Here is a 57,671-nt window from a genome sequence, read left to right as displayed (position 1 = left end):
ATGAGAATTAGAATTCCATGCCGCAATGTACATATCATGATCTTTTATAAGAATATCATATACGATTCCAACACGTTTATTTGTCTCAGGAGAGCTCCAGCTTGAATTGCCATTGTCATCATTCAAATTATAACGGGCAAATCCATTAATAGAATTTTCACCGGCGTTTTCAAAATTTCCGCCCACAAATAAATAATTCTCAAATACTGCAAGAGCATGAACTTCACTCCAACTTTGTGACCATGAATTAATGTAAACACCATCACCTAATGTCCCCCAACTTGCATCACCATTATCATTTGATAAGTCATAACGGGCGATACTGTTTGCTTCAATTCCCCCTGCATTTGTAAATTTTCCGCCCACAAATAATATATTTTCATACACGAGTAAAGTATTCACATCCAAATATTCATAACTATTATTTGGATTGTTATGTACAAGCCCACTCCCTAAGGCACTCCAGCTTGCACGACCATTGTCTTCTTTTAAATTATAGCGCGCAATACCATTAGCAGGGTTGCCTCCTGCGTATGTGAATCTTCCTCCCACATATAGAAAGTCATTTGCTACAAGTAAAGACTTTACATATCCCGAATGACCAAACCCCATCGTTCTCCAAGTCTTGTTCGTAATATGATAGCGTGCCAGATTAGTTCCAGTAACATTGGCTATGTTCATAAACCGTCCTGCCACATATAGGAAATCATCATGAATAAACATTGCAAGCACTTCACCATCGGCTCCTGGTCTTACACTTTCCAGTGTCCAGTTATTATTCGAAGCGCTACTGTTGTTCATAAAAACCGGAGTGCCATCATCACTGACTGAAAGTGTAAATCCCTCAGGGTTTAAGGAACCAGAAAAATTATGAGGATTTTGAAATGTGCCGTTTTCGGTGAGGAAGTCACTGAGGGGACGCTCACTCGAGGGGCCTTGCCCAAATGCTGTGTTACAAAGAAGAATGAATAAACTCAACCATAAAAGCCGAAATGCCAGTAGTTGTACTCGTGTCATAGTCGTTTCCCTTATTGTAGTGCAAGAATAAGGCATTTATAAATTCATGCCACACCCGGTACGCCTCTTGAGATTCTTGTACTTTATTTACGCCAGAAATTTTAAGGTATATTACTTAATAATTTTCAATTTTTCCGAAGAAAAGGATAGACTGTATTATGAAGCAGTTCAGCCGGAAAATACATTCAGAAAAGGAATGTTGAGGGATTGGGAAAAAGGAGAGAATGGACACAGAATCTGAGAAATAGATGAATTCCTGTGATTCTGTGTCCATTTAAGTTTGATTTGCTTTAAGGAAGTTCCGTACTGCCCATCAGCCAGCGGTCACATTCGCGGGCAGCACCACGGCCTTCGTTAATGGCCCATACCACGAGGCTTTGTCCCCGGCGCATGTCTCCGGCGGCGAAAACACCTTCTACATTTGTATCGTATTTGTCATGCTCAGCTTTAGCGTTTGATCGATTATCCCGTTCTACTTCAAGCTGGTCTAACACCGGACTTTCCGGACCAAGGAATCCCATAGCCAAAAGAACGAGATCGGCTTTCCAGATTTTTTCAGAGCCTTCAATCTCTTTTGGTGATCTTCGCCCGTTTTCATCCGTTACCCACTCAATCTGCACGGTATGAAGTTCTTTCACATTGCCATTTTCGTCACCCACAAACTTTTTGGTCATGACCTGGTATTGGCGGGGATCATCACCGAAAATGGATGCAGCTTCTTCCTGCCCGTAATCAACTTTATAGATATTGGGATATTGCGGCCAGGGATTTTCATCCGCACGGGCATTTGGAGGTTTAGGCAGAATTTCAAACTGGGTCAGGTTTTCACAACCATGTCGCATAGATGTGCTCACACAATCCGTTCCGGTATCACCACCGCCAATTACAATTACATTTTTTCCTTTGGCAGAAATGTAATTTCCGTCTTCATGATTTGAATCAAGCAGACTTTTTGTATCAGGTCTTAGAAAATCCATGGCAAAGTGAATGCCTTTCAAATCACGTCCGTCAATCGGGAGATCTCTCGGGTTGGTAGCGCCGCCGCACAGGATTAATGCATCATGTTTTTCTCGAAGTTCCTGGGCGGGAATATCTGTACCGATTTCGGTATTGGTTACAAATTCAACACCCTCTTCAGTCAGAAGATCAACCCGTCGTTTTACAACAGATTTATCCAGTTTCATATTGGGGATTCCATAGGTCAGTAATCCGCCGATACGGTCAGCCCGTTCGTAAACGGTAACTTTATGCCCGGCTCTGTTTAACTGGGCGGCGGCCGCTAATCCTGCGGGACCGGATCCGACAATACCTACTGTTTTGCCGGTTCTGTTTTCAGGTGGTTCGGCAACAACCCAGCCTTCTTCAAATCCTTTATCAATAATGGCTTGTTCGATGCTTTTGATGGCCACGGCTGGTTCAATGATGCCGAGAACACACGATCCTTCGCACGGAGCAGGGCATACGCGTCCGGTAAATTCCGGAAAGTTGTTTGTTTTATGTAGACGATGCAGAGCGTCTTTCCACTTGCCCCGGTAAACGAGGTCGTTCCATTCCGGAATCAGGTTATAGACCGGGCATCCGGCTGATTTATTAGCAATTTCGGTTCCGGTTTGGCAGAATGGAACCCCGCAATCCATACACCGGGCTCCCTGTTGCTGAAGCTCTTCATCGGATAACGGTTTATAAAATTCGTTCCAGTTTTCCAGCCTTTCTTTAGGTTCTCTGTATGGAGTGGATTTACGTTTGTACTCCATAAAGCCGGTTGTCTTACCCATAGTCTGCAATACTTTTTTTAATGTTTAAAATCGTGGATACTGTCTTAGGAGATTGGTACCTAAAACATTGTTGAGCAAAGCCTGTTTTTAGTTTCCTTCTTTACGGGTTTTGTTTTCTTTATTCTGAAGAAAAGCTTCCATTAGAGCATCGTCGCCACTATATCCTTGTTTTTTGGATTCCTCAATAGCTTCATTCATGCGCTTAAAGTCTTTTGGCATTACTTTTACAAATTTGGGAACCATTTCTTCCCATTTTGCCAAAACTTTCCAGCCCATGGTACTATCTGTGTAGTCGGCATGTCTTCGGATCATTTTTTCTACTTCCCGAATTTCATCCTCATCCTCAAGATTTTCGAGGAAAACCATTTCGGGATTACAGAAATTCTCGAAGGTTCCATTCTGATCTAAAACATAAGCGATTCCGCCTGACATCCCCGCTGCAAAATTTCGTCCGGTTGCTCCGAGAACAACTACACGTCCACCGGTCATATATTCACAGGCGTGATCTCCAACGGATTCCACAACGGCTTTTACACCACTGTTTCTCACACAGAACCGTTCTCCGGCCATACCGCGGATATAAGCTTCGCCGCTGGTTGCACCATAAAACGAAACGTTTCCGACAATGATATTCTCTTCAGGTTTGAACTTGGCTCCATCGCCGGGGTAGAGAATCAGTTTTCCGCCGGACAGGCCTTTTCCGAAATAATCGTTGGCATCACCTTCCAGTTCAAGAGTCATACCTTTGGGGACAAACGCTCCAAAACTTTGTCCGGCCGAGCCTTTAAATTTCAGGTGGATAGTATCTTCAGGCAGTCCTTCACGGCCATACCGGCGCGTAACTTCACTACCCACAATGGTTCCCACAACCCGGTTGATACTCCGAATCGGGAGTTTTGCTTTCACCGGCTCTCTATTTGTAAGAGCAGGTTCACAGATATCCATCAGTGTTTGAACATCGAGTGAGTTTTCAAGCCCGTGATTCTGATCAATCAATTTTCGGGTACCGATCTCATCTCCAACTTCCGGCTTATACAGAATAGGAGAGAGGTCCAGCTTTTGGGCTTTCCAGTGTTCAACTTCTCGCTGCTTGAGTTTATCGGTACGTCCGATCATCTCATCAATTGTTCGGAAGCCTAACTTCGCCATATATTCGCGAAGATCCTGTGCAACAAATTTCATGAAGTTCACCACATATTGAGGATCACCTACAAATTTATGGCGCAGTTCGGGATTTTGAGTTGCAACACCCACGGGGCACGTATCGAGGTGACAAACCCGCATCATGATACATCCGAGTGTAATCAGCGCACTGGTTCCGAATCCATATTCTTCAGCTCCAAGCAAGGCGGCAATTGCAATGTCGCGACCAGTTTTAATCTGGCCATCCGTTTCAAGGACCACTCTGCTCCGAAGATCGTTCATTACCAGTGTTTGATGAGTTTCAGAAAGCCCAAGCTCCCATGGCAAACCGGCATGTTTGATACTGGTTTGAGGAGATGCTCCGGTTCCGCCATCGTGTCCGCTGACCAAAATTACATCTGCGCGGCCTTTGGATACACCTGCGGCAATCGTACCGACACCTTTCAATGAAACCAGTTTTACATTGATTCTTGCTTTGTTATTCGCATTTTTTAAATCGTGAATTAACTGTGCAAGATCCTCGATAGAATAAATGTCATGGTGCGGCGGAGGAGAAATCAAACCTACACCCGGCGTCGAGAGCCGTACTTTTGCAATCCAGGGATAGACTTTTCGGCCGGGCAGCTCACCGCCTTCTCCGGGCTTGGCTCCCTGTGCCATTTTAATTTGAATTTCATTTCCCTGGGTAAGGTATTCGCTGGTTACGCCAAATCGCCCGGAAGCTACCTGTTTGATGGCGCTGTTTCGGGAATCGCCATTGGGATCAAGTGTGTATCGTTTAGGATCTTCACCGCCTTCACCTGTATTGCTTTTCCCGCCAATGCGGTTCATTGCAATGGCCATGGCTTCGTGTGTTTCTTCACTGATTGAGCCGTATGACATGGCACCGGTTTTAAACCGTTTGCAAATCGCTTCAACCGATTCAACTTCCTCGAGAGGAATCGGGTTTTCCTCAAAATTAAAATCCAGCAAGTGGCGAAGTGTTGGCGCCGGATCAAACTGATCATCAACCAACTTTGCATATTCTTTGTACAACTTGTAATCGCCGGTTTTACTTGCAAATTGTAGCGTATGAACGGTCTTTGGGTTGTACATATGGAATTCGCCTTTTTTACGCCACTTATAAAGACCGCCTTCATCCAATACATGTCCGTTAACACGATAGTTCGGATAAGCTTTTTTGTGTCGCATTTCGGCTTCAGTGGCAATTTCATCCAGCCCGATTCCACCAATTCTGGAATCTGTCCAGGTGAAATACTTATCGATCACTTCTTTCCCGATTCCAAGAGCTTCAAAGATCTGTGCTCCACGATAAGATTTGATGGTTGAAATTCCCATCTTGGACATCACTTTCACGATGCCTTTTACAACCGCTTTGTTATAACCCTTTACGGCACGTTTGTAATCAATATTTTCGATGTATCCTTCTCTGATCAGGTCGTAGAGGCTTTCGTAGGCCATATAAGGATTTACGGCATCCACTCCATATCCAAGAAGTGTACAGAAGTGATGTGTTTCCCGTGGTTCGCCGGATTCAAGAACAATACCAACTTTGGTTCGTTTACCGGATCGAATCAAATGATGGTGCAAACCTGCAACAGCTAATAAGGCCGGAATCGGGACATGCGTTTTGTCAAAATCCTTATCAGAAAGAACCAGGATATTGACTCCCTTCATGATTGCGATATCTGCCTTTTCAAATAGTTTCTCAAGGGCTTTTTCAAGTCCTTCTCCACCAGAACCGGACTCAAAGAGAATGGAAAGTGTTTCGGTTTTAAAACCGGGTAATTTCAGTTTTTGCAGTTGCTGCATCTCCTCGTTGGTGAGGATGGGCGAGGTCAATTCAATCTGCCGGCAGCTATCCGGTTGGGGATCCAGAATATTTCCCTGTGTTCCCAAAATGGTTTCAGTAGAAGTAATCAGTTCCTCACGAATCGGATCAATCGGCGGATTTGTTACCTGTGCAAACAACTGTTTAAAGTAGTTGTAGAGTAATTGCGGCTGGTTTGAGAGAACGGCAATCGGCGCATCGTTACCCATAGCACCAACCGGCTGTAACATGTTTTCGGCCATTGGGCCTACATTCACCCGAAGATCTTCATATGTATATCCGAAAACTTTTTGCCTGTGTAAAACTTCTTCGTGGCTAAGGGCCGGTTCTTCATACGTTAGTTTCTCTGTAACCTTATCAAAGTCGATAAGGTTTTTATCGAGCCATTCCTGGTAGGGATGTTCGGTTGCAATCTGATTTTTGATTTCTTCATCACTGATAATTCTGCCTTTCTCAGTGTCAATCAAAAGCATTCTGCCCGGTTGAAGCCGATCTTTGTGAATTACATCATCTTCATTGATATCGAGTACTCCCACTTCGGAGGCCAATACAACGGTATCATCCCGGGTTATATAATAACGTGAAGGACGCAGGCCGTTTCGGTCCAGAGTAGCTCCTACAACTTTTCCATCGGTGAAGGCAATGGAGGCAGGTCCGTCCCACGGTTCCATCAAACAGCTGTGATATTCGTAAAAAGCCCGTTTATCGGGATCCATGTTTGTATGTTTTTCCCATGGTTCGGGGATCATCATCATCATGGCATGGGGGAGTGATCGCCCGCTCAGGGTCAGGAATTCAAGACAGTTGTCAAATATGGCAGAGTCACTGCCATCTTCCTGAACAATTGGGAATAATTTTTTAAGATCGTCACCAAATAAATCCGAAGCGAATTGGCCTTCTCGTGCACGCATCCAGTTTTGGTTGCCGCGCACAGTGTTAATTTCTCCGTTATGAATCAGGTAGCGGTAGGGGTGGGCAAGTTTCCAGCTTGGGAATGTGTTTGTACTAAATCGGGAGTGGACCAAAGCCAGAGCCGATTCCATCTCGGGCTGCTGGAGATCCGGGAAAAATATTTCAACCTGCTTGGGCGTCAGCATTCCTTTATAAATAATCGTTCTGCAGGAAAGGCTGGCGATATAAAAAAGGTCTTTCTCTTTTATATTCAGATCGGTTTCTTCGATGGCCCGTGTGGCCCGCCGGCGAATTACATAAAGCTTGCGTTCGAAGTCAAGCTCGGTTTCAAGATCTTTGCTCCGTTTTATAAACAGTTGCCGAAAAGATGGTTCTGATGCCTTTGCGGTTTTTCCCAAATGAGAATTATCGGTAGGAACTTTTCTCCAGCCCAGAACTTCGAGCCCTTCTTCGCTTACAATTCTTTCCACGACTTTTTCGCATGGGCGTCTGTCTTCGCGTTCGCCGGGAAGAAAGAACATACCAACTCCATATTGTCCGGGTTCGGGAAGATCAATATTCAACCCTTCACAAGATTGTTTGAGAAACTTATGGGGAATTTGCATCAAAATTCCGGCTCCGTCACCAGAATTTGCTTCACTTCCGGTAGCGCCCCGGTGGTCAAGGTTTCGAAGAACAGTTAGAGCTTGATTTACAATTGTATGCGATTGTTTACCCTTAATGTTTACAACAAACCCGATACCACACGCATCATGTTCGTAATCAGGACTGTACAGTCCTTGTTTTTGAGGGAGCTTATTCATACCAACAATACTTTATTATTTAATAATGCTTACTTACAAAAAAATCAGATCCGCTTTCAGATGCCCGACTGTCATCTTCAACGTTCGACATGAAATTATATCCAAGAGCTTACGGCCCGATCAATTCCTTTCGCTTCTGTACTATGTCCAATACTTTTGTCATTTCCGCCATTAGTTAAAATAACAACGGTTTATTCAATTCAAAGCGGAGAATCGTCATCCTTCTAATGAACTAAATAATCTAATAAGATTTTGTGGCTTTTTTCACTTTAAACCAAGTTTATGGGCATTAAAAATGCATAAAAAACATAATTAGATGTGGAAGCGGTTACATCTGCCTTGTTGTTTCATATTTAATAGTTCAAGTTTTTTATTTGAGAACACAAAAAGTTTTTTTTCACCTTTTTATGAAAAATAGGTGAAGAAGATTCGCTGTTTTTTGTGCATGAAAAGACAGGAAAATTAAGTTGATCGTGGCAAAGTTCCATCAATAAAATTCAGGTTTTCTTTCAGCTTTCCATTGATAACTGGTTGTCCGCAGGTAAATCATTTCTCAATCTTTATTATAAGAATTGAAGGAGAGGCCTTTTCCCAAAGTTGAATCTACGTTATTGTTTGGAAGGCAGGGCAAGAAAACTTCAAAAGTACAATTTGAAAATATAAAATCGGCGCGATTTGGCAACATATTCTCTGTTTGCAAGTAAGAAGAAGGAGTAATGAAACTTGAGTTCTATAGGATCTGTTAAGATTTAAAATGAAACCGGATAAGTAAACAGAGAATAAAATTTCATGGATTTAAAAAATAAAACCCGCACAGAACTGGAAGATAAAATCAAGAAACTGGAAAGAGTGATTGCCACAAAAGGTGTTGGGTCAAAACAACTGGCGAGGGCAGAGCGGATACAAAGAGATGTAAACCTGGCCCTCATCCTTGGAGGCGTAACGGTTGTACTGGGACTTACGGCTTGGACAATTTATCAATATAAAGGAGAATAAGTATCCATTCTTCTTATTTATTTTAAGAACCTCTTTCGCTTCGATTAGATGAGGTCCTATCACGATTGCAGACGAAATGTTTTGAGGCTTTTTTGCTTTGTAAAGGTATCTGCAAGACGTATTTCAGCCCGTCTGACACTCAGATGGGCTTTTCTTTGGGGTAAAGTAAGTTAAACGGATTGTCTGAAATCTGTGTTAGGTTTTCGAACCTGAAAGTAAACATCAATTTGAGTATAGATTTTTTTATGAACATAGTGAAGACTTTATGCACCGGTTTAGTGGTTTTGAGTTGCTTATTCCTGTTACCTGATTCTGCAAAATCGCAGTCATCAAATAATATTGACAAAGATTTTGGTCTTGGTGTAATGCTTGGAGAACCAACCGGGGTTTCGGTAAAATTCTGGACTACCAATCGATCCGCATTTGATGTGGGCGCTGCCTGGTCACTGAGCGGCAGAAACGAGGCCTTGCATTTACATGCCGATGTTTTGTGGCATTCATGGTTTCCCGATACAGAAAATCTTGCCTTTTACTATGGCATTGGCGGACGGGTTATTTTTACGGATGAAGCCCACGCAGGCGTTCGAATTCCTCTTGGATTGACTTACTTATTTGATGAGATTCCCTTTGACCTTTTCGTTGAAGCCGTTCCTATTTTTGATCTGGCGCCTGACACAGAATTTGCAGGGAATGGGGCGGTTGGAATTCGATATTATTTCTGAAAAATCTGTCAACAATCACAGCGCGGGCGAGATTATTTGGGAGTTGAAAATGGTCGTTCTTTATCCTTAAAAGAATTGCTGGATAAGATGTCGGAGAAGTACCATTTATCTTGATGGTGGGGGAATTCTATAACGGCCTGTTATATATAATTCTGCAAATATGGAATAAAGATCACTAAGCCAATACATACAGTGCCTATTGCACTTAGGAGCACAGCTCCAGCCGCAACATCTTTTGATTTTTTTACCAGGGGATGGAATTCAGGTGAGGCAACATCGCATAATAATTCAAAGGCTGTATTTAGTGCTTCGGCAACCCAAACTGAAAAGATAGCCAAAATGAGAAAGCACCACTCTACATTTGAAATGTTTAGAGAAATTCCAGCAGCAATAACGGTGATTGAAGCAACCAAATGAACCCGGGCATTGTGCTGGGTTTTAATCATTTCTGCTATTCCGATAAAGGCAAATCTGAAACTTCTAATTCGGCCTGAAAGAGTAAATCGATTTGAGTTATTCATTACATATGATGGCTTTGAGCTAAAGATGCAGATGGACCAACATAGATGATTTTATCTGGCAATATCATTTTAGCCATAAAACTAATGCCGGACAACTTATGGTGAGTTGGCACCTTTAAAGCATTCGTTTATTTAATATTTTCTTTGAAATACTGGTTTAAACTAGTTTTCAGCTCAATAGGATTAGATCCTTTCCCTTCCAATTCGGCATTCCCGTCCGCTACAAACTCGGTCATTTTGACGAAGTTTTTTGCAGCATCATCTGAAAAACCGACATTTTTCATAGTATTGTACCATTCTTCTCTTGGAATTTCTTGTACCTTTACTTCACGACCAAGTACTTTTTCTATTTCATCCGCCACGTCATTTGACGAATATTGTTTGGGGCCAGTTAATTCTATTAGTTCAGATTTATCAACTCCTTCATATATTTTATTGGAAATAAATTCAGCAACGTCTCTTGGTGAGTTCATATCAATTTTTAGATCCGAAGGAAAAAAGGTTGGCAGTATTCCGGTTTCTTTTACCATATCAACGGACATCAACCAATTACTGTAAAAATAAGAAGGGCGGACAAAAACCTGGTTGACAGGCAAACTCAAAAATTCGTGTTCGAGCATATCGGACATTAATAAATTGCCCGTATCCCATTCATATTTTTCATGTTGTGCTCCACCAGAAGAGAGTCCGATGATTGATTTTATCCCTGAACTTTCAATGGCTTTTCGATAGTTTTCCAACATCTGTTTAGAATCGCCAAGAACATCATTCGATTGCATTGTTTCAGGCGTTAGTAAGAAAATAAGATCTCCGTCATTCAAGGCATCTTTTAAAGCATCCAAATGGAAATAATCAGCAATTGCGACTTTAACACCCTTTTCTTTTAAAACTCTTGCCTTTTTTGCATCTCTGATCACCGCTTTTACATCTAAATTCTTTTCAATTAAAAAATCGACAATAGCGGCTCCAACTTGTCCGGTGGCTCCTAAAATGATATTCATAATATTTAGCCTGATGTTAATAACATAGTATGAATCTGGAAGATAATTATGCCTACTGACAACCCTATGTCAGAGCCGAAGAGGGATTGAAAACATGTCCACTCATTTTATGAGTTGAAAATATCTAACGACCGACGTATAACGGTCACTGGAGTGAATGGTGAAAATTCTAAAACTACCAACTCTGGAAGTAAAGGGGATGTCCGCATCCTGGTGAATGCGTTTGTTATATTTTATTCATGCTGTCTATCGAGATACTCCCTTATTACTTCACCTGCTTTATCACCACTTAGCAAAGACTGATCATGAGATAAAACCTTCCGATCTGGGCCCAACAAGATGTAATGAGGTACTCCCATTATTCCCATTTTTCTGATTTTATCTCCTTGTTGCGGCTCGTGAAGATTATACCATGGCATGTCCCATTTTTTCTGAAAAGACAAAACATTCTCAGGTACTTGATCAACTGAAATACTAACGATGGCAAAATCTTCGTCCTTAAATTCTGTATTCAGTTTTTGAAGTTTTGGTATGGCCTGGATACATGGTCCACACCAAGTAGCCCAGAAATCAATTAATAAATAGGATTCCTCAATGTCTTCCAAATTCAAAGATCCAGCGCCATTTAGGTTATTGAATTGATTATAGAGGAGAGGTTCGCCTTTAGAAATTGGAGGCTCAGGGGCAAAGTTTTTGTAAGCATAACCTGTTCGAAAATGATCTGGATGATTCGAAGTCAATTTGAAAAAAGCATGATGTAATTTCTCTTCATTTCTTTGATTGTGATGATACTTCACCAAATTATAAAGAGCCTCTGCCTGAAGTTCCGGATACGGACTTTTACTTGCAATAGATGAAAGTAAGTTTAAATGTTTTTCTGTACCTGAAATATCTAATGCAGTACTCAATGCTGTATAATGCATCAGCCACAGTGGCGAGTCTGATGGAATTGTGTTAAGAAATTGCTCAATCTCAGAAACAGTCAACTTCTCAGAATCAAGTAATCGCAATTTGGCGATATCGGAGGCCAATCGTACATCAGGGTGGGAATATCTATCTTTAATTTGATTCAAATTATTTAAGAACTCTGTGTAGTCGTGTTCTCCAATTTCATCTCTCTGCATTTGGGCAAGATTTCTTTCAGTGATTACAGATAAATATTCATGAATCATTAACGAATAGATTTTAGCTACGCCCTGAATATTTTCTGGTACTTCATGGGTAAATTGTATTTGTGGTTTTGTTCGAGTGCGTAGATTTTCATATTTCTCCGGATCAAAGTTAACAGTAAATACAGGCTGATCTGCGGATTTCGTTAATGTTCTTCTGAAAGTTGGTTGAACACCGCGGCTTTCATTCTGAAATTGAAGCTCTCCTTCTGTCCCGGTTATATTTCCACCAAAAATGAAATGGTTTATTGCATAGTTAAGTGTATCAGAATTTGAGACTATTTCAGAAGTCCATATACCATTTGGTTGCAGGTTCATTTCAATACCAGTTTGAGAAGAAAAGTTGTTGAAATTACCTACAACTTTCGGGACACCACTTGGAATTTTCGTGGGAGAAGGAAGTATAACTCTCAGCTTAATAGATTGATCTGTTGGTAATAAAAAAGTATAGAGCGGGTGATGTCCCGGGGCTGATAGTCTTACGACAACTGGTTCTTGTTCGGGAAGTAAAACGTTTATAGAATCCTCACCATCATTCACCCATTCATCATAAGGTAATCCCGTCCAGTTATCGGCAGCTTTGATAAAATGAAGACTAAAATCAGGAAGAACGGAACCGTTTTGATCAACTACAGAAGCAGTAAGCTTGGGCGGGAGGTGTTGATTTTGACTACATGCTGCTAATAAAAAAAGAGTGCAAAATGTTGAGAGTAATCGAATTCGAAACATTGGAACAGTTGGGTTTGGAAAATATCGACCTTACGTATAAGCTGCACGCGAATGAATGTTAAGGTGTTAAATAACGAACGATGATCTAAAAAGCCAGAAATTGGCAGGGTAGGGCGGGGGCATCCGCTTAGTACAACGGTTGGAAGTTATTTTCCACCTGATAAGTCAACAAATGTGCCAGTTACGTATGATGCTTCTTCTGAAAGTAACCATAAAATCGTTCTGGCGACTTCTTCAGGCTGTCCCCCTCTTTTCATTGGAATCGATTCTTTTACCCGATCCACGCGATTAGGTTCTCCTCCGCTAGCATGTATATCGGTGTAAATAAAAGCTGGTCTTACAGCATTAACTCGAATATTCTCTGCAGCAACTTCTTTTGATAATCCAATCGTAAGCGAATCAACGGCCCCTTTTGAAGCGGCATAATCAACATATTCTCCAGGAGAGCCCAAACGTGAAGCTGCCGAAGATACATTAACTATGGCTCCACCCTTACCTTTATGTCGGCTTGACATCCGCCGGATAGCTTCTCTGCAACACAAAAAAGACCCGGTTACATTTACGGAAAGTATTCTATTGATACGGTCTGCGGTTATTTCATCTACACGGCATTGTGTTTCGAGAATGCCCGCATTATTTACTAATGAAGTTACAGTGCCGAGTTCTTGATCGACAGTTTGAAACATTTTGGTCACATCTGATTCCTTGGCTACATCAGCAGCTACGGCAATAGCCTGACCTCCATTTGAGGTTATCTCATTGACAATAGCAGTTGCCGCTTTCCTATTTTTAAAATAATTAATACAAATGGCGTAATCCTGTGTAGCGGCAAGCCTTGCTGTAGCTGCACCGATACCCCGGCTTCCTCCAGTAATGATGAGAACTTTGCCCATATCAGTTTTAAAATTGGTTGTATGATTTTGGCGCCTAATGTCCCCGATGTTTAAGTGGCAAGCCGGGAGTTTGAAATTAACAAAAAACCAGAAAAAGATGCCCGAACCATCGGTTAATACACGGGGTATCTGGCTAATATCTAAAGTTCATAAGGACTTAAAAATCGAGCCTCATTTTCTTGATCATAATAATAAAAGGCGATTATTATAATAAATGCAGTATAATGAATGTCTTGGTATTTAAGCGGCGAGCCTGAAGCTTAAATTTAACGAGCCGAACCGTTTTCAAGTCCGCTTGGAAAGCTTGTTAGGAATACCTCATCATAGCGTATTTTTTAATCGGTTATTCTCAATGACTGGATAAGTCCGTCTGCGATTTCTAATTGATATTTTAATACAAGCGGACTTCCGGGAAAGGTTCCTGAAATTTCTGCTTCTAACATCTGTTGATCAGGGGAATAATCAAGGGGTTTCATCACTGTTTTATAGGTTCCGTTTGCTTTCGCAATCCAGCTTTTTATCTCTGCTTTTCCTCTGTGCGTTTTCCCTTCATCAAAAACTACGGCTGTTTCGGAAAAACAATTGGCATAAGCTTCGCTGTCAAAATTATTCTGGGCAGCTACTAAATCTGTAAGTACTTTTGGTAAGTTCATAGGTTTTGATTGTGATGTTGTTAAATAGTAGGAATGGTTCCGCCGTCAATGACGTACTCCGTTCCGGTTAAATAGTTGGCTCTTGGCGAGACCAGAAATCCAATTAATTCTGCAACTTCTTCGGGTTCTGCGGGTCGTCCAAAAGGAATTCCGCCCAACGCCTCCATGACGCTTTTCCTGGCCTCTTCAATACTTGTGTTTGAACTTTCGGCTATGCGTTCCATCATTTTTGTGGAAGAAGTTGTCATAATCCAACCGGGTGAAACTGTTAAAACACGAATGCCTTGAGGCGAAACTTCATTGGACAGACTTTTGCTGTAATTGATTAAACCGGCTTTTGCAGCGGCATATGGCAACGTAGAATCATATAAAGGTAGTTTCCCCTGAATAGATGCAATGTGAATGATTACACCGCTTTTTTGTGCAAGCATTTTCGGCAGGAATCCTCTGTCTAAACGTACCGGGGCAAGTAAATTAACCCGAAGGCTCTCTTCCCAATCCTGATCACTCAAAACCGCATACCCACCACCTTTGGTTTCAGAACCTCCCAGGTTATTTATCAAAATGTCTAACCTCCCAAACTGTTGCAATACTTCATTTACGACCTTTTGAGTTCCTGTATGATGACTTAAATCGGCCGATATAAAGTGCAGGTTCTCGTTTGAAGTTTCGGGCGCATTTCTCGCAGTAATAATCACAGTTGCACCCGCGGCTGACAGTCTTTCGGCAATGGCTTTTCCTGCTCCTTTTGTTCCTCCGGTTACCAAGGCAATTTTGCTTGCTAACTCATTATTAAAATTAAACGGTTCCATTAGGGTTATTTTTTTAAGACAAAATTCCGTCATATTAACAGTTTATACAAGTACGGAAAACCGAATTGCATAGGGATAAATTTTTCCCCTATTGAACATTTTAGAACATTGGAGTAATTTTAATTATGTATAAAAGAAAGATTCCTTTGAACCTCAATTGTGGGCTCGACCTAATTGGGGAAGTACTCTATGGAAAATGGAAAATCCGTTTGTTGTGGTTTATTAATGAAGGCCATAGACGACCAAGCGAGTTACAGCGTAAAATTCCGGATGCTTCCAGAAGGGTTTTAAATATTCAATTGAAAGAGTTGCAAGACCACGAATTGATTTCAAAAAAAATCTATCCCGTAGTGCCTCCGAAAGTAGAATATTCATTAACTGATTTTGGGAAAACACTGATTCCTGTCATTTCAGATTTGGGGCAATGGGGGGATGAAAATGAAGAGCGATTACGTTCTGTGATCCAGAAACGTTCTTGATTTCTGTTTGCTCAATCAACTCAACGTTTATCGACAACTATTCTACAATGAAGCAGTTGTTGGCGTTAGTCAATTTATTGTAAAAGGAAGTATAAGCCGAAAGAAGACCTGTTTATAGGTCAGAATTGAGGCATGTTTGTAGCTTCCTCTGTTCAAGCGTTGATTTAAAAACAAAGTGTACTATAGAAATTGAGGAACTAAAAATCAGCAGGGTAGGGCGAGGCCTGTCCGCTTAATACACTGGTGATGCCAAAATTATTGCGTATTAGAAATTATTTCCTGTGTGTTAAGTATAGAAACTCCAATGTTTTGAAGTTCTTTTTCTCCTCTGGGATATAGACCTGAGACTGCGTTTTTAACAAGAACAATGCGGTAATCTCTTTCGCTAGCTTCATAGATCGTTGTTCGTGGACAATTGGGGAAGTTACACCCGGCCACAACAAGAGTGGAAATATGTAAGTCTTGCAATAGTTGTTCCAGACCTGTTTTAAAAAAGCCACCCCAGCGTGGTTTATATATCGCCCATTCCTGTTGTGCCAATTTTTGAGGCTCAGTTTTCAACAATTTTTGTGCGTCAAACGTAACAGAATGATCAGGTTTTAGTTCTTTAACAAGTTCAGCTCCATCAGAGCGCGGAGTCACGATATTCATTCCTTGTTCTACTGCTCTTCTTCTGCAAAGGTCAACATTCGAGCCATTTGACTTATATAAACGCACAACATGTATTATAGGCCGTTGCTGCTGGCGATAATGTTGAACTAGTTTTGATAATTCTGGGATGATCTTATCGGTGCCTTCAATATATGCAGGAGCATGTTGACGGCTAAAATCCTCTTGCATGTCAATGGTTAAAAGGGCGGAATCTTGCCAGATCGGTTGTAAATATTGATCCATGTTAAATAATTGTGGTATATGCTTAAATGCACCGGGAATTCAAATGTATTTAAAGGCTACGCATTTGAGAAATGATTGGCAAGTCATACTGCTGGCATGTCCAGTATCCCCTTGGTACGTTTGTAAGATGACTGTAGGATTTTATCAAGATTGTATTATGTGTAAGCTTCTCAATTAGAAAACCGGAACAGGCATTCCCTCATAATCCTGGTCAGGTGTTGAATACAATATCTTTTCGATGATTTGAGATTTACGGTTGATCCAGACTTCCAGAACCGGAATTTTATTTACTGCCTGAAGCAATATTTGCTGACCCTTAGCCTGACTTTCGGGACCAAATTGAGCCAATGAGTAAATGATTTTGTAGCGGTTTTGATCTTTTTCACCTGGCCATTCATGCGTGGGCGTTTCTCCCTCCGGGATATACATTGGTACTTCTGATACAAACAGTGAAGCCGGCATCATATAATTAATAAACCGTTGATCAGGATCTTGGAATTCAACCAAAGAAGCTGCCACGGAAGAATCTGATTTTACCATGTGGACTATTTCTGCGATCTCATCAGCATCAATCTGGCCTAGTGAAAGGTACACTTCGTGTTCAGTTATATGGGTATATAGATTGTTTACTGAATAAAGATGAAGGGCCCTTGCTGCGAAAAAAATCATCATTAAAACACAGATGTAAAGTGCAAGGGACGTCATGATACGGCTCCATCTTTTTTGAGGCCGTGGCAAATAATGAAACAACTGTTCAATGGCGGGTGGAAGAAACATCCCGGTTTGGGAGCAATACTCTTTGTAACCATCAAACTTTTGCTTGCATGAACGTTCTTCAATCCGGGCCAGGAAGAAGTACGCAAAGCATACCGTCACAAATCCAAACAACACGAGATACCGTGGCCAGACCAGCACCATCCCAAAGCTGGAGACCATGAGGGCAAGGTATTGCGGGTGCCGAATGTAGTTATAGATGCCACCAAAAACAGCACCGCTATTCTTCAGTTTGCTCCGGTAAATTTGAGCCGCACCCACCAGGAATGCTAAAAATCCTCCCAGGAAAAGCGTCATTCCAATTACCTCATGCCATGTTATAAATAATGACTGAGTTTCGCGAGCAATGTGGGGCAAAAAAAAGCTGATAAGCCAGCTCGTAGATCCTGAAAGATTTAGTGTCTCGAGTCCCGGTCCATAGATGCTGTAAATATATGCAGCGAAGGGACTGAACATATAAAAGAACTCAAAGGCGATGAGTCCATAGAAGAGGAAGCTGGCCCAAAAAGCGCTGCGTGCGACATTCTTCGTTGAATGGTTATTCTCTTGGTCCATTGGTTTATAAGCTATTTAGTTTTCGGAAGGCAAGCTTCGGAGCAATACGTGAAAGCAGATACAGAAGCTTCACTTTTCCCACTTGCACTTCCTTATTTCCCTTCTCTACTTCTTGGATCATGTTCCCAACGGCTTCTTTCGCAGAAATGGCAATATCAGGCGGATTACCCTGATGCCAGGGCGTATCCACTGCCGGAAATTGAACTTCTATTATATCAATTGGAGAATCAGAGGATTGAGACCTCAGCACCTGCACAAATGAATGCAGGGCCGATTTGGTAGCATTATAGAACGGATAAATAGTACGCGGTACATAAACCAGTCCGGTAGTAATGGTTATGATCGCCGGATTTTTGTTGTTACTCAGAATGGGAGCAAACAGTTTGGAAAGCCGGATGGGAGCCAACAAATTGGTCTGAATTTCGGCATCGGCTTTATCAAGAATATCATCATCCTGGAAAAAATTTTCGACGTGGACAATAGCGGCATTATTGATCAATACATTGCAATCGGGATGTTCCTCCAAAACCCAGTTGCGCAGCCGCTCACAATCCGCCGGTTTTGAAATATCACATTGCAGGTATTTAATTTCCGGCAGCTTTTGCCTGGCCCGTTGTAGCTTCTCAGGCGTTCGTCCGCAAATGAGCACCTCATTATTTCTTTCGATGAGCCTTTGAGCCAGCTCCAGGCCGATGCCGGAACTCCCGCCAGTTATAAGAACAGTATTGTTTTGAAGTACCATGATCGTTGTATTCGTTTTGATTATGGTACAATCTACAGCCCCAAAGACGGGTAGTCATTGATCTATGTTAAGAGACCTGATTTTTTCTTATCCGGCTGAGCGATTCAGGTGCTATGCCTATATAAGAGGCGATAATATGCTGTTTAATTCTTTTTTCCAGATCGGGATATCGTTTCAGGAATGTGCGGTAGCGCTGTTCGGCATCCATCAATAGAAACTCTCGTTCTCTCCGTACTTTGGTCACGTATCCTTTCTGGAGAAGCGCCACCAAAAATTCATTCCAGCAGGGATCTTCAGAAAACAGCTGTCGAAATTTATCGTAATCTACGGTTTCTATAATTGCATCCTCCAGCACCTCAATGGAATAATGTGCCGGATTATTTTCAAGGATGGCATCATAAGCACTTAGTACCGAACGGCTGTCAAAAAAGCCCTTGGTGAATTCAACCCCTTCTTCAGTCGTGTAGAAATATCTGAATAGTCCTTCTTGTACGAAGGCAATATTACGCGAAACCCGGCCGGCCTTCACAAAAAAACCTCCTCTTTTGATATGTTTTATAGAAAGAAGAGCTTTGAATTTATCTTCCTGTCCGGGAGGTAAATCCGTAATCGTTTTGATAAGCGCTATAAATCCGCTTTTGCTGTTCATCATATAGTTTACTACGACTTAATATTTTTTTGCTTAAATCTACCTAACGTCCCGGCGTTTAAACGGTTTGGCCTTACTGGTAAGTAATGTAATTAAAACTGGAAATTTCGTTTTAGCCAACTAATTTTGAAACGGAAAGCAGTGAGAAAGTCCGTGTGGAAACCGTTGTTATAGAACAATTCGAGACACTTTTCTCCGATTAGCGTGATTGCTTTCAATATAACATTTAAATATTTTCAGCTTTCATTTTAGAGAAAACAAACCGTAATGATTTACAATACTTTCAATTACTACATGAAACCTTGGTTGCTGTCTGAGTGACAGACAGCCCATCTTATTACCAGGTTTTCTTATGGCCACTCTATCGTGTGATTGAAGCGCATTGTAAGATTATATTGATTCCAGGAATACGTATGTAACTCCGCTCTCTCTTTTTTGCGGGATGTATGCTGTCTTGTCGCCGCCCGGTGATTTAAACAAAAAGCATTCATCTCAATGGAAAAGATTCATGAGCAAATCCAAGACACCCATACGTTTTACCGGACAACATTTCACAGTTAGTAAACAACTGATAACAGATGCAATCAATTTGGCAAACTTACTGCCCAACGATACCGTTATGGATATCGGGGCAGGAAAAGGATACCTGACGATTCATTTATCACAATTATGCAAAAAAGTGATCGCCATTGAAAAGGACAGAGTTCTTGCCAGAATACTTGAAAAACGGTTTTCGAACTGTAAAAATGTAGATGTAATCAGAAGTGATTTTCGTGACTATGTTTTTCCCGATAAGTCCTTTAAAGTTGTATCAAATATCCCTTATGGCATTACATCAGATATCCTTAAGTCTTTGATGTTTCAACAAGCAGAATTTTTTAGCGGAGGCACCATTATTACCCAGTTGGAAGTCGCTGAAAAACTGTTTTCAGGAAAATTGTATAATCCATATGCCATTCTCTACCATACATTTTTTGATTTGCGGTTTATACATGAAATCCCACCGGCTAGCTTTACGCCACCGCCTGCTGTGATGTCGGCATTAATACAAATCAGAAAGAAACAAAATCCGATGGTTCAATTCTCGCAAAAGAAAAAGTATCTGGGATTTCTATTCCATTTATTACGAAAACCTGATATACCAGCCAGAACGGCGCTAAAGAGTCTGTTCAGGAAAAGACAGGTAAGGAATATTGTTGCGAAATATGGAATTGACCCGGATTCTGATATTACGCAACTATCGCCGAAAGAATGGGCAAATTGTTTTAAGGAACTACTGGATAAGGTGCCCGAAAAGTATCATCCAGAATGATGGAATGAATAAGTTTAGAAACAGCGGCCTGCTCACCGAAGCTCAGAGAGTGTAGGGGTGAGGCCGCTTGAAATGTTTGTTCAACCAATTTTTATAGTTGTTGATAATAAACACTCTTTCTTTTTTGAGGGAAGGTCGTTACATTTTTCAATCATGAAGTAACAACTCTATACATAGTACCTTTGCCCAAATTGCCTATCCGGTAAGGTATATCCCTGTTTAAAACCCATTTTCTATTGAAGGATTATTTTTCCGAAATGGGATCAACGAGAACAAATCAGCGCGACAATGAAAAAAATATCTGCATTTACATACCCTTTCAATTTCACCACATTCAATTCGATAAGATTTTATTATGCAGATTATTTCAGAAGATATTTCATACACAACACCATCCGGAAAAGTTATTCTAAAAAATGTCAGCCTAAGCCTTGAAGAGGGAGAAACAGCGGCCCTGGTAGGAGACAACGGTAGCGGAAAATCAACCTTGCTGCGTATACTCACAGGGAATCTTTCTTCCGATGAAGGATCTGTGAATATTACAGATCAGTGTTGGTTTATTCCCCAGCATTTTGGACAATTTGATTCCTGTACTGTAGCGCAGGTTCTACAGGTAGAGCATAAAATCGAAGCCCTGCGTGCAATCGAAAATGGTTCTACAGATCCCAAGCATTTTGATGCTGTTACCGGTGACTGGACGATCCGTGAGCGACTCCGAACGGCGTTGCAACAGTGGGGATTGACCGATCTTTCGCCTGACACATCGTTTGGATTACTCAGCGGGGGAGAAAAGACCAGGATTTTGTTGGCGGGTATGGACCTCCATCAACCTGAACTGGTGCTGATGGATGAACCGACCAACCACCTCGATACGTCGGGACGCGAGAAGCTCTATCAAATGATTCGAAAATCGAATGCCGGTTTTCTGATTGTGAGTCACGACCGGGAGTTGCTGGAACTTTGTAATCCGATTTTTGAGCTTTCCACACTGGGTTTAAAGAGGTATGGAGGCAGCTACTCCTTTTACGAAGAACAAAAACAAATCGAGCGCGAAGCCATTGATCGCAAAATTCATCACACGAAAGAGTCGATTGCCGAAGCAAAGCAAAAGCATCGCGAAGTGATGCAGCGGAAACAGAAAATAAATGCGAGGGGGAATAAAAAAGCCCGGAAAGAGGGACTTTCTAAAATGGCGATCCATGCAGCGCAAAACAGGGCGGAAGAATCCACTTCAAAATTGAGCGATGTTCATGAGCAGAAGATCAAAGAGGAACGCCGGCAACTGCCGGAACTGAAACAACAGCAACGTAAACTCAAAAAAATAAAGATCGATCTGAACAACTCTTCGTTGCATACAGGAAAAATTCTTTTCAAGGCTGACCGGATCAATTATACCTGTCCTGGAGCAACCTCCCTTTGGAAGCAACCGCTCTCTTTTGTTATAAACTCCGGGGAGCATATCCGGATAACAGGAGAGAACGGTTCCGGCAAAACGACATTAATCCAACTTTTGAATGGAGACCTTACACCGACGACCGGGACACTGAAAATACAATCTGAGCACCGTTTTATGCTAAATCAGGAATATGGTGTGATCGACCGGGAGGCCACGGTTTTGCAACAGGCGCAAGCTTCAAACCAGGTACTTAAATCGGATCACGAACTTAAAACCCTGCTGCATCGGTATCTTTTTGATGAACCGGTTTGGGATCAGCCTTGCCATTCGCTTAGTGGTGGAGAGATGATGCGATTATCACTTTGTTGTTTGACCTTGCAGACCGAACAACCTGATACGATTATTTTGGACGAGCCCACCAACAATCTTGATCTTCGCAATATCAGGATTCTCACAGATGCCATTTCATCTTATCGGGGGACATTGGTCGTCATATCTCATGACAAGCATTTTGTAAATGAAATAAATCTAAACAGGACGATTGAACTCTGAGAGGTGGGTATAATGGCCCTGCGTTTAAGCGGGAAGAGCCAACGTATTGAACTGATTACAATTGAAAGGTTAGCTAATTATTTTAAAACCGGCTGCCACTGGCGAGGTTGCGTCCCACTTAATACGCGGGTTATAGTTCGCTCTCAAAAAATATCAATAGGTTCATTAAAAACAGCATTTATCAATTAAATGACTGACGGAAGTGGGTGGGGGATTGCTTCGTTTCCCGCTTGAACAATTTGCTGAATGATTGGGAATGCTTGAATCCCAAATCATAGGCTATTTCGGAGATACTCAAAGAAGTTGTGGAGAGTTTTTCTTTGGCTTTTTCAATCAGCTTATTGTGAATGTGTTGTTGGGTATTTTGGCCTGTCAGCGAGCGCAACATATCGCTCAGGTAACTTGGAGTAATATTCAGGCACTCTGCAAGATATTGAACCGTTGGGATACCTTGGTTAAATGGTTTCTGCTGCTTAAAATATTCGTCTAAAATATCGTCCATTTTTTGCAGCAAAGTACTGTTTACCGGCTTACGGGTAATGAATTGTCGTTTGTAAAAACGGTTGGCATAGTTAAGCAGCAACTCAATTTGAGAAATAACAACGTCCTGGCTGAATTCGTCAATGCGCCCGTCCAACTCATCTTCGATCATCCTGAAAATAAATAGAATAATTTCTTTCTCCTTATCTGATAAATGCAGGGCCTCGTTAGTAGCATAAGAAAAATAGTTGTACTGTTTGATCTCTTTTGCCAATGGATAATTCAACAAAAAGTCAGGATCTATCAATAACGTAATTTGTTGATTAATGCATTCTCTATCATCAGCACTATCTGCATCTTCTTTACTGCCTACAATTTGATTTGGAGCAGCAAACAACATTCCTCCGCCATTGAAATCAAAATGGGTCTGCCCGTACTTCAATGTCCCGCCCATGGATGGCCGGTACGAGATTTTATAAAAATTCAGCACATGAGGATGCCTGGGAGCTTGCAGATTCAATGACCTGTCTATACCATTAATCAGCGAAAGCAACGGATGCTGCGGAACCGGAAAGCCGGAAGCACTTAAAGCATCTGACAGCGACTTAAATCGTTTCGGTACATGCCCACTTTTTTTCATCTGTTTACTTTACAGGTTGCAGGATATGGAAAGCGTTTGCTTTATAAATAGCTTTAACAGACTGCTGCATAAATATAATTAATAATACTTTCAGTATTTAGGGTGAGGTAAATAGGACCGCCGATCCTGTTTTCCAGGCATCGGCCACCCTTAACCATAAGAATTAAAGAATTATCCCTGGGCCGCATTGGAAACAGTTTTCCAATCCTCCCACGTATTTAATCGTTGTTCATAAGCCTCCCGAATTTCCGGCAAATTATGGCTCCCTAAAAATAACCGCAATGGAGGTTCTTCGGAATCCACCACTTTGAATATCGCTTCCGGTGTTGCCTTTGGATCGCCTTGTTCTTGATCTTTTATGCGCTCGAATACTTGTTGTTTGAAATCAGCATATATCTCCATACCGTCTGCAAAATCCAAGGATTTCCGGCTGCCGAATTCCGTAGCATAAGCTCCCGGTTCTATGATGGTAACATGGATGCCAAACGGTTTTACTTCGGCAGCCAAGCTTTCATGAATAGCTTCGAATGCCCATTTAGAAGAGCAGTAATAACCGATCAGCGGGTACGCCAAATGACCGAGACCACTCGATGTGCCCAAAATATGTCCGTACCCCTGTTTGCGTAGCAACGGCAATGCGCTCTGGATTACGGAAACCGTCCCCAATACATTCGTTTCATAGAGGGCCCGAATGTGATCGGCACTTGCTTCTTCAATGGTTCCTACCAGGGAATATCCAGCATTGTTGAAAACAATATCCAACCTGCCGAAGTGATCATAAGCCGCTTCCACAGCATATTTTGCCTGATGGGCTTGGGTAACGTCCAGCTTCAGTGTTAATACATTTTCAGGATATTTTTCTTTTAAGTCGGCAATACTTTCAAGCCGCCGGGCTGTAGCCGCAACTTTATCACCACGTTTCAATGCCGATTCCGTCCATATACGCCCGAAGCCACGGGATGAACCGGTTATAAACCACACTTTTTCAGCATATGCGTTATTCTCATTTTGATTTGTCATAATGAAATCCTCTTTAATTTTAGATTGAACGACTAAAACATAAAAAGAGGAATGGTTAGGCACGTAGCCTAAGTGGGGAGCCTCGTAGTCAAAATGAGGTAAAGACTATCGCTGTTAGAATATTCTTTACTCAGACTTTCCATGACGTGGAAGTATCAGTCGGATAAAATATTATTCAGTGACGAATCCCTAAGCCTATAACGACATTGCGCATAAGGTGCGTACGAATGAATGTTAAGTTGATAAATAATAAAAGGAGAGTTAAAAAGCCAGAAAGGTGGTCCCGAAGCATCGGGAGCGGGGTGTGTCCGCATTATTGCGCGGGTTAGGTTCCTGACAAAATTTACGATTCGATTATATTTTCTGGATGTTTGGCCAATTTTGGAAATTCCTGCAGAAGCTTTTTATCCATAGTAATTAATTCCAGATCCAGATCCTTGGCCAAGCTTACGAATTCACAATTGTAGGAAGAGCAAGTCGATTGACTGACATGATGCAGCACTTGAACTGAATTCACTTGAAACTGCTGATCTCTCATTTGAAGCTCAGCTTTTTCCATAATTAGTAAAGCTTCTGCTAAATCAATCAGCTCTTTTCTCAAATATAACGTAACGACATTTCGAAATTCACTTCTCCAAAGAATAGGGGCCAACCATTGTGGATCTTTTTGATACAGCTGGTCACAAAGTTCTGTTGAATCTGATGGAAGCCAAAAGTGAGCAAGAATATTCGTATCAACAACAATCATGGCCGCCCCTGATTAATAGCAGATTCAATTTCTTCAGAAGATAGGCTGCCTTTTGCCTTTTTACGCACACGACGTGCTTCTTGCAAAATATCGTCCGTAGAAACCTGTTGAGGCTTAACAGTTTGCTCTAAACAGGCAATAATTTCACTGTTGATGCTACGATGGTGAGCATTGGCCTGCTCACGGACTCGATTGTAAATTTCTTCGGGAATGTTTTTTACTTGATATTAGGCATATCAACTTGGTTTCGTTATGAAACTAATAAGGTAGGTTAATAATTGCAAGAAAAGGAAGGTACCTAACGGTCTGGCAATTATACTGTGGAATCACCTTAAGTGTGAAGATCTGCACTATGTCAATGTCAGAATCATTCATTAACTTTATAAAACGTATAAGCTCCATTATAATCCACATTTACAACGCTCTCAGTTAAAGTATCCATTTTAAAGGTTAGTTCTAACCCCTCAAATCTTTCAACAAATGTGGAGTCATTTATTGGCAAGAACGTATTTTCCATCCCATCATTAGGATCATACAAAATTAATTGGTTGTCACTATCAATACTCATTTCAAGGTAGTAGTCTCCCATCTCCCGAAAGTGATATTTTCCAATAAATTTTTCAAGTGTACTCTCTTCCAAGTTGACTGGTTGAATATATTTTGGTTGTAACACACTAATGTCAAAAAACATGGAAAAAGCCCGAAGAATCTCGTCATGTAGCTTATCCCCCTGAACACCATTTGTCATTACTATGATACCGGTTCTTGCATTAAATGCATCCACCATAATACTCCTGTAACCGCCCGGATTTGATCCGCCGTGAAAAAAGAAACGGTTCTGGCTTTCTCCTCTCAGACCTACTCCTAATCCCCAATTTTCTACTGTTGTAAGCATCTCTTTAGCTAATTCAGCTGAAATAATTGTCTCCTTTTCCCCATAGTATGCATTCTCAATAGCTATACAAAATTTCGCTAAGTCGATGGGTGTGGTCCATAAGCCGGCGGCAGCTTGTTCTGGATATGTCAACCAATCTCCATGATAAGGCTTCCCTTCCTTATCATGAGCAATACTAACATTTTCTTCTGGAAATTGATTAAATGTACTATTCATCATATCTAAGGGTAGAAATACTTCGCTTTCAAAATAGTCTTCAAAGATTTTTCCAGAAACATCCTCAATCAATTGCTGGAGAATTACATAGCCTCCACCTGAATAGGAAAAACCCAAGCCGGGAATCGTATCAAGTTCAATTTGAGGTGTATTTCCCTCTCCCTTCAAAATACCGGTTGTATGAGGAATAGTGTCTGTTTTCTCGTAAACTTGGAAACCACCAATATTTATCCCGGCTGTATGACTTAGTAGTCTGCGAATTGTAACAATTTCGTTTTCAAGAAAGGGGCTGTCTAATTTCCAGGATTGCAGATATTTATTGACATCCTCATCCAGGTCTAGCTCATATTTTTCGACTAATTTCAGAATACCTACTGCTGTTATCGGTTTACTGATAGAGGCGGCTTGAAATCTTGTTTTAGAATTTACTTTTAGTTCCTGATTGGCATCAGTAACACCAATGGAATTGCTCCAAACAATTTTTCCATCTTTAAATACCGCTATACTAACCCCCGGTACATGATAGTGAGTCATTCTTTCTTCAATCGAATACGTTGTTACTATAGTATCACCTACAACCACGGACGGGATTAAACTTTCCTGAATTGATTTGAATTTGGGGGTACTTTCTTGCCTTGTACAGCCAAAAATTGAGCAGAGAACGATAAAAGCTAAGAGTGTTTTTTTCATAAAATCGAATTCTTATATGAGATATGAAGAATAAGCTTCAATGAGTAGACACTCATCTCAAATCAAAAGGTTACAAGATAAGTTCGAGGTATAACGGTTTGGCGTTTCTGCTGCGTGGCAACCACTTATTAATTCGAGTAAAACACTTTTACATCAGCAGAGCCTGCCCCGACTATTCGGGGAAAAGCTGGTTATACCCTCGGATTCTACGTTCGAAATTTCCAGTACCCCGGTTTTCGCCTTAAATTCATAACAGCAAATATTGTAATCGGGTCTTTTTCTATTGAATAGATAAGTCCATAGGGAAAGCGAGACACTAAAAATCTTCGTTCAGTTTTCGCGATTTTGGTCCCCGAAGCTGGCTGCTGCTCGATTACATCCACTACTTTTTCTACCTCATCAATAAAAACATCACCTAAGCCAACTACCTGTTCCTCGTAATAATCGGCTGCTTCAAAAAATTCTTTTCTGGCTTCCTAATGAAATTTAATTGTCACTTTTGAAGTCGTTGTCTTGCTTCATTAATGACATCCGAAGCAGAATGAAGGGAAGCTTCGCCCGATTTAAGTGACTCCTTTCTCTTTTGGACTTCATCAATCCAGGCCTGTTCAATTTCAGGATCAATTTTGCCATGAATGCTTTGCAATAATTTATCAGCCAGACGCGCTTTGTCTCTTTTGTTTAGATTCAGGGCTGAGTTTTCAATCTCTTTTATATCGGTCATCATAGGAAAAGTATTTGGTTTACCTGAATGTAATTATTAACGATGAAAACCGGAAGAAATTAGATTTTTGGTAGTGGGTATAACGGTCCGGCATTTCTGCTGTGTGGAAACCAATTTTGAAGTTGAGCAAAAACACTTGCACGTTAGCAGAGCCTGCCCCGACCATTCGGGGAAATACTTGTTATACTTCGCTAAGAGGATATGGAAGTAAATCCAAGCCTGGTAAAAACTGATAATGCTTTTGATTCTTGCTGATCATTTTTGCCCCGCCTTCAATTGCAGTAGCAGCAATCAGCATATCATTAATCTCAACTCCATGACTGGATCTGAATTTCTTCATCAAATCAAATGCCCGTTCTGAGATTAATTTTGACACAAACAGGATGTGTAAATCTGCAATCAGCTCTTCTACTTTCTTTAAATCCCGCTTACTTCTGCAGCCTGAGTACAACTCCATCGCAGTAATGACGCTTGTTGTTAATAAATAATTTTCTTCAGGAACGGCCATGGTCTCAACAGCATCTTCTCTGTCCATCCCGAAATCAATAAGTATATCTGTGTCAATGACTACCGGTTAAGCCATGAATTAGCCTAATTTGCCCAACGACTTTTACGAAGCTCCCGCACCCATTTTGTGCTATCCTGAAGATCTTCACGGTCTTTCCAAATCCCTCTGAATGAATTTTCAAGAATGGACTTTTTCTTAGGAGAATCAGATTCTTCAGTTTTTTGAAGATACTTTTTGCTAAGAAATTCAACAAAGTCTGCCGCTTCTTGTTGCGCCTCCGAGGGAAGCTTCTTTATCTGTTTTATGAGTTCTTTCTCAGACATATCGTAATGTAGGTAATCTCCATCACTTGTAAAAAACGACTGAATCTTCAGCGGAGTATAACGACCTTGCGCATAAGCTGCAGGCGCCAACGTATTGAAATTATTTACAAATGAAATGTCAACTAATTAATGGGAAGCGGACAACAATGGGCGAGATCTGTCCGCTTGAGGCGCTGGTTATAATTCAATTGACGCTTAGAGCAAAGTATTTTGGCGCGTAGGCCAAAGCAGATAAATACGATCCTTTTTAATTTTGTAGTCCCAAAACAGAAACTACAAACAGGAATTAATTATGTCAGAAAATAAAAAAATTTGGTTTGTCACCGGAAGTGGAAATGGCCTTGGACGACATATTACAGAAACTGCGTTGAAAGCAGGAAACAGTGTAATGGCAACTGCCAGAAATATCAAACAACTGGAAGGCTTGGTAGAAGAATATGGTGAGCAAATTGATACAGCTGTTCTAGACGTGACAAACGAACAGCAGGCCAGAGATGCTGTGAAAAAGGCAATCCATAAATTTGGCCGTATTGATGTCTTAGTTAACAATGCAGGGTATGGGGATAACAGGCCATTTGAACAAATGCCAGCTGATGAATTCAGACGGTTAGTAGAAACCTGCTTCTTCGGAGTAGTGACCCTGACACGTGAAGTGTTGCCAATAATGCGTAAACAACGCAGTGGACATATTATACAAATTTCTTCCGTAGGAGGTCGGTTTGCCGGGCCGGGAAATGCTGCTTACTTTGCCTCTAAATGGGCTGTCGGAGGATTTACGGAAGGATTATCGTTGGAAACGGCTCCCTTTAATGTAAAGGTAACTGCTTTAGAACCGGGAGCCATGCGCACTAATTGGGGAAAACATGCCTATGGGCAAGAACTGGAGTTGATTGCAGAATATGCAGATTCGGTGGGAGCTGCGACAAAATCAGTAGAGAATCTTTGGGGAAATGAAACCGGAGATCCAGAGAAAGTAGCTCAGGTGGTTCTTAAGGTTGCTAATGCCAAACAATTGCCTCCGCATATTTTATTAGGTAGTGATGCTTATCAGATAGCAAAACAGGCATCGAAAAAAAGATGGGAAAATGCTGAAATATGGAAACAAGTGAGTGAGTTTACAGATATTGATAATCAGAAATCAGTCCTTGAATTTCCAAACTTTTAAACAAAATATTTCAACATAGTTAATAAGCTTCTTACTATTCGAAGTAATTTTCGGTTTCTATCTAAAAAATGAAATTATATTGTCCATGGCAGAGACAATAGATGTTAATTTTCCTCGGATTCTCTACTCCAACGTTTCAAAAACGTTAAGAGAGGGAGAATTATTTATTAAACAGCATGTGTTTGATTACATAATGTCCGGTACCTCAAAAGTTTTTTTTGAAGGCAAAAAAGTAACTTTTAATTCTGGTGATTTTCGGTTTGCGGTTAGGAATCGTTTAAGCAAGTTTATGAAAATTCCTCCTGTAAATGACATATATAAATCTGTTTCCATTTGTGTTGATCAAAATACATTACAGGAAATTGCTCGGGAAGGCTCTATAAAACCGTCTTTAGATTATGACGCGCAAAAAACAGAAAATGTACTTCTTCTTCAGCCCAATAAAGTTTTTAAAAATTATATATCCAGTCTATTGCCATATTTGGAAAAGGGAAAGGATATGAATCCACAAATGGTGCGCTTAAAAACAAAAGAAACGGTATTGATTTTTCTTGAGTCCAATCCGGAGTTAAAAAACATTTTATTTGACTTTAGCGAACCCGGCAAGATTGACTTGGAAGCATACATGAATGAACATTATACATATAATGGATCGCTCAGCGATTTTGCATATTTGACTGGAAGAAGCCTTTCAACATTCAGGCGTGATTTTAAGCGTATTTTTAAGATCACACCTAATAAATGGTTAATCAAAAAAAGGCTAAAAGATGCCTGCTATTTGTTAAAGGAAAAAAACATGGAACCTACAGAAGTTTTTATTGAAACGGGTTTTAAAAACTATTCTCATTTTTCTGCAAGATTTAAAGAAGAGTTTGGGATTTCCCCTTCACATGTAGCATAAAATATAATAGCAAAATCAGAGTTCTTTATAGAAAAATTGCTACGTTTAAAACTCTATATCTTTATCTATTAGGAATTATAACGGTTTGGTGTTTAAACGGCGCGGGAATTATGATCTCTTTGAAGTAGCAAAATTAATTCCTGGCAATCAAGTTTCCATCGTACCCCGCCCGCGTCCGATTTAAAACACTTTGTTAGGCACCGAAGGAATTATATTTTATAATCAGAAAAATCTTGCCGGAAATGACGAACGGTTAAAATTTCGATTATCTCGGGATTAACCTCATAGATTACCCCATAATTCTCATGAACAACTATTTCTCGGATTTTGTCATTATTTGTTGGCGGAAATACTCTTCCTGATTCTGGATTTTGACTTAAATTTTCAACTTTCTCTTCGATCACATCAATAAGAGCTAAAGCAGCATCTGGATTATCTTCAGCAATGTACTCGAGAATTTCTTTGGTTTTGTTTCTTGCCGTTGGCGACCAAATAATTTTCATGATGAATATTGTGATCTCAGTTCGTTTATGAATTCATCATGACTTATACCTTCTCCATTATCTAATTCCTTTCGGGCAGCAGATAATTCTTCCAATAACTCAATCTTGTCCAACATTTTTTGATAATCTTCTACATCAATTAATACGGCAGAACTTTTGCCATGCTGAGTAAGAATAAGCGGTCGGCGTTTTGATTTGACACGCTCAATATATGATGCAGCATTAGCTCGAAAATCGGAGAGTGACCGAATATCTTGGTCAAGTCGAATGTGAGACATGGGTGAATTTTTTAATTATTGTTCTTTTTAATGTACTAAATTCAGAACAAATTATTGTATTAAATATCTCGGAGAAAAGGTGCCTGACGACATGGTGCATAACCGGCGCACGTACAGTTGTTACTTCAATTTCCAGTTTACTATTTGACGTAAAGAAAACAAAACGAGCAAGGGAGGACAAGGTGCGTCCGCGTTAATGCGCTGGTTATAGGGCGCAACCAACTCTTTAATTGTTTAGACAGTTCAATATAAACTCACCCCGGTGTTCCACACTTTCTTTGGGCATTATGATCGTTTTATAGCCACAATTTTGGTAGGTTTGAATCATTATTTTATGCGTCCTTATCACTTCATCGAATTGTTGTTTACGTTCATTATCGGTTTTATAAATTTCCTTCCATGGAGGAAAAATAAAGACTGTTGTGTTATATCGATACCTTTGAACATAAAACCGTAATTTTTTTGTAATAGGGAGCTTTTCAAGATAAGCGTATGCCAATGTATCGGGAATGCCGCGATCGAAAAATGTTATTTCTTTATCTTGCCTGTTGGCTTCTATATAATCTTCTACGGAAAGATCCAGCATAAGGTCTTTATATAGGTCTTTATTTCTCCAAGGCAAGGCTTCACCATCATTTTGTAACTGCATTTTTATGATACCTCTGGCTACCTCTTTAAAACACCGCATATTTTTGTTTTGTAGATAATCAATGACGGATGTTTTACCGACTCCTGGTCCACCTGTAAGTATAAAAAAATGGTTGTTATTTTTTAGTCTTCTTAAATTCATAATCTTTTTTAGAGATAATACTATCGTTCATGTTTTTTGTTTGCATAAAGCTATTGGGGAGATTTGACTAAGAAATGCGTCAGAAAAAATTTATAGAAAAAGCGACTAGTCTAAGAAAAGAAAGGCAATAATCACTGAAGAGAATTTATCGAATTATTGGGGTTTATGAAAATTGATGGCGGCCTATAACGGCCTGGCATTTCTGCTGCGTGGCGATCAACTCTAAAGTTCATCAACTAACGTTTGCAGGTCAGCAGGAAATGCTTGTTATTTTGCTGGCCATTCATTTTAAACATAAGACCAGCTTAACAGCATCAATTAAAAAATTTTCGATGATTAAGTATCTGTAGAATAGGATATGTAGCGAAACTAAACACCAACAATAAAATCCCACTTTGTACTAGCAGAGCACTATATCCCACAGCACCTTTGGACGCAATTTCAAGGAGTACTGTTAGCCCTACAGATACAAATAACAAACTTGCTATGTATCCTTTTGATTTCCAGACTATTTGTGCGCCTATTATAATCAAAGCCGGCAAGACAAAAACAAATACCATCCAAAAAGTCACAGAAAAAAGGATACTGATTTTGGCGAATTCATGGATGCCACTTATATCAGGATCAGCAAGATGTATAAGTGCACTCATGAACCAAAGTAGAATAAAGCCAAACAAGACAGCAGGTAATAAGTCTACGTACTTGTTTCGGCCATTCAGATCTGCTGAATTGGAATTACTTACAGCCTTGTTTTCAGGCATGGCTTTAGCATGTTATTATAGATTGAAGATAATATATATGAAAATATTTGAATTGTTTTATGTACAGCTATTTGGCGCAGCTATCAATAGGAAAGCAGGAGACTACGCCGGTTGCCTGGAAACCTTTTTATAATTCTCTTTTATCTTCGTTCGCTTTTTTTCACCGAGATCTGATTTCTGCTTTTCCATCAGCTTCCTGAACTCCTTCAACTCCTCATCAGTCCAGAGCTCTGACTTAACAACGAAATCGACTCCTTTGGGTTCTTTAACTATAGCCATGGTTTTAATCCTGAAAATATTTTTTTAAAAGCTTCAATGCATTAACGGTTTCAATGTACATTCGTTGTCCTTTAAAATGCGTTGCGCCAAGCTTTTTCTTGTAGTGTTCAATTAACGCAGACTTTGAGTCAAAGGCAACATACCCCTCGTATCCTTTCTCAAACGACAATTTGCAAGCAAAGGCAAACAGATTTCCGGCCACACCCAGATACATTTTGTTGGTGCCTTTATTGAAATTCGCACTTTCAACAAGGTGAATAAAAATATGATCACTCTTGTCTTCCAGGCACAACAACCCATGAATAATTTTGGGATTGTTAACCGTAGTCAATTTATAAACTTCTCTATTCTTCAAATCCAGTTCAGATTCCCAATCAAAAAACCATTCTGCCGGCTCGATATCTTTCCTGTCTGCTTTTCCAAATCGAACAACCTTCGTATCAAAAACTTCACCCGTGACACTATTTTCGATAGAGTTGGTTAACCGGTCAATTTCAATGTCTATCTCTTTTTTACTCATGTCAGAAAATACAGATATTGAAGAAAAGATTAGGCATAAATCATCAATGAGCGAATTCTTGATAAGTGATTCATTTTAGACAAATAACGGTTTGGCGTTTAACCGGCTTGGCCTTTTGAATTAGGAATGTAATTAAAACTCAGGATTTCTATAAGTCAAGAAATTTTGAATAGGCAAACTCTGGCCAAGTCCGAGTTGAAACGCTGGTTATGCCACAAGCTCTTGGATGACTGCTTAAAAATTTAGTTAAACTTTATTTTGAATTAACATCTCTCAACATTAATTTTGACAAAAATTGTCCAGAAAATTTTGTCATGAATTCTAAGTCAACATTCGGTGCAGTTATTAGAGCAGAAAGAAAAGAGAGAAATTTACCTCTAAGGAAAGTGGCGGCTGTGCTTGATATTGATCCATCAACATTAAGCAAAATAGAGCGAAATGAAAGGTCTGCAAATAAAGTTATGGTGCTGCAACTAGCAGATCTTTTTGATATTGATGCGGATGAATTAATGGTTTCTTTTTTGAGCGACAAGGTGGCAAATGAGTTGCTTGAAGAAGAAAACACGGATGAAGTATTAAAAGTAGCTGAAAAAAAAATCGATTACATGAAGAGCAAAAATGTTAAACAAGGAAATATAAAATTTTAAAACTATGTCAGAACTGTTCACTATCAAAGAAGCAAGCAAATGGGCTTCCAACTTTCTGGAAAAAGATGTTACTCCATCAAATATTTCATACTTAATCCAATATGGACGCGTCCCAAAAGTTGGAGATAATGGGAATACTTTAGTTTCAAAAGAAGCTTTAAAAAAATACTATAAAAACAGTGGTGACCTTAAAGAAAAAGAGTGGAAGAAAAAATTAGGAAACGACTTAAACTGGGCATTATCGTTTTCGGAATACAAAGAATCTGAAACAACAAAACATGTTCACCGCCTGCATCCGTACAAGGGAAAATTTATACCACAACTTGTGGAGTATTTTTTAGATGACCATACAGATAATTTCAAGCAGGAAGTCTTTTTTAATCCTGGTGATGTAATTTTAGATCCTTTCTGTGGCTCAGGTACGACTTTGGTTCAGGCAAACGAATTAGGAATGCACGCTGTAGGAATTGATGTCTCTTCATTTAATGCTCTTATCAGTAATTCAAAGATTAATAATTATGATCTGATTGATGTCAAAAAAACAGCTGACAAAATTACTCGTGAATTAAAAAAGTTCTTATCAGACAGAAATAATATTGAATTTGAAAATAAGCTTCTTGATGAGCTCAAAGATTTTAACGATCAATATTTCCCTTCTCCTGAATTCAAGAGAAAAGCAAGAAATGGCGATATTAATGAAAAGAAATACGGCAAGGAAAAGGAGAAACAGTTTTTATCAGACTACAATAAACTTATTGAAGAATATGGTATTCAACTTTTACAAAAGGATGACCAAGGATTTCTTGATAAGTGGTACCTTCAAGTTGTAAGAGATGAGATTGAATTTGTATTTGAACAATTAAAAAAGATTGAAAATCTAAGAACTAAAAAAATACTTAGTGTTGTACTTAGCCGTACAATTCGGTCATGTAGAGCTACAACTCATTCAGACTTGGGTACTCTTAAGGAGCCACAGCTAACTACATACTATTGTAGAAAACATAAAAAGATATGTAAACCACTATTTTCAATTTTGAGTTGGTGGAAAAGATATTCTAAAGATACTGTAAAGCGGCTATCTAAATTTGATGAATTTAGAACGGATACATTGCAAAGATGTTTAACCGGTGATAGTAGGACAATAAATTTAATTACTTCTCTGGAAGAGAAAAATCCAAATTTAGCTGAAATTGTAAGAGAGAAAAAAATTGATGGAATATTTTCAAGTCCGCCTTATGTCGGATTGATAGATTATCATGAACAGCACGCATATGCTTACGATCTTTTTGGATTTGAAAGAAAAGATGAATTGGAAATTGGTCCTCTGTATAAAGGGAAGGGGCAGGAAGCAAGAGATTCCTATGTAGAAGGGATAGTAGCTGTTTTAAATAATAGTAAGAAATACCTAAAAGAGGACTATGATATATTCTTGGTGGCAAATGACAAGAACAATCTTTATCCTAAGATCGCTGAAAAATCTGGAATGAAGATTGTCAATCAATACAAAAGACCAGTTTTGAATCGGGTTGAAAAAAATCGATCAGCATATGCAGAAATTATATTTCATTTAAAGCCACTTTAATTATTGAAATATTTATTAGATAGATTAAGCAAATCAGTCCAGCATCTCGATTGTTTAGATAATACTTTTCTAGAATTTCACGAGGAATACGGTAGAATTGAAGAAATTCTAACCTCCAAAGAGTTTGAACCTATTTATAAAAAAATATCACTTGAGCTATATGCAGGTGGTAAGCAGACCCGTGGAAATTCGAAGATGGCTCGTCAAATGATTTTAGGGGATGTTATTCAATACATATTTACAGGAAGAGCATATTATTATGCATCGAATTCAAAAAAAGCATTTTCCAGCTTTATTAAATTATTAATGTATAGTGTTAATAAGCTCTTAATATTAGATACTATTACAGTAGACCCCGACATGAGGAAAAAAGTGTTGGAAGCATTAGAAAATGAGTTTGAAGATGAAATTCTATATGAAAGAGAAGGTGATAATAAAGTAGCAGAGAACTTAAAAGAAAGTGATGTAGTCATCTGGACTGACGAGTGGACAAAGCGGATAGATCATTTTATTGACTCATTACTTCCCAAGACATTAGGTAATCCAAAAGAATTAATAGTTTATGCTGAATTATTGAGATTAAATAAAGGATATATAATTCCCTTACTATTAACCCAAAGAGTTTTCAAAGGCTCCACTTCACTTGCCCCACCTGATTTTTTGTTATTAAAGACAAATAAAGAAATTTATGGTATTGAAGTGGGGTATGAGAAAGAAGGGCAAAGCCGAGAATTTTCAATTCATACCTCAATACCCACTTTTGCAGTTGATCTCAAAAATAATATGCATAATAGATGCCCCAAATGTGGGGAAAATATATTGTACTGTGATCCTGTAATTGAGGCATATTCATCGGGAAGATTGAATGAAGAATTAGATGAAAATGGCAGGTTTAGTTGTAATGGCTGTCCACATTTTGATGACGGGGACTGTAAATTTTCTAATTACTATGGGAAGGTTGAGGGAACTGGTTTTAATGGGAAAGATTTAGAAGACAAAAAATATCGGCATTATCATGCAAGTTGTGTGAAAGATGATACTTATCAATATTATGGCAACCCAAGGTCAATTTTTGAAAATCACTCGAATGAATTTTTTGCACAAATACCAGAAATTGATGGAATAGAAAACGTTGAGGACTAATGGCATTAACAAAGAATCAAAAAGACGAAATAAAGAAACTGCTTTCGAGTAAAATTGAAAAGAAGTTAAAATCTTACGGACGTGAGACAACTTCGATGCCATTTCTTGCCCGAATGATTCAGGATAATGAAAAAATAGCAGCATATTCATTTATACATTCTATGGCTACTACACTCGGAATGTCAATTTATGAAGATGTTTCAGTGATCATTGCCTCTGAAACTGCAGAAGAATGTTTTAGGAATTATGGGGTTGGTGGTGCTATTTCTAAAGCTCAGAAATCAACAATTTCAAACATAATAGCTAAACTTCGCAATAATGAAAGAAAAGCTGACATTGAAAAGGAGATTAAAGAAGTTTTGGCTGCTGATTTTAAAAAGGGTGAATTTCAAAAGTCTGGCGCCATCGCAGATTTTTACATGAAGAGAAATGGTGAAGAATATTATTTTGAAATTAAGACAGTTAAACCGAACATAGATGTTTTTGAAAAAAGTAAAACTAAGCTTTTAGAATGGGTTGCAAGACGCAGAAAACTTGTTAATGTATTTTTAGCATTTCCTTATAACCCTTACTATCCTGAATCATACTCAAGGTTTACAGAAGTAGGTATGATGGATCAACCGAATGATTTTTTAGTAGGTGATGAATATTGGGATTTCATTGGTGGCAAAAATACTTTTAAAGAACTACTTGATACATTCGACGAAGTTGGGAAAGAATTCAAAGAGAGATTGGATAAAAAATTTAAAGAAATTGCTGCCAAAAAACTTGATTCGTACTAATTCTAATTGAGAAGTGCTTATTGTGGCATAACGACATTGCGCATAAGCTGCACGCGCATGAATGTTGAGTTGATAAATAATGAACGATGAGTTAAAAAGCCAGAAAGTGGCAAGCCCTGGCGAGGCGTGTCCGCTTAATGCGCGGGTTAGGCATTTTTTATAACTCAAAATTAGCAATGTCTTCTTCAAGTGCTTCTAACATACTGACAATTATTTTTGAACTTTTAGACATTAACCAAGCAGTAGCTTGTATTAAAGATAACTCTTCTGTATCCCCGAGATTGAATTTTTGGGCAAAGTCCTCTGGAACAAATACTTTAATTTGAGAATCCTCTTTTGGTAAAGATTTACCCTGAATTGGAATAGAGTAACTAAGCTCCCCATTTATCTCATCAACCTTATAATGAATTATTTCAGATCTATGTGAATTCAAATGTTGTACCCAATAAATATGGTTCTCTTGCAGTTGGGATCGAATTTTTGAGTTAATCAATCGTTTTCTCTCTTTACCAATCTCTTCCTTTTTGGGTTTTTTGCAATGGTTTAGAAGTCTTTTCCATCTATATTTTTTCCCTTCTTCCCCGAAGAAGATATAGCCGACAAAATTTCCGAAGTAATCAAAAAGAGACATTGTATTGAATAAAATGTCGTCGAAAATAAATTCTTGTTGAAATGCTGAAGCTTTTAACAAGGAGTCCTTTCCTCTAGAACTAAGATCAAGATTAAATTTACTCTTGGTGTTATCCTGGATCTCATTCAATAGATTGAAGTGAAATATTAATGAATCTTGTCGATAGAAAAAGGCGTCCCGGAGTTCAAATAATATTTCCTGTTTATTTTCGTACTGCTCGATTTCCTTTTCAGTTAAATTCTCTACAGGAATTTCTGGGAAAAGCACTTCTTTGTGAAACTTGTTGGCAACATTTCTGAATTTATCCTTCAATATTTTTTGAGACTCTTCTAAACTTGATAAATGAATTTCTTCTTCACTCATTTTGAATTGATTTCATTTTCGGAAAAATGCCTAACATATAATTCCACGACAAGTCACTTGCCGCTTCATATGTCGTAGAATATTTTATTTTGCTTTTATTAGCAAATGAGATGTGTTACCGAGGATATTACACGACATATAGCCGGAAATAAATGTCCGGTAATATTTAAAAAGCGTCGCTTTTTATCTTCATGTGTTGAACCGAGGTAGCCACGGAGTTAAAAGCCCGCTCGATCAAGGATGATATGCGATTGGAGATATTCGAACTTAGATTTAAGATTTAAAAAATCAGACAGTACATCCGTATATCAAATCAATCATTGAACTTTGAGATTTGCATCCAAATTCCTTGTACCATCCTTATCTAAACTCCGATAAAACTCTGTATATACTCCGTGTTTGCTCCGTAAAATCACGGAGGAGTTATGGTGCTAACAAGGTTATGATTAAAACGGAGACCGGGGATGACTGGAGAGAGGTTCGTTTGTGATAAAAGTGACTGAAGTTGGCCTGATTTGTTTTCTGAATCTGTATTTATTAATCTCAAAGCCAATACTATTCAGGAGTTGCAGAAAAGAGAGCAATTCCATTTAACGGGAATTAAATATTCAGAAGAGATGGCAAAATTACCAGACGGTATCTTCGGCGGCTTCAGTGGACGCATCGGCAATATTGTAGGGGTGATTCGAAATGGAACTCAATACATTCGGTCGGCTCCTGCACAAATGACCAACCCACAAACTCCAAAGCAGCAGGCAAACCGAAAGAAGTTTGCCCTGGCAACGAAACTGGCTTCGCGGCTGGGGCCATTCATAGAGAAAGGATTCGCCACGGCAGAAACCAAAACGGCCAGGGGCGCCTGTATTTCCTATAACATGAAATCAGGCATTTATGAAGAGGGCGACAATGATATCCGTTATTCCAACATCATGGTTTCGGCCGGAGCTTTGCGGCAGGTTCAAGGCCCCGTAGCAGATCGGATGGAAGAAGACCGAATTCGAATTACCTGGCAGGATAATAGTGGCGCTGGAAATGCTCTTGCCGGCGACCGTGTGATAGCCATGGCCATGGCAGAGGGCAAACAGTTTCATGCATGCTATAATTTGGAGGGATCCGAACGCAGCCACAAAGAGGAATGGCTCGAACTGGATGAATTGTTAAAAAAGGAACCGGCAGTACACGTTTATCTGTCTGTGATTTCACCGTCAAGAAATCTTGCGTCAAATAGTGAATACCTGGGATTTGTATAGAGCAGGAGGTAAAAAATCTGTCAGGTTTAAGAGTTTAAAATGTTGTAGGATTTATATCCTCTAAACCTGACAGATTTTGCAAGGAGAGTGTTTAGTACTTCGTAATCATCTGGTTGTATTCCCGGAATTCACTGGGTGTGCATCCTTTTTTCTTTTTGAAGAGCCGGTTGAAATTGGAAAGGTTATTAAAACCACAGTTATAACAAATCTCGGAGACGTTGTGATTCGTCTCTAATAATTTCCGGCAGGAGTGGCCGATACGGATATCAATCAAATAATCGGAAAAACTTCGTTGTGTCCTTCGTTTGAAAAAATGGCTGAAGGCGGAATCCGACATATTTACCATCTGGGCTACTTCCGAAATCATAATATCCTTTTCGTAATTATCCTGCAGATACTGAACGGCTTTTTTAATCCGACGACTTTTGGGGACTTCGAACTCCGATTTAAACGTTGAGCTGGCCAACAGTTTCTGATTTTTTGACATCGCCAGGTCATGCAAAATGGAGAGGAAGTTCAGAACTGAATCGAAGCTATAGGTATTGCACAAATCCATAATCCTCTCTTTCATTTGCAGCTTGGTTTCCATAGAGAACTCAATTCCACGATTGGATTTATTCAGTAATTCCTGGATAGGCGCCATCAACTTTCGCTGTAAAATTCCTTCCTCAAAAAGGTCTTCCGGAAATTGAATGGTTATCACATGGCTGCCACTTTCTTCGTTGTCGTTGGTCCATTTGTGGTACGTATTCGGACCGATTAAAACCAGGTCAATCTCAGAATACTGGTTGATTGAATCCCCCACAATACGTTTGCCTGAAGATCCCATCACGAGGTTTAATTCATATTCGGGATGGTAATGCACGGGATAATCGAAGGTAGCATCTACATGGTTCATAATGATGAAAAAATCGTCAGCATGTACCGGGGTAATCTCACGTTCGGCATAGGAATTTCTCATTTTTTACAACTTTAAATGCGTATAAAGAGTGTTTTCATTCATATAAGTATATCTTAAAAAATGCATTTATGCTATGGAAATACATTTTTATGAATAAAATATGGTATATGAACTATCAGGCTTCATTAAAGTATATCAAAAGAGCATTAAACTACTGGTCGAATTTTTAAAAAACGTGTTCATTTAAATAATCGGTAATGAAACCGGTTCCAAATCAATATTCAATACCAAATATGAGCTATTTGATACCGCACCTAACAACGAAGGAGTTTAAACAATGATTCTAAAAAAAGGAGTACCGATACTGGCATTCTTTCTTTTTGCTATGTTGATCGTAGTTTTGCCATTTTCGGCGTACGCACAAAATAATTTTACCGTATCAGGGATGGTGGTTACGACTGATGATATTCCACTTCCCGGAGTGAACGTAATTGTTGACGGCCAAACCAATCTTGGAACAAGTACCGATCTGGATGGACGCTTCCAGTTGAATGTTCCGGGCCCCGAGGTAACCTTGTTGTTCACATACATCGGCTTTCAGCAGAAAGCGGTTCCGGTCAACGGACAATCGGAATTGAATGTAGTTCTGGAAGAGGATACCCAAATGCTGGAAGAGCTGGTGGTAGTGGGCTACGGAACTACGACCAAAAGTGACCTGACCGGTTCTGTAGCCAAAGTAAGTTTAGAAGAAGTTCAGGATATTCCGGCGAACTCTGTGGAAGGTATTCTTCAGGGCCGTATTGCAGGATTATCGGTATCCAATGCTTCTCAAGATCCGGGAGCGGGATCTACAGTTCGTATTCGTGGAGGGAGTTCTTTGCGCGGATCGAATTCTCCACTTCTTGTAGTAGATGGTTTCCCTCTCGGGAATGCGGGAGATCTTAAGCAAATTAACCCGGAAGACATTGAGTCTGTCGAGGTTTTAAAAGACGCGTCCGCTTCCGCAATATATGGCTCACGCGGGGCTAACGGCGTGATCGTAATCACAACCAAACAGGCCAGAGAAGGAACTACTCAAATCAGTTTGAAGCAACAAACAACCTTGTCTCAGTTTACTTCTAAACTGAATTTGTGGCAAGATCCCGTTTTAATGGCTCAGTTAAGCAACGAGGGCCGCAGAAACGGTGGCTTTGAACCTCTTTATGTTGGAGAAGAAAATGCCACAGGAGTTTATTATCCATCGGTGTATGAACTGCAGTCGGGTCAATGGCCCCATAATACACAATGGGATGATATTGTATTTCGGGATACTCCGGTTTCTAATAATACAACCCTCAGCGTAGCCAGCGCAAATGATAAAACCACGTTCAATCTGAGTGGAAATTATTTTACGGATGCGGGCGTGTATGTAGAAGATGATTATGAAAAACTTGGGTACAACCTTCGGGTTAGCCATGATGTATTTGATAATCTGAAAGTCAGTTTTAATAATATTTTAAGCCGGGGAGTTCGTCAGGCTAATGGCGGACTCGCGTACTGGAGGAATCCCATCCGGCCGGTGTATAATGAAGATGGAAGCTATAATCTGATCGGAACCAATGATTATTCACATCCTGTAGCAATCACCGAAAACAAAGATGATGAAACCAAGAGCATTGATGTTCTGGCTATGGTAAATGCAGAGTGGGACGTGCTTCCGGTATTAAGAATAACATCCCGGTTGAATTATAAATATGGCGAATATGTACAGGATACGTATTTCCCAAACACATACACTGAAGCAGGGGATTTTAACAATGGAGCTGCCGGAATTTATAACTGGCAAGCCAAGAATATTGTCAGCGAGACGTTTGCCAATTATAATCAGGATATCAATGATGTTCACACAGTGGGGGCTACGGTAGGATATTCCTATCAGCGGGATCTGTTTCGCGATTCCAACCTGGGTGCTTATGATTTTGTAAATGAAACGCTTCGAAATGAAAATCTCGGTGCAGGAAATCCGGAACTAAACCAGGTATCCAATGGATTTTCAGAAACGGAGTTGGTTTCCGGAATTGCACGGGTGAATTACCGATACGATAACCGCTATTTATTGACCCTAACCACCAGGGCGGATGGATCTTCTAAATTCGGTGCGAATAATAAGTGGGCCTTTTTCCCCTCAGGCGCGGTAAGCTGGAATGCCCATAACGAAGATTTTATCGACGAGATGAATTTCTTTAACCAGTTGAAGTTCCGGGTGAGTTATGGGATTTCAGGGAACCAGGGGATCAGTCCGTATCAAACACTCAGCCGGTATGGAGTGAGCCAGTATTATAATAATGGCAGTTGGGTAACCGCTATTGGACCGGGGTACGAAGTGGGACGAACCGGACAGGGAGGTATTGAAGTGCTTTGGGGTGGAATTCCCAATCCCGATTTAAAGTGGGAAACTACAGCTCAGAGTAACATCGGCGTGGATCTTGCATTTTTTGAAAACAGAGTAAATGTTGTTTTTGATTACTACAATAAATTAACCAGTGATCTTTTACGCGAGCGTATTCTGCCAATCTCATCCGGATACGACCGGATGTGGGTAAATGATGGTGAGATCAGAAATCGAGGGATTGAATTAACGATTGATGCAGATCTTATCCGCACTACAGACTGGAATTTGTCTGCAGCCCTGATTTATTACCGCAACCGAAATGAAGTGGAAAGTTTGGGAAATGCAGTGGAATCCGGTCTGAATACAGATCCTAATAGCGGAATGCAGTTTGAATACTGGGGAAACAGCCTGGAACAATTCCGCCAATACCCAAATATTCTGGCAGTGGGTCAGCCTGTAAACGTGTATTACGGGTATAAAACTGACGGGATTATTCAATCGCTTGAAGAAGGAATTGAATCCGGCTTAACGGGTGATCTGGCACAACCAGGGGAGTTCAAATATTTGGACATGAATGGTGACGGCATTATCGACACACAGGACCGTACCATTATTGGAGATCCAAACCCCGATTTCAGCATGAGTTTTGAGTTAAACCTGGCATACAAGAATTTTGATGCAAGCATCTTTTTAAATGGCGTCTTCGGGCATGACGTATTGAATACCCAGGCATTTAATCAGCCCGGAACGATACCTCTTCGCTGGACTCCGGACAATCCGACGGATGAATATCCCAGCCTGAAAGATGGACGAAATACCTATTTCTCAGACTGGTGGATTGAGGATGGATCGTTTGTACGCATCCAGAATCTGAACGTCGGTTACACGTTCGATCTGTTTGAAGCTAGCTCCATAAGGCTTTTTGCGAACGCCTCAAACCTGTACACATTCACCAAATTTGACGGGTACGATCCCGAGGTTGGCAACAATGGAATTTATTGGGGCGGCTATCCACGGCTTCGCAAGCTTACGCTCGGTGCAAACATAACATTTTAAACAGGATCTAATCATGAAAACAAGATATCTACTAATATTCGTACTTAGTTTGGCAGCGATTGTATCCTGTGATTTACAGGAAGAACCTTATGGATTCTATTCTGAGGATAATTTTTTCCAAAGCCCTTCAGATGCAGAAGCTGCTGTGGTTTACGCATACGATGCCCTTACATACCTGGAATATTCCAGGGGCGTGTTTTGGCTGGGAGATCTCCCAACCGATGAAATGACGCCTAAAAATGATGAGGGGCCTGACGTCATTGCTCTTTCTCAATGGAATACAGCCAATTTTCCAACCAACAGCAATCTCGAGAATTATTTTCAATACGCTTATATCGCCATAAACAGGGCGAATGCCGTATTGGGCCAGGTTCCGGAAGCGGGATTCGATCAGGCTTCAAAAGATAAGTACATGGGTGAAGCCTATTTTCTCCGGGCGTGGAACTACTTCAATCTTGTCCGGAATTTCGGAAGAATTCCGATGCACACCTCATCTGTTAAAACGCTTGACCAAACCTCCGCTCCGATGGCAGAGAACCTGGATGAGGTTTATGATTTAATCATCTCGGATCTTGAACAATCAATCGATTTGTTGACGATTGACCCGATGCTGGGACGGGCTGATAAAGTTGCTTCTCAGTCGTTGCTTGCAAAGGTTTACCTGACAATTGCATCAGCAAAAGAAAATGGGGTTCCGGAGTATGCAGAAATGCAAAAAAATGTTGATGAAATGTACAGCATGGCAGCTGATTATTCAGACAGTGTTGTAAACGGACAAGGGACCTATGGATTTGACAGCGATCTGCTAAGTATCTATGATGTAAGCAACCCCATGGGGCCAGAACATATCCTCCTGATGTCGATGGATCGAACGGGTGATATCGAGGGAGAATACTCAAAAATCTCCAAACTTTTCATTCCATACATTGACGGCGCTACCATCTACCTGAGCGACAACGACGGAACGTTCACCCGGTCACATGACGGTTGGAGTTCCATGCAGACACGTCCATCTTTTTACGACAGCTTTGACGGCTCCGATAAACGAAAGTCTGTCATGATCGTAGACACCACTTATAACCAGAATGGAGAAGTTTCTGCCACCTATCCGGGCTCCATACTTTATCCATTTTCACGTAAATATGTTGATCCCGAATTCATTGGTGACAAAACCAGTACGAAACCTTACTTGATTCGTTACTCCGATATTGCTCTTGTCTATGCCGAAGCGGTCGGACCCACTTCTGAAGGCTATGCACAGGTTAATTACATCCGTAATCGTGCCGGGCTTGGTAATTTGCAACCGGGTTTAAACATGGAGCAGTTCCGGGAAGCTGTGCTTGAAGAGCGCAAATACGAGCTGGCGTTTGAAGGAAATCGGTTATATGACCTGAAACGCTTTAACCTGATTAATGATCTCGTTCCGGAGGCTGCCGGTTTGAGTGATGAAGAGGTAGCGTTTTATCCCATTCCTCAGACTGAAATTGATCTGAATCAAGGTTTATAATTCCAAAAATATATAATCATGAAGAAATTAACGTATTTATCACTCTTGATCGTTGTGCTGGGGTTTGTTTCCTGCCAGAAGGATCCACTTTCGGAAATTGAAGATGGAGACTGGAACAACGAGCGTTCGATTGAAACCATAAAATTTGAAAACCAGGTCGGTACTGCGGAAGTCACCCGCATCGATGAAACGAGCGGAACTGTAAACATATCCATTAATGTGGATGCCGTTCCGGATTTGAGCAATATCGTGATCGATCAATTGGTACTGTCGTATGGAGCGGAATCTTCCGTTTCCGAAGGTGATGCATTAAACTTTGAAAACGGATCGAATAGTGCGACGGTAACCGTAACCTCTCAAACCGGAAAATCCCGGGAATATACCATCACGGCATCTTCGTTTTCCGAAACCCTGATTGGAACGTATCAAATAACGGGTCTTTCCCTTTTTGGAGGAACCGGTCCTGAATATGGCGGGGGTGCGGTTTTGGATCTGACATCCAAACCGTGGATTTGGCCGGAAACCGGCGGACCCGCAGCAGAACTGGATAACAGTCTTACGTTTGAACTGGAGGGAATCACTGACGAAGGAAATACCTATGGTGCGGTAACCAATTCTTCCGGCGATGACGGAGCTTATGCAGACTTTATGTTTGTGGGAAGCCCGGAAACCGATGTGAATCATTTCTATCGGAAAGTTCCGAAAGGAGAGGGACAGTGGATCCGAAACTACACCAACAATACGCTGACAATCACCCTGGAAGACGGTTCTACAGCTACGGGTACATTCGTGACATCCGGCATATTTGATCTTGGAAATAATCTTTCCAAAACGATTGAAAATGTAGCCCTTCAGTTTGATCTGAATGGAACAGACGATTGGGATAATATTTATTCCGACTACGATAAGTTCGTCAGAAATCCACGGATTTACTGGATTGAACTCGAACAACAATAGAGAAATGAAATGGGGCGGTGGAGTAGCCGTCCCAACTTAAAATCGATCATCGTGCAGAAAACTATTTTTTCACTGTTTTGTCTTGTATTTCTGGTTTGTAATCAAACGGTTGCCCAGGATGCAACGGTAGAGATTCATTCAGAAACCATTATCAATGATCACTATATCGGGAATGGAGCCCAATGGGATCCCTATCAACTGGATTACGGCGAAGTAAAACTTGAGATTTCCGATGAGGATTGGGAAAAACTTTATGATCGTCTCGATTTTATGCGTCCGCAGTTGATGCGGGTGGTGATTAATATCGGGAGTTATGTCCAAGATGGAAAACTTCGTCCGGATGCAGATGGCGGCCAGCTTCTGAATATTCTCAACTACTGTAACGAAAACGGAATCACGGTTCTGTTTGGAGACTGGGGATGGGATCTTATAAATGGCGATGATAAAACCCTCAACAAAGAAAATATTGCCTATGCCGCCCGGCTTGCCGATTACCTGATCAACGAAGAGGGATTTGATGAAAGCCTGAAATATTTCAACATCATCAACGAACCGAATGGATATTGGGCCTCAACAGAAGGGAGTTATGAGCTGTGGTCAAGTGCAGCGAAATATCTGCACGAGCAGTTTGAGGAAGTCGGAATATCGGATCAAATATCTATCGTCGGACCGGATGTTGCCATCTGGACGCCGGAGGAAAACTGGTGGATTGATAGCACCGCAACTGATTTAGGAGAAGCGGTAGGATTGTATGATATCCACACATATCCATCAAAAGTAACGGTCAATTCCGGTGAGTTTTACGAGATCGTGAAATCCTATAAGGACCGCGTTCCAAACGGTAAAAAGATTGTGATGGGAGAGATCGGTTTCAAGTTTGTTGAAGATGCCGATTCGTTACTCAATCAGGAAAATGTCCGGCGTGCTGAAGCGAAAGAGTATGCCTCTGTGGGAGATTCACAGATGTTTGTTTACGATAATATATACGGTACAGATATGGCTGATGCACTGTTTCAAACCGTGAATGCCGGCTATTCCGGATCGGTCGTATGGATGCTGGACGATGCCATGTACTCGTTGGAAGAACCGCATAAACTGAAAGTGTGGGGGTTCTGGAATATTTTTGGAGAAGAATACTTTGGAGCCGAAGAAGAAAACGTTCGGCCGTGGTATTATGCCTGGTCGCTTCTTTCCAAATATATGCCTGCCGGTTCCCGGATTTTTGAAGTGACCACAGATGGCGATGAAAATATTAAGGCGATCGCCCTTCAAAAAGGAGATCATCACATGATTGCGCTGGTAAATGTGGGGAATGAGAGCCGATCCGTTCAGTTACGGAGTGATAAACTTGGGGTCAAATCTAATATGAAAAAGTTTATCTACTCAGAAGGAACGCTGAAGAAAAGAGGCGATCATCAAATCGTGCCGAACAGCGAAGATCTGAACCTTGATTTCGGTAAAGGAATATCGGTTGAGATGCCTTCTGAATCACTTATTGTCTACACAAATTTTTCTTACTGAGATTTTGGAAAGAATGTTAGAAATAAACTCGAACGCGAATCTGCATCAAAATGGGTCACCATTTCTGTCGGGATTAATAATATTAGGCTTATTCACACTTACGGTTGGATGTTCATCAGACAGTACCCCCACAGATCCCGGAGAAGAACCTGAACCGGAAGAGCCTATCACATTACAAATGGTGGATGATAATGCCACTGAAAATACCCGCGCTTTATACTCAAATTTATGGGCCATGCAGTCAGAAGGAGTGATGTTTGGACATCATGATGATCTGATCTACGGCCGACACTGGATGGCTGAGCAGGGCCGCTCCGATATTAAAGATATCACCGGAGATTATCCCGCCGTATTTAGTGTGGATTTGGCTGAAATCATGAACAGCAAAAGTGCTGTGGATGGGTATGAACTGAATGACGATCGCAGGCGAACGATCCTGGAAGCGTACGAAAGGGGCGAGGTGATTATCGCAAATGCGCATCTCAACAATCCGCTGACCGGAGGAGATGCGTGGGACAATTCCAGCTCGGAGGTGGTTAGTGAGCTGTTGACAGAAGGCAGTGAAACCCATCAAAAATTTAAAAAATGGCTCGATAATCTGGCTGAATTCGTCAATAATCTTCGGGGGCACAATGGAGAATTAGTGCCCTTAATTTTCAGGCCTTTTCATGAACACAATCATTCATGGTCATGGTGGGGAAGCGGTACGACTACATCGCAGGAATATATTGATCTCTGGCGGTTTACAATCAACTATTTAAGAGATGAAAAGAATGTGCATAATCTTATCTATGCGATTTCTCCCCAATTGGATGGCGTGGGTACAAAGCAAGAGATGCTTTACGCCTGGCCGGGTGATGAGTATGTGGACTTCATCGGGATGGACAGCTACCACGGAACCAATACCGATGCACTGGCGCATAATGTGGCAAATCTTGAAGAGCTGATCCTGGAAAAGAAAAAGCCGGGAGGCATCACAGAAACGGGAATTGAAGGCATTCGGGATTACAACGGAAATCCCCTCAATGAATATTGGACGCGTGAAATTATGACCCCGTTAATCGGGCATGAAATCAGCATGGTAATTATGTGGCGGAATAAATACGATCCGCAGAATACAGGGCATCACTATTTCGCTCCGTTTGAGGGGCATTCATCCGTTCCGGATTTTATTGAATTTTATAATAGTTCAATTATGCTATTCAGCAATGATCTGCCGGATATGTATGAAATGGCGGAAGGGGTCAGCATCCAATAAAAAAATTTTCAATATCTGTCCTTTGGAAAACAGTTTAGGAACAGTTTTAACTATTTAATCACTTTTTATCTACAGAATGAAATTATCGAAGAGTAATCAAAATCCCATTCTTCGTCCAAATGAAAAGAATGAATGGGAAAATTTAGCTGTGTGTAATCCCGGAGTTTGGCATGAAGATGGAACATTTAAGTTGTTGTATCGGGCGGCCGGGAATGATGAAGAACATATTATTCGATTTGGCTTGGCAGAAAGTACAGATGGGATTCAATTTGAAAGGGTATCTGATGAACCGGTTTTTGGACCCAGCCCGGACGGACCTGATTCGGGAGGCGTGGAAGATCCGAGGATCGTTAAATTCGGCAATTCCTTTTACGTAACCTATGCTTATCGTCCGTTTCCACCGGGACAATACTGGACGTTTGAACATGACCAGGTTCGGGTGCCGGATTCGGATGAGTTTACTCCTGGCGTGTATAAAAAAAATATTGCGAATACAGGACTGGCGGTGACAAAAGATTTTAAAAACTGGCGGAGGCTGGGGAGGATGACACAATCAAACCTCGATGATCGGGACGTAATTCTGTTTCCGGAAAAGATCAACGGAAAATATGCACTTTTACATCGTCCCAAACAATGGATTGGTGAAGAGTATGGCTGTTCCTATCCATCCATTTGGATCACATTTTCAGACGATTTGATGGTATGGAATGAGGAGAGTCACCTTTTGGTAGCTGGACGAAAAGGAACGTGGGAAGAAAAAGTGGGAGGGAATGCGCCGCCCATCAAAACAGAAGAGGGCTGGCTGATGCTCTATCATGGCGTTGAAAACGGAGGTACCGGATTTTACCGCGTAGGAGCTGCACTGCTGGATCTGAAGGAGCCCACCAAAGTGATAGCGAGAACTCCTGAGTGGATTATGGAACCCGAGCACGAATATGAAACTCAGGGTTTTTATAACGGTTGCGTTTTTCCCGTGGGAAACGTTATTGTTGACGACACTTTATTCGTGTATTATGGCGGCGCAGATAAATATGTTTGCGTAGCTACTTGTCCTGTTCAGGAACTGCTCGATTTTCTTAAATCTCATTCGCTTCCCAGGAACGGCCAACATCCCTCAAATCAGAAGACCGTAAAACATTCGTAGAAACAGATGGAGCAAATTAACTTGGGCTGGATTGATATTTCAATTCTGGTCGTGTATTTCATCGCCATCATATGGTGGGCCCTGAAACATGGTAAAAGTGAGGATTCTACATCCTACTTTTTAGCGGGACGGAATATGCGCTGGCCTGCCATTGGACTGGCACTTTTTGCCGCAAGCATTTCCAGCTCAACGTTGATCGGGCAATCGGGAGATGCATACAGCACCGGTATTGCCGTGTTCAATTACAATCTCATTTCTGTGATTGTAATGATTTTCTTTGCTTGGTTTTTCCTTCCGTTTTATATCAAATCGGGAGTATTTACAATGCCGGAATTCCTGGAACGAAGATTTGATTCCAAGTCTAAATATTACTTCTCATTCATCACCATTCTGGGAAATATTTTCCTGGATGCCGCCGGCGCACTTTATGCTGCTGCACTTATTATAAAGCTAATTCTACCGGAAGTCGGACTCCAGCTGATTATTATTGTTTTTGCTCTTGCTGTGGCTTCATATACCATTCCCGGAGGACTCTCCTCGGCCATCAGCGCGGAAATAATCCAGGCGTTTATCCTGATTGTGGGGTCTATCGTTTTGACATGGTTGGCTATGGTAAATGGTGGTGCTGAATATATCCAGGGATTGATCGAAGAACATGCTATGACGATGCAGCTGGTTCGCCCCCTGGATGATCCATCGGTTCCGTGGCTCGGGCTAATCGTGGGGATTCCCATTCTTGGATTTTATTTCTGGGGAAATAACCAAACGCTGGTCCAGCGCGTTTTAAGTGCAAAATCTGTAGATGAGGGACGAAAGGGCGTGCTTCTGGTAGGGTTACTAACCGTGCTGACTCTGTTCTTCATAGTGTATCCCGGCATCATGTCCCAAAAATTATTTCCCGGCTTGGAACGGCCGGATATGGTCTATCCGCAAATGGTACTGCAGCTTCTTCCGGTGGGACTTCTCGGAGTGATGATGGCCGCACTTGTCGCCGCTTTGACCTCTACACTCAGTGCGATTCTGAACTCTGTATCCACACTGTTTACGATGGATTTTTATTCGTCTTTCAAAGAAAATGCTACATCGGATGAGCTGGTTCGGGTCGGTCGAATTACATCGGTAGTGGTGTTAATTATAGCCGTTATCTGGGCACCGCAGATCGGAAAATTTGATTCCCTTGTAAAATACTATCAGGAAATGCTCTCCTATATTGCACCTCCGATCGTGGCAGCCTTTTTTCTCGGGCTCTTCTCAAAAAGAGCCAATGAAAAAGGCGCTTTTTACGGATTGATCAGCGGATTGGCCGTGGCTGTTCTTCTTCTCTTTTTTAAAGATTCGATTTTTGGAGAGTTGCACTTTCTGCTTGTTGTACCTTATTTATTCGGATTTAGTTTGATGGTAATGATGGGCATCAGTTGGTTGACAGAAGAACCGCCCGCCGATAAAATTGCAGAGAACACTTGGTCGAAGGAGATTTTCTACAAGGAAACACAGGAGATGAAAGGCACAAAATGGTATAAAAACTACCGCTTCTGGTCCATAGCATTACTGGTTTTTTGTCTTGTGATTTTGTGGGTTTATAGATAGAATCTGGCCATCAGAGCGCGCCCTGTCAGTAAATATTTTTTTGTATCGATAATTGATATACGATTCTGAATGCGTGGGCTCAGCCCCTAACCAAAATCACAAATCAGGAAAACTTCAACCGACAAAAATTCCCGCCCGGCCTTTGGAAAAATTCTTTACTTAGGTTCCGGTATCAAATAATCACCCAGCTCGTTTCCCAAATCCTGGCCGAATTCAGAGTTTGTAAAAAGTGCAAATCCCCAATCTTTTTCGATATCCAGAAGATACATACATGTGAACCCCGGATTGTTTCCATTGTGCATGTAAATATTGGTTTCTGTTCCGGGAATTTCCGGCGATGTGAATCCGAGTGTGTAGTACACATCCCGCTCATTGTTAGGCAATTTTGAATGCCGCTTGAACAGTTCTGAATAACTTTCTTCAGCCAATATTTCTTTATTCATTACTGCGATCATCCATTTTGAAAAATCGGCAGCTTCAGTATGAATGGAATAGGCTGCACCGAATTCACGATTATTCATTGAAGGCGTTAAACGCTGACCATTTTCATCATAGGGGATGGCTTTATTCGCTCGTGTAAATGGTGTTTGCAGAAAAACCGTATGCTCAAGGTTCAGAGGACTTCCAATTTTCTGCTGAAAAATATTTTCCAGTCCTTCCCAGTCTGTATTCTCAATTTCCCGTAAAACCTTTGCCAGGTATTGATATCCTTCTCCAGAGTATTTGTAATCGGTTCCCGGCTCAAAATAGATTTTCAGCTTGCCGTCGGGCTCATTAAATCGCCAGTTCGGAAAGCCCGATCGGTGACTTAACACCATTCTCGCGGTAATCTTTTTATACCGGTCATCATCAGCAATATCGGGGTAGGGGAGATATTCATAGAGCGGTTTATCAAGGTCCAGTTTGCCGTCCTCAACGTAGGTCATTGCAAAGAAAGCGAAAACCGATTTCGATAAAGATGCCGCTTCAAAAATGGTTTGTGATGTAACCGGCTTTTTAGATTCACGATCTGCATATCCAAATGTTTTATGATGAACCACATCTCCATTATTGATTAAGGCGAATGAAAGTCCGGGAATATGTAAAGAATCCATTTTGGATTGGAGAAAACGATCCACTTCAGAAATAGTCCTGTCAGACCCAAAATAGTCTTTAACAGTTCCGTTAGTGGCCGGTTGTCCGTACGAACAGCTTGAAATGAAGATAGCCAACAGTAAAACTTGAATTTTTTTGAAAGTCATAACAGGCGATTTGAAATTATTAGTTAGCATCAATCCGATAGCAGAACAGCGATTAGAAACTGACAACTCAGACTTCATCTGGATGAATCAACCAGCCATTGAATAACAGCCCCCATAAACTTCTCAGTCTGGTAATCATCCACTCCCTGCCAGCTATTCATGTAGAGCGGAGTCATTGCATCGCCCATGACTACCAATTTTCCGCCGCCGTCAATTTCGGTAAAAAAAGCGAAAGGCACTTCATCGGGCCCGGTTGTAAAGGCGAAGGGTGTGCCGCCTTCAACAATTCGCCCTCCGTGATACGGTATTTTAAAAGCTTCATTGGTGATTTCTCCCTTTCTTGATGAAGCTCCAACTTCCGTATCCGGACTGTCGGAACCAAACCGGATTCCAAAAGGACTAATCAAATCATTTACATTTGTCTGATCAAGCGTAGCCCAGCCATCGACATCAAAAGCGAGGAAAAGAGAACCTCCATTTTGCAAAAAATCTCGAATAACATTCACTTCATTTTCGCTGTATCGCGAAGAAGGAACATGTATGAAAAGAAGATCGCTCATTTCTAAATCATCGGCAGAAATTTCATCATGTATATAAAACTGTTCAGCACCGATTGCGTTTGCATTTTCCTGGAGTTGTGATGATAGATACTGAACACGGTTTGCCCGGTTTTCATCAAATGCTTCCGTTTGATTGGGATCGCCCCAGAAGATTGGATCATGCGCCACATCAACGGCAATCATTTTTTCAGGCATATTCATCTGTTGACTAAATGCGGCATGAAAACTAAGGGTGAAGAAAAGGATAGTTGTTAGGATGATTTTCATTTTGTTTCCCGATTGTTTTTGGATTAAAATTCTATGAATCAATATTCAGTATGAATCGTGTGAGATAAAAATCATTGGCCGTTCATTTACCGTTCAAGTGTGGTTTGTTTGCCATAAACGGCTCTTTCAGAATCTTGGAATACATTCATGGAACTATCCGAACAGGATTTTTTAGAGATCTGCAAAACCAAAATTGAGGAGAAGTACCATCTCGGAAAGGGTGATCAGCGTTTGAAGCAGCGGGATTTCGAATATCTCATTGATCTGATTGAAGAGAAATGCGGGACGAAACTGAGCATATCTACGCTAAAACGTCTGTGGCGGGAGACGGAGCAGCAAAATCCACATCCATCCACGCTGGATGCACTTGTATCCATTCTGGGAAATAAAGACTGGATGGAATTTAAAGTTGAAAATGCGCAGAATATCGAGGAGAAAAATCCCTTGCCTGCGGCTCCTGATAAATCAAAGACCTCATTTGTCACCCAAAGAAAACCGATGCTGATGGCGGCCGTCTTTCTGGCAATTGTGGCATTGATTGTAATTTCATTCACTTCAAAAAGAATTGTAACTCCTGCCGATGCAGAGAGTGTAGCATTTAATGTGAGTAATACGGTTGAGTCCGGTGTACCGACAACCGTCATATTTAATTATGATTTGAAGGATATTCAGGCCGAAAAGTTCTTCATTCAGCAGGATTGGGATCCTGACAACAGGCAGGAGATCGATCCCGCTTCCAACTATTTTACCAGTGTCTATTACTACCCCGGTTTTCATAAAGCGCGAATTTATGCGGATGAAACCCTATTGAAGATGCAGGAGGTTTTCATCCGAACGGAGGGATGGCTGGCTGCTGCCGTACACCGTGATGATGATACACAACCCGTTTATCTTTCAAATGTATTGCGTGAAAATGGAGCACTTTCAATACCAGAGGAAATTCTTCCCGAAAGCGGTTTGGATATGAATCGGTTTGGTGGTTCGGGGTTTTTCAATATTGGTGATTTCGGAAACCTGGACGGACATAACTTCATTGCAGAAACACGTTTTAAGAACAGGCCTTTCATGAATTCGCCGTGTCCATTTACACAGTTTACCATTCATACCGAAGCCAATATTTATTTCCTGAAATTTACTTCCATGGGATGTGTCGGTGAATTGGCTTTAATGATCGGCGAGAAATATATATCGGGAAATGACAATGACCTGTCTGCCTTTGGAACCGATCTCTCAGAATGGCAGGAAGTCTCTCTGCATGTTGAACAAAAATATGCCACCATTCTTTTGAATGGAGAGAAGATTTATGAGATCGCTTTTGAAAATGATTTTGGCAAAGTGGTAGGGGTGGATTATCGGTTTTCCGGCTTTGGGGATCTTGATTATCTTCGATTTAAAAATACAGACGAAACGCTTGTCTTTGAGGATGATTTCTAAAAAATCATTCTTCCTTTTCCAGATCAACTCATCATGATCGTTGGAAATGTCATATTTTTTAAATGATTGATTTTATTTTAATTATGATACAATAGTTGCGTGCTTTTATTGATTGTTTAGATTTATTCTAAATAAAAATTGACGAGTTTTATCCTTCCTGATATTTTTACCGCCCTGAAACACTCAGAATTGGCTAATAAGTTCTCTCGATTCAAAAGCGCGATAAACGGTAAGTAAAGAATGGCTTTATTATTTATCACGAGTTCAGCATTGCTGTTCTATAGTACCTCAAAATATTTTCCGCTCTCGCTGCAAGAAAAAATATCGGTAAACAAGAATATAGGTCGTCTGGCAGGTTTGGGGCTTTGGGTGATTGGCGTTGCATTTCTTGTTCAGGATATGAAACTGGCTACGGCGATTACTGTAAGTTTGGTTTCATGGATGACCATTTTGCCTCTTCTCATTTTTTCCCTGACTCTTTATCCCAAAAGCTGGATTGTCTGGGTGATTTTATTAACGGCAACCGCAGTCTTGGATCTGGTCGTTTATGCCGGCTAACGAAAGATATTTGTCAACCCGACTTCAGCGTATTTCTAAAACCCTGGCCGGAATTATTGGCGGGTATTTTGTTACGGTAGTGATTCACCTGGTATTCGGGGCCGTTTTAGGCACTGGAGCCGTTTGGATTCAAACCACAACATACAGTGCCTTTTCTTTGTGGATTACAACAATTATTGTCGCACTTCTTTTTGAAAAAGCGTGGAAAGTCTGGGGGCTATATCTCCTGATCATCATCATTTGTTCGGGAATTATTTATGGGTTGAGGTGATATGAGATTAAAAGGGTTAGGAAACAGGGCTTATAATATCATGCACCACGCACATACCGTAACAGGTATGATGATTAGCCTTGTTCTGTTTATCATTTTTTATGCAGGGGCCTATTCGCTGTTTATGGATGAAATCTACCTCTGGGAAAACCCGGAGGCCAGAACAGCAACTGCTAAAAATGTGGACTATGACCGGGTGATTCAAAGTATTACCCAATCGTATGAATTGGATATGCACGATCCCGTTTATATTTATCCGTCAAAAGTTGGCCACTCAGAAGTTGAATTTTACGCCTCTGTTAAAAATACGGATGGTACACATGATCACATTCAGGGCCATATTGATCCGGAATCATACCACGTTGAAGTTGAAGATCAAGGTTCCGTAAGCAGCCAGACAACCGTTAGCCAAACGCTATACGAGCTCCATTATCTTGCACAAATTCCAACATTGGGCATGTACATTTCCGGATTTGTTGCTTTATTCTTTTTGCTCGCTACCGTAACCGGAATATTAATTCACTGGCGGAATATCTTTCAGAAGTTTTATGCCTTTTTTGTAGGAAAACGCTGGAAGCAGATATGGACGGATGCTCACACCGTTGTGGGCGTGATAAGTTTACCTTTCCAGGTAATGTATGCCATTACAGGTGCTCTGTTCTGCTTGTCGATTTTACTTCTTTTACCGAGTGTAATGGTGATGTTTGGCGGCAGCGCGACTCCCGTTTATTCTGTTATTCAGCCAAGTTATGGAATTGAAGCAGATGAAGATGCACCGCACGCAGAAATGGTTTCACTCAACGAGTTAAAATCAACAGTAGCAAACAATTATCCGGAACACGATTTGCTACGAATTACTTTGGTTAATT

At 40.7% G+C, this 57,671-nt stretch carries 54 protein-coding genes and 1 pseudogene (2 of these 55 cut by a window edge); 23 read left to right on the top strand and 32 right to left on the bottom strand.

Translation table 11 applies throughout. The annotated features are described in order from the left end of the window. From L0B18_RS14530 to gltB, 3 genes are all read right to left on the bottom strand, one after another. Positions 1–1,017 carry the start of a T9SS type A sorting domain-containing protein gene (locus L0B18_RS14530; protein ID WP_234572521.1) on the bottom strand. It extends 3,198 nt beyond the left edge of the window, so 1,017 of the gene's 4,215 nt are visible here — the first part of the coding sequence; it begins with the start codon at positions 1,015–1,017; its stop codon lies off the left edge, out of view. A gap of 290 nt (positions 1,018–1,307) precedes the next feature. Beyond that, positions 1,308–2,792 carry a glutamate synthase subunit beta gene (locus L0B18_RS14525; RefSeq protein WP_234572520.1) on the bottom strand — a complete coding sequence of 495 codons (1,485 nt, stop codon included), beginning with the start codon at positions 2,790–2,792 and terminating at the stop codon, positions 1,308–1,310. A gap of 87 nt (positions 2,793–2,879) precedes the next feature. Next, positions 2,880–7,481: a glutamate synthase large subunit gene (gene gltB / locus L0B18_RS14520; protein WP_234572519.1), complete on the bottom strand. Its 4,602-nt coding sequence runs from the start codon at positions 7,479–7,481 to the stop codon at positions 2,880–2,882. Positions 7,482–8,270: 789 nt separating this feature from the next. Between gltB and L0B18_RS14515 the strand changes: the two genes are divergently transcribed. Then, positions 8,271–8,477, top strand: a complete 207-nt coding sequence (locus tag L0B18_RS14515; protein ID WP_234572518.1) for a hypothetical protein — start codon at positions 8,271–8,273, stop codon at positions 8,475–8,477. A gap of 245 nt (positions 8,478–8,722) precedes the next feature. Further along, positions 8,723–9,199, top strand: coding sequence for a hypothetical protein (locus tag L0B18_RS14510; protein ID WP_234572517.1), 477 nt, complete (start codon positions 8,723–8,725; stop codon positions 9,197–9,199). Positions 9,200–9,339: 140 nt separating this feature from the next. Here the strand turns inward: L0B18_RS14510 and L0B18_RS14505 are convergent, their stop codons facing one another. The 6 genes from L0B18_RS14505 to L0B18_RS14480 form a co-directional block, all read right to left on the bottom strand. Then, entirely contained in the window at positions 9,340–9,720 is a 381-nt protein-coding gene (locus L0B18_RS14505) for a diacylglycerol kinase family protein (protein ID WP_234572516.1), read from the bottom strand. A 128-nt stretch (positions 9,721–9,848) separates the two neighbouring features. Next, complete coding sequence (locus L0B18_RS14500) at positions 9,849–10,721, bottom strand: NmrA family NAD(P)-binding protein (RefSeq protein ID WP_234572515.1); 873 nt, start codon at positions 10,719–10,721, stop codon at positions 9,849–9,851. Between the two features lie 233 nt (positions 10,722–10,954). Continuing rightward, a complete protein-coding gene (locus L0B18_RS14495) occupies positions 10,955–12,619 on the bottom strand; it encodes a TlpA family protein disulfide reductase (RefSeq protein WP_234572514.1) in 1,665 nt (554 codons plus the stop codon). 146 nt (positions 12,620–12,765) lie between these two features. After that, positions 12,766–13,512 (bottom strand): SDR family oxidoreductase, encoded by a 747-nt coding sequence (locus L0B18_RS14490; RefSeq protein ID WP_234572513.1) that lies wholly within the window; start codon positions 13,510–13,512, stop codon positions 12,766–12,768. Between the two features lie 335 nt (positions 13,513–13,847). Then, complete coding sequence (locus L0B18_RS14485; protein WP_234572512.1) at positions 13,848–14,165, bottom strand: nuclear transport factor 2 family protein; 318 nt, start codon at positions 14,163–14,165, stop codon at positions 13,848–13,850. A gap of 20 nt (positions 14,166–14,185) precedes the next feature. Next, complete coding sequence (locus tag L0B18_RS14480) at positions 14,186–14,977, bottom strand: SDR family oxidoreductase (protein ID WP_234572511.1); 792 nt, start codon at positions 14,975–14,977, stop codon at positions 14,186–14,188. Positions 14,978–15,102: 125 nt separating this feature from the next. Between L0B18_RS14480 and L0B18_RS14475 the strand changes: the two genes are divergently transcribed. Beyond that, complete coding sequence (locus L0B18_RS14475; RefSeq protein ID WP_234572510.1) at positions 15,103–15,456, top strand: winged helix-turn-helix transcriptional regulator; 354 nt, start codon at positions 15,103–15,105, stop codon at positions 15,454–15,456. A gap of 255 nt (positions 15,457–15,711) precedes the next feature. On the opposite strand, the gene L0B18_RS14470 is transcribed toward L0B18_RS14475, so the two are convergent. The 4 genes from L0B18_RS14470 to L0B18_RS14455 form a co-directional block, all read right to left on the bottom strand. After that, positions 15,712–16,350, bottom strand: a complete 639-nt coding sequence (locus L0B18_RS14470; protein ID WP_234572509.1) for a cysteine hydrolase family protein — start codon at positions 16,348–16,350, stop codon at positions 15,712–15,714. Positions 16,351–16,524: 174 nt separating this feature from the next. Next, a complete protein-coding gene (locus L0B18_RS14465) occupies positions 16,525–17,679 on the bottom strand; it encodes a methyltransferase family protein (RefSeq protein WP_234572508.1) in 1,155 nt (384 codons plus the stop codon). 4 nt (positions 17,680–17,683) lie between these two features. Beyond that, positions 17,684–18,421, bottom strand: a complete 738-nt coding sequence (locus tag L0B18_RS14460) for an SDR family oxidoreductase (protein ID WP_234572507.1) — start codon at positions 18,419–18,421, stop codon at positions 17,684–17,686. A gap of 67 nt (positions 18,422–18,488) precedes the next feature. Further along, positions 18,489–19,073 (bottom strand): Crp/Fnr family transcriptional regulator, encoded by a 585-nt coding sequence (locus tag L0B18_RS14455; RefSeq protein WP_234572506.1) that lies wholly within the window; start codon positions 19,071–19,073, stop codon positions 18,489–18,491. A 505-nt stretch (positions 19,074–19,578) separates the two neighbouring features. Between L0B18_RS14455 and erm the strand changes: the two genes are divergently transcribed. Together erm and L0B18_RS14445 are read left to right on the top strand one after the other, a co-directional pair. Beyond that, a complete protein-coding gene (gene erm, locus L0B18_RS14450) occupies positions 19,579–20,382 on the top strand; it encodes a 23S ribosomal RNA methyltransferase Erm (RefSeq protein ID WP_234572505.1) in 804 nt (267 codons plus the stop codon). Between the two features lie 355 nt (positions 20,383–20,737). Then, positions 20,738–22,330 (top strand): ABC-F family ATP-binding cassette domain-containing protein, encoded by a 1,593-nt coding sequence (locus tag L0B18_RS14445; RefSeq protein WP_234572504.1) that lies wholly within the window; start codon positions 20,738–20,740, stop codon positions 22,328–22,330. A 181-nt stretch (positions 22,331–22,511) separates the two neighbouring features. On the opposite strand, the gene L0B18_RS14440 is transcribed toward L0B18_RS14445, so the two are convergent. The 9 genes and pseudogenes from L0B18_RS14440 to L0B18_RS14405 form a co-directional block, all read right to left on the bottom strand. Continuing rightward, positions 22,512–23,450, bottom strand: coding sequence for a helix-turn-helix domain-containing protein (locus L0B18_RS14440; RefSeq protein ID WP_234572503.1), 939 nt, complete (start codon positions 23,448–23,450; stop codon positions 22,512–22,514). A gap of 171 nt (positions 23,451–23,621) precedes the next feature. Continuing rightward, positions 23,622–24,470, bottom strand: a complete 849-nt coding sequence (locus L0B18_RS14435) for an SDR family NAD(P)-dependent oxidoreductase (protein WP_234572502.1) — start codon at positions 24,468–24,470, stop codon at positions 23,622–23,624. A gap of 343 nt (positions 24,471–24,813) precedes the next feature. After that, the gene (locus tag L0B18_RS14430) at positions 24,814–25,218 is read right to left on the bottom strand and encodes a type II toxin-antitoxin system VapC family toxin (protein ID WP_234572501.1); all 405 of its coding nucleotides are present in this window, start codon (positions 25,216–25,218) and stop codon (positions 24,814–24,816) included. Next, positions 25,215–25,430: an Arc family DNA-binding protein gene (locus L0B18_RS14425; RefSeq protein ID WP_441347329.1), complete on the bottom strand. Its 216-nt coding sequence runs from the start codon at positions 25,428–25,430 to the stop codon at positions 25,215–25,217. The genes L0B18_RS14430 and L0B18_RS14425 overlap by 4 nt, the downstream gene beginning before the upstream one ends. 155 nt (positions 25,431–25,585) lie before the next feature. Then, positions 25,586–27,019 carry a serine hydrolase domain-containing protein gene (locus L0B18_RS14420; RefSeq protein WP_234572500.1) on the bottom strand — a complete coding sequence of 478 codons (1,434 nt, stop codon included), beginning with the start codon at positions 27,017–27,019 and terminating at the stop codon, positions 25,586–25,588. 206 nt (positions 27,020–27,225) lie between these two features. Then, positions 27,226–27,483 (bottom strand): annotated as a pseudogene (locus L0B18_RS19900) (type II toxin-antitoxin system RelE/ParE family toxin); the annotation flags it as partial. Between the two features lie 29 nt (positions 27,484–27,512). Beyond that, a complete protein-coding gene (locus tag L0B18_RS14415) occupies positions 27,513–27,746 on the bottom strand; it encodes an addiction module protein (protein WP_234572499.1) in 234 nt (77 codons plus the stop codon). Positions 27,747–27,924: 178 nt separating this feature from the next. Continuing rightward, entirely contained in the window at positions 27,925–28,308 is a 384-nt protein-coding gene (locus L0B18_RS14410; protein ID WP_370647598.1) for a type II toxin-antitoxin system VapC family toxin, read from the bottom strand. 26 nt (positions 28,309–28,334) lie between these two features. Continuing rightward, positions 28,335–28,574: a DUF2281 domain-containing protein gene (locus tag L0B18_RS14405; RefSeq protein WP_234572497.1), complete on the bottom strand. Its 240-nt coding sequence runs from the start codon at positions 28,572–28,574 to the stop codon at positions 28,335–28,337. A gap of 292 nt (positions 28,575–28,866) precedes the next feature. Between L0B18_RS14405 and L0B18_RS14400 the strand changes: the two genes are divergently transcribed. Beyond that, entirely contained in the window at positions 28,867–29,739 is an 873-nt protein-coding gene (locus L0B18_RS14400; protein WP_234572496.1) for an SDR family NAD(P)-dependent oxidoreductase, read from the top strand. An 85-nt stretch (positions 29,740–29,824) separates the two neighbouring features. Beyond that, positions 29,825–30,640: a helix-turn-helix domain-containing protein gene (locus L0B18_RS14395; protein WP_234572495.1), complete on the top strand. Its 816-nt coding sequence runs from the start codon at positions 29,825–29,827 to the stop codon at positions 30,638–30,640. Between the two features lie 209 nt (positions 30,641–30,849). Here the strand turns inward: L0B18_RS14395 and L0B18_RS14390 are convergent, their stop codons facing one another. The 6 genes from L0B18_RS14390 to L0B18_RS14365 all read right to left on the bottom strand — a co-directional run bounded on the left by L0B18_RS14390 (position 30,850) and on the right by L0B18_RS14365 (position 33,771). After that, complete coding sequence (locus L0B18_RS14390) at positions 30,850–31,143, bottom strand: type II toxin-antitoxin system RelE/ParE family toxin (RefSeq protein ID WP_234572494.1); 294 nt, start codon at positions 31,141–31,143, stop codon at positions 30,850–30,852. Continuing rightward, on the bottom strand, positions 31,140–31,421 hold the full coding sequence (locus L0B18_RS14385; protein ID WP_234572493.1) for a type II toxin-antitoxin system Phd/YefM family antitoxin: 282 nt from the start codon (positions 31,419–31,421) through the stop codon (positions 31,140–31,142). Before L0B18_RS14385 ends, L0B18_RS14390 begins: the two co-directional genes overlap by 4 nt. Positions 31,422–31,647: 226 nt before the next feature. Continuing rightward, on the bottom strand, positions 31,648–32,211 hold the full coding sequence (locus L0B18_RS14380) for an AAA family ATPase (RefSeq protein WP_234572492.1): 564 nt from the start codon (positions 32,209–32,211) through the stop codon (positions 31,648–31,650). Positions 32,212–32,525: 314 nt separating this feature from the next. After that, positions 32,526–32,972 (bottom strand): hypothetical protein, encoded by a 447-nt coding sequence (locus L0B18_RS14375; RefSeq protein WP_234572491.1) that lies wholly within the window; start codon positions 32,970–32,972, stop codon positions 32,526–32,528. A gap of 102 nt (positions 32,973–33,074) precedes the next feature. After that, the gene (locus tag L0B18_RS14370) at positions 33,075–33,251 is read right to left on the bottom strand and encodes a hypothetical protein (protein WP_234572490.1); all 177 of its coding nucleotides are present in this window, start codon (positions 33,249–33,251) and stop codon (positions 33,075–33,077) included. 4 nt (positions 33,252–33,255) lie between these two features. Next, positions 33,256–33,771 carry a hypothetical protein gene (locus L0B18_RS14365; RefSeq protein ID WP_234572489.1) on the bottom strand — a complete coding sequence of 172 codons (516 nt, stop codon included), beginning with the start codon at positions 33,769–33,771 and terminating at the stop codon, positions 33,256–33,258. Positions 33,772–34,085: 314 nt separating this feature from the next. On the opposite strand from L0B18_RS14365, the gene L0B18_RS14360 reads away from it, so the two are divergent. From L0B18_RS14360 to L0B18_RS14345, 4 genes are read left to right on the top strand one after another with little or no spacing between them, the layout of a single operon-like run. Next, positions 34,086–34,418: a helix-turn-helix domain-containing protein gene (locus tag L0B18_RS14360; protein WP_234572488.1), complete on the top strand. Its 333-nt coding sequence runs from the start codon at positions 34,086–34,088 to the stop codon at positions 34,416–34,418. A gap of 4 nt (positions 34,419–34,422) precedes the next feature. Continuing rightward, the gene (locus L0B18_RS14355; protein WP_234572487.1) at positions 34,423–36,000 is read left to right on the top strand and encodes a DNA methyltransferase; all 1,578 of its coding nucleotides are present in this window, start codon (positions 34,423–34,425) and stop codon (positions 35,998–36,000) included. A 3-nt stretch (positions 36,001–36,003) separates the two neighbouring features. Continuing rightward, complete coding sequence (locus L0B18_RS14350) at positions 36,004–37,143, top strand: hypothetical protein (RefSeq protein WP_234572486.1); 1,140 nt, start codon at positions 36,004–36,006, stop codon at positions 37,141–37,143. Further along, positions 37,143–37,925 carry a TdeIII family type II restriction endonuclease gene (locus L0B18_RS14345; RefSeq protein WP_234572485.1) on the top strand — a complete coding sequence of 261 codons (783 nt, stop codon included), beginning with the start codon at positions 37,143–37,145 and terminating at the stop codon, positions 37,923–37,925. The genes L0B18_RS14350 and L0B18_RS14345 overlap by 1 nt, the downstream gene beginning before the upstream one ends. Positions 37,926–38,082: 157 nt before the next feature. Here L0B18_RS14345 and L0B18_RS14340 read toward each other — a convergent pair whose 3' ends face one another. Next, the gene (locus L0B18_RS14340; protein ID WP_234572484.1) at positions 38,083–38,919 is read right to left on the bottom strand and encodes a hypothetical protein; all 837 of its coding nucleotides are present in this window, start codon (positions 38,917–38,919) and stop codon (positions 38,083–38,085) included. 617 nt (positions 38,920–39,536) lie between these two features. Here L0B18_RS14340 and L0B18_RS14335 point away from each other — a divergent pair. Further along, a complete protein-coding gene (locus L0B18_RS14335) occupies positions 39,537–40,169 on the top strand; it encodes a DUF6266 family protein (protein ID WP_234572483.1) in 633 nt (210 codons plus the stop codon). 91 nt (positions 40,170–40,260) lie between these two features. Here L0B18_RS14335 and L0B18_RS14330 read toward each other — a convergent pair whose 3' ends face one another. Further along, on the bottom strand, positions 40,261–41,130 hold the full coding sequence (locus L0B18_RS14330) for an AraC family transcriptional regulator (protein WP_234572482.1): 870 nt from the start codon (positions 41,128–41,130) through the stop codon (positions 40,261–40,263). A 325-nt stretch (positions 41,131–41,455) separates the two neighbouring features. Between L0B18_RS14330 and L0B18_RS14325 the strand changes: the two genes are divergently transcribed. The 7 genes from L0B18_RS14325 (at position 41,456) to L0B18_RS14295 (ending at position 52,471) form a co-directional block, all read left to right on the top strand. Beyond that, positions 41,456–44,497, top strand: a complete 3,042-nt coding sequence (locus L0B18_RS14325) for a SusC/RagA family TonB-linked outer membrane protein (protein ID WP_370647597.1) — start codon at positions 41,456–41,458, stop codon at positions 44,495–44,497. 13 nt (positions 44,498–44,510) lie between these two features. Continuing rightward, complete coding sequence (locus L0B18_RS14320; RefSeq protein WP_234572480.1) at positions 44,511–46,004, top strand: RagB/SusD family nutrient uptake outer membrane protein; 1,494 nt, start codon at positions 44,511–44,513, stop codon at positions 46,002–46,004. Between the two features lie 18 nt (positions 46,005–46,022). Next, entirely contained in the window at positions 46,023–46,961 is a 939-nt protein-coding gene (locus tag L0B18_RS14315; protein WP_234572479.1) for a hypothetical protein, read from the top strand. 9 nt (positions 46,962–46,970) lie between these two features. After that, complete coding sequence (locus L0B18_RS14310; protein ID WP_234572478.1) at positions 46,971–48,482, top strand: hypothetical protein; 1,512 nt, start codon at positions 46,971–46,973, stop codon at positions 48,480–48,482. Between the two features lie 13 nt (positions 48,483–48,495). Beyond that, positions 48,496–49,740, top strand: a complete 1,245-nt coding sequence (locus tag L0B18_RS14305) for a glycoside hydrolase family 26 protein (protein WP_234572477.1) — start codon at positions 48,496–48,498, stop codon at positions 49,738–49,740. 76 nt (positions 49,741–49,816) lie between these two features. Next, the gene (locus L0B18_RS14300; RefSeq protein WP_234572476.1) at positions 49,817–50,884 is read left to right on the top strand and encodes a hypothetical protein; all 1,068 of its coding nucleotides are present in this window, start codon (positions 49,817–49,819) and stop codon (positions 50,882–50,884) included. Between the two features lie 6 nt (positions 50,885–50,890). Continuing rightward, on the top strand, positions 50,891–52,471 hold the full coding sequence (locus L0B18_RS14295) for a sodium:solute symporter (protein ID WP_234572475.1): 1,581 nt from the start codon (positions 50,891–50,893) through the stop codon (positions 52,469–52,471). A 155-nt stretch (positions 52,472–52,626) separates the two neighbouring features. On the opposite strand, the gene L0B18_RS14290 is transcribed toward L0B18_RS14295, so the two are convergent. Continuing rightward, positions 52,627–53,712 carry a serine hydrolase domain-containing protein gene (locus L0B18_RS14290; protein ID WP_234572474.1) on the bottom strand — a complete coding sequence of 362 codons (1,086 nt, stop codon included), beginning with the start codon at positions 53,710–53,712 and terminating at the stop codon, positions 52,627–52,629. A 74-nt stretch (positions 53,713–53,786) separates the two neighbouring features. After that, positions 53,787–54,539, bottom strand: coding sequence for a GldG family protein (locus L0B18_RS14285; protein ID WP_234572473.1), 753 nt, complete (start codon positions 54,537–54,539; stop codon positions 53,787–53,789). Positions 54,540–54,686: 147 nt separating this feature from the next. Here L0B18_RS14285 and L0B18_RS14280 point away from each other — a divergent pair, with 147 nt between their 5' ends. The 4 genes from L0B18_RS14280 to L0B18_RS14265 form a co-directional block, all read left to right on the top strand. After that, positions 54,687–55,973, top strand: a complete 1,287-nt coding sequence (locus L0B18_RS14280) for a hypothetical protein (RefSeq protein WP_234572472.1) — start codon at positions 54,687–54,689, stop codon at positions 55,971–55,973. 240 nt (positions 55,974–56,213) lie between these two features. Beyond that, positions 56,214–56,531, top strand: coding sequence for a hypothetical protein (locus L0B18_RS14275; RefSeq protein WP_234572471.1), 318 nt, complete (start codon positions 56,214–56,216; stop codon positions 56,529–56,531). Beyond that, positions 56,521–56,802 carry a hypothetical protein gene (locus tag L0B18_RS14270; protein WP_234572470.1) on the top strand — a complete coding sequence of 94 codons (282 nt, stop codon included), beginning with the start codon at positions 56,521–56,523 and terminating at the stop codon, positions 56,800–56,802. The genes L0B18_RS14275 and L0B18_RS14270 overlap by 11 nt, the downstream gene beginning before the upstream one ends. Positions 56,803–56,842: 40 nt before the next feature. Next, positions 56,843–57,671, top strand: the 5' portion of a protein-coding gene (locus L0B18_RS14265; RefSeq protein WP_234572469.1) for a PepSY-associated TM helix domain-containing protein. The gene runs 725 nt beyond the window's last position; only the first 829 of its 1,554 coding nucleotides appear in the window; its start codon is at positions 56,843–56,845; its stop codon lies beyond the right edge, outside the window.

This window comes from Rhodohalobacter sp. 614A (assembly GCF_021462415.1).
Lineage (GTDB): Bacteria > Bacteroidota > Rhodothermia > Balneolales > Balneolaceae > Rhodohalobacter.
This window is presented reverse-complemented; position numbering and strand designations above follow the sequence as displayed.

Coding starts and splice junctions, on each gene's coding strand:
- L0B18_RS14525 (WP_234572520.1), bottom strand. CDS start 2,792: ATGGGTAAGACAACCGGCTTTATGGAGTACAAACGTAAATCCACTCCA.
- gltB (WP_234572519.1), bottom strand. CDS start 7,481: ATGAATAAGCTCCCTCAAAAACAAGGACTGTACAGTCCTGATTACGAA.
- L0B18_RS14515 (WP_234572518.1), top strand. CDS start 8,271: ATGGATTTAAAAAATAAAACCCGCACAGAACTGGAAGATAAAATCAAG.
- L0B18_RS14510 (WP_234572517.1), top strand. CDS start 8,723: ATGAACATAGTGAAGACTTTATGCACCGGTTTAGTGGTTTTGAGTTGC.
- L0B18_RS14505 (WP_234572516.1), bottom strand. CDS start 9,720: ATGAATAACTCAAATCGATTTACTCTTTCAGGCCGAATTAGAAGTTTC.
- L0B18_RS14500 (WP_234572515.1), bottom strand. CDS start 10,721: ATGAATATCATTTTAGGAGCCACCGGACAAGTTGGAGCCGCTATTGTC.
- L0B18_RS14495 (WP_234572514.1), bottom strand. CDS start 12,619: ATGTTTCGAATTCGATTACTCTCAACATTTTGCACTCTTTTTTTATTA.
- L0B18_RS14490 (WP_234572513.1), bottom strand. CDS start 13,512: ATGGGCAAAGTTCTCATCATTACTGGAGGAAGCCGGGGTATCGGTGCA.
- L0B18_RS14485 (WP_234572512.1), bottom strand. CDS start 14,165: ATGAACTTACCAAAAGTACTTACAGATTTAGTAGCTGCCCAGAATAAT.
- L0B18_RS14480 (WP_234572511.1), bottom strand. CDS start 14,977: ATGGAACCGTTTAATTTTAATAATGAGTTAGCAAGCAAAATTGCCTTG.
- L0B18_RS14475 (WP_234572510.1), top strand. CDS start 15,103: ATGTATAAAAGAAAGATTCCTTTGAACCTCAATTGTGGGCTCGACCTA.
- L0B18_RS14470 (WP_234572509.1), bottom strand. CDS start 16,350: ATGGATCAATATTTACAACCGATCTGGCAAGATTCCGCCCTTTTAACC.
- L0B18_RS14465 (WP_234572508.1), bottom strand. CDS start 17,679: ATGGACCAAGAGAATAACCATTCAACGAAGAATGTCGCACGCAGCGCT.
- L0B18_RS14460 (WP_234572507.1), bottom strand. CDS start 18,421: ATGGTACTTCAAAACAATACTGTTCTTATAACTGGCGGGAGTTCCGGC.
- L0B18_RS14455 (WP_234572506.1), bottom strand. CDS start 19,073: ATGATGAACAGCAAAAGCGGATTTATAGCGCTTATCAAAACGATTACG.
- erm (WP_234572505.1), top strand. CDS start 19,579: ATGAGCAAATCCAAGACACCCATACGTTTTACCGGACAACATTTCACA.
- L0B18_RS14445 (WP_234572504.1), top strand. CDS start 20,738: ATGCAGATTATTTCAGAAGATATTTCATACACAACACCATCCGGAAAA.
- L0B18_RS14440 (WP_234572503.1), bottom strand. CDS start 23,450: ATGAAAAAAAGTGGGCATGTACCGAAACGATTTAAGTCGCTGTCAGAT.
- L0B18_RS14435 (WP_234572502.1), bottom strand. CDS start 24,470: ATGACAAATCAAAATGAGAATAACGCATATGCTGAAAAAGTGTGGTTT.
- L0B18_RS14430 (WP_234572501.1), bottom strand. CDS start 25,218: ATGATTGTTGTTGATACGAATATTCTTGCTCACTTTTGGCTTCCATCA.
- L0B18_RS14420 (WP_234572500.1), bottom strand. CDS start 27,019: ATGAAAAAAACACTCTTAGCTTTTATCGTTCTCTGCTCAATTTTTGGC.
- L0B18_RS14415 (WP_234572499.1), bottom strand. CDS start 27,746: ATGATGACCGATATAAAAGAGATTGAAAACTCAGCCCTGAATCTAAAC.
- L0B18_RS14405 (WP_234572497.1), bottom strand. CDS start 28,574: ATGTCTGAGAAAGAACTCATAAAACAGATAAAGAAGCTTCCCTCGGAG.
- L0B18_RS14400 (WP_234572496.1), top strand. CDS start 28,867: ATGTCAGAAAATAAAAAAATTTGGTTTGTCACCGGAAGTGGAAATGGC.
- L0B18_RS14395 (WP_234572495.1), top strand. CDS start 29,825: ATGGCAGAGACAATAGATGTTAATTTTCCTCGGATTCTCTACTCCAAC.
- L0B18_RS14390 (WP_234572494.1), bottom strand. CDS start 31,143: ATGAAAATTATTTGGTCGCCAACGGCAAGAAACAAAACCAAAGAAATT.
- L0B18_RS14385 (WP_234572493.1), bottom strand. CDS start 31,421: ATGTCTCACATTCGACTTGACCAAGATATTCGGTCACTCTCCGATTTT.
- L0B18_RS14380 (WP_234572492.1), bottom strand. CDS start 32,211: ATGAATTTAAGAAGACTAAAAAATAACAACCATTTTTTTATACTTACA.
- L0B18_RS14375 (WP_234572491.1), bottom strand. CDS start 32,972: ATGCCTGAAAACAAGGCTGTAAGTAATTCCAATTCAGCAGATCTGAAT.
- L0B18_RS14370 (WP_234572490.1), bottom strand. CDS start 33,251: ATGGCTATAGTTAAAGAACCCAAAGGAGTCGATTTCGTTGTTAAGTCA.
- L0B18_RS14365 (WP_234572489.1), bottom strand. CDS start 33,771: ATGAGTAAAAAAGAGATAGACATTGAAATTGACCGGTTAACCAACTCT.
- L0B18_RS14360 (WP_234572488.1), top strand. CDS start 34,086: ATGAATTCTAAGTCAACATTCGGTGCAGTTATTAGAGCAGAAAGAAAA.
- L0B18_RS14355 (WP_234572487.1), top strand. CDS start 34,423: ATGTCAGAACTGTTCACTATCAAAGAAGCAAGCAAATGGGCTTCCAAC.
- L0B18_RS14345 (WP_234572485.1), top strand. CDS start 37,143: ATGGCATTAACAAAGAATCAAAAAGACGAAATAAAGAAACTGCTTTCG.
- L0B18_RS14340 (WP_234572484.1), bottom strand. CDS start 38,919: ATGAGTGAAGAAGAAATTCATTTATCAAGTTTAGAAGAGTCTCAAAAA.
- L0B18_RS14335 (WP_234572483.1), top strand. CDS start 39,537: ATGGCAAAATTACCAGACGGTATCTTCGGCGGCTTCAGTGGACGCATC.
- L0B18_RS14330 (WP_234572482.1), bottom strand. CDS start 41,130: ATGAGAAATTCCTATGCCGAACGTGAGATTACCCCGGTACATGCTGAC.
- L0B18_RS14325 (WP_370647597.1), top strand. CDS start 41,456: ATGTTGATCGTAGTTTTGCCATTTTCGGCGTACGCACAAAATAATTTT.
- L0B18_RS14320 (WP_234572480.1), top strand. CDS start 44,511: ATGAAAACAAGATATCTACTAATATTCGTACTTAGTTTGGCAGCGATT.
- L0B18_RS14315 (WP_234572479.1), top strand. CDS start 46,023: ATGAAGAAATTAACGTATTTATCACTCTTGATCGTTGTGCTGGGGTTT.
- L0B18_RS14310 (WP_234572478.1), top strand. CDS start 46,971: ATGGGGCGGTGGAGTAGCCGTCCCAACTTAAAATCGATCATCGTGCAG.
- L0B18_RS14305 (WP_234572477.1), top strand. CDS start 48,496: ATGTTAGAAATAAACTCGAACGCGAATCTGCATCAAAATGGGTCACCA.
- L0B18_RS14300 (WP_234572476.1), top strand. CDS start 49,817: ATGAAATTATCGAAGAGTAATCAAAATCCCATTCTTCGTCCAAATGAA.
- L0B18_RS14295 (WP_234572475.1), top strand. CDS start 50,891: ATGGAGCAAATTAACTTGGGCTGGATTGATATTTCAATTCTGGTCGTG.
- L0B18_RS14290 (WP_234572474.1), bottom strand. CDS start 53,712: ATGACTTTCAAAAAAATTCAAGTTTTACTGTTGGCTATCTTCATTTCA.
- L0B18_RS14285 (WP_234572473.1), bottom strand. CDS start 54,539: ATGAAAATCATCCTAACAACTATCCTTTTCTTCACCCTTAGTTTTCAT.
- L0B18_RS14280 (WP_234572472.1), top strand. CDS start 54,687: ATGGAACTATCCGAACAGGATTTTTTAGAGATCTGCAAAACCAAAATT.
- L0B18_RS14275 (WP_234572471.1), top strand. CDS start 56,214: ATGGCTTTATTATTTATCACGAGTTCAGCATTGCTGTTCTATAGTACC.
- L0B18_RS14270 (WP_234572470.1), top strand. CDS start 56,521: ATGCCGGCTAACGAAAGATATTTGTCAACCCGACTTCAGCGTATTTCT.